Raw genomic sequence first — 55,952 nt, forward strand, 5'->3', positions numbered from 1 at the left:
AGTGGGCGTTGGCGAAGCCGGGGAGCACCACGCCGGGCAGCCGGACGGCCGAGCCGGCGGCCGTGCCGGGCGTGACGGAGGTGAAGAGCCCGTCCGCGACGGTCAGGGTGACGGCGGTGGCGGGTCCGCCGGGGAGCAGGGCGTGCGCGGCCCAGTAGTGCGTGGCCCCATCGCCGTGATCACCGTCCGGGGACGCCGGGCCGGCTGTGGCGCGGTCGGCAGCCCCGACACGGTGATCACGGGCGGAGGGCGGCGTCACCGGGCCAGCTCCTCTGCGACCGTGGCCAGCGCCGCGACGCCCGCGAGGCAGTCGTCGCGCTCGGCGAACTCGGCGGGGGAGTGCGAGACGCCGGTCGGGTTGCGGACGAACAACATCGCCGTGGGGACGCCCGCCGCGCTGAGGATGCCGGCGTCGTGCCCGGCGCCGGTGGCGAGGACGGGGGCGTCGTCCAACAGCGCGGACAGCCGACCGGCGAGGTCCGTGGGGAAGGGGGTGATGCCGGTCCACGACTCCTCCGTGAGGGTGCCCCGGCGGTCCTCCACCAGTGACGTGAGATCGGCGATCACGGCCCGCACCCGCGCCTCGTCGTCGCCCCGGGCGTCGACCCAGCCGGTGACCAGCGACGGGATCGCGTTCACGCCGTTGGGCTCGACCCGCACCTTGCCGCACGTGGCCACCGCGTCGTGCTTCTCGGCGGCCTCCCGGGCGGCGAGGACGAGCGACGCGAACGCGAGCATCGGATCGTCGCGGTCGGCGAGCAGGGTGGTGCCCGCGTGGTTGGCCTCGCCGGGCAGGTCGACGCGCCACCGCCCGTGCGGCCGGATCGCCGACCCCACCGCCACGGCCCGGTCGAGGTCGGCCAGCCCGCGCCCCTGCTCCACGTGCAGCTCGACGAACGTGCCGACGCGGCGCAGCGTCTCGGCGTCGGTTCCGAGGTGGGCGGGGTCGTGGCCGGCGCGGGTCATCGCCTCGGCCATCGTGATCCCGTCGGCGTCGGTCAGGCCGCGGGCGCGGACGGCGTCCAGTGCGCCGGTGAGGATCCGCGATCCGGCGCACGCGATGCCGAACCGGGCGCCCTCCTCGTCGCAGAAGTGGGCGACGGCGATCGGCCGCGACGGCGTGAACCCCCTGTCCCGCACCGCGTCCAACGCCGCGAACGCCGAGACGACGCCGAGCGGCCCGTCGAACGCGCCGCCGTCGGGGACCGAGTCGAGGTGCGAGCCGAGCACGAGGCCGGGCCCGTCGGCGTCGGGATCGCCCCACCAGGCCCACTGGTTGCCGGCCCGGTCGGTGACGAGATCGAGCCCCCGCGCGGCGGCCTCACCGGCGAACCACTCGCGCAGCGTCGCGTCCTCGGAGGTCCACGCCGAGCGCCGGTACCCACCGGAACGCGCGTCCCGGCCGACGGGGGCCAGGTCGCCCCACATCCGGTCCCATGGCAACAGAGCCACGTTCATGCCACCTCGTTGCGGCACCGTGGCTCTGCTGCAGGTCGGGTCACGCGCCCTCCCGCATGGGCAGGCGCAGGCCCTGCTCCACCGCCTTGTCCACCGCCGAGTCGTAGCCGGCGTCGGCGTGGCGCAGGACGCCCATCCCGGGGTCGTTCGTCAGGACCCGTTCGATCTTCTGTGCCGCCAGCGGCGTGCCGTCGGCCACCGTGACCTGGCCGGCGTGCAGGGAGCGGCCGATGCCGACGCCGCCGCCGTGGTGGATCGACACCCACGTCGCACCCGACGACGTGGCGGTCAGCGCATTGAGCAGCGGCCAGTCGGCGATGGCGTCGGAGCCGTCGGCCATGGCCTCGGTCTCGCGGTAGGGGGAGGCGACCGATCCGGTGTCGAGGTGGTCGCGGCCGATCGCGATCGGCGCCGACACCCGGCCGTCGGCCACCATCTCGTTGAACAGCGCTCCCGCCTTGTCGCGCTCGCCCTGCCCGAGCCAGCAGATGCGGGCGGGCAGGCCCTGGAACGCGACCTTGTCCTGGGCGGCGCGGATCCAGCGGTGCAGGTGGTCGTTGTCGGGGAACAGGTCCAGCACGGCCTCGTCGGTGGCGTGGATGTCGGCCGGGTCGCCCGAGAGCGCCACCCAGCGGAACGGACCCTTGCCCTCGCAGAACAGCGGCCGGATGTAGGCGGGCACGAACCCGGGGAAGGCGAACGCCCGGTCGTAGCCGCCCTGGCGGGCCTCGTCGCGGATGGAGTTGCCGTAGTCGAACACCTCGGCGCCCGCGTCCTGGAACCCGACCATCGCCTCGACGTGGCGGGCCATCGACTCCCGCGCGCGGTCGGTGAACTCCTCGGGCTTGGCCGCGGCGTAGTCGGGCCAGTCGTCGACGTCGATGCCGGCGGGGAGGTAGGACAGCGGGTCGTGGGCGGAGGTCTGGTCGGTGACGACGTCGACGTCGACGCCGCGGCGCAGCAGCTCGGGCAGCACCTCGGCGCAGTTGCCGACGACGCCGACCGAGAGGGCCTTGCGCGAAGCTCTGCTCTGCACACAGATGCGCACCGCCTCGTCGAGCGAGCCCGCGAGCACGTCGAGGTAGCGGTGCTCGACCCGCCGCTGGAGCCGCGTGCCGTCGACGTCGATGACGAGGCAGACGCCGCCGTTCAGCGTGACCGCGAGGGGCTGCGCACCGCCCATGCCGCCGCACCCACCGGTGACCGTCAGCGTGCCGGCCAGCGTCCCGCCGAACTTCTTGGCGGCGACGGCGGCGAACGTCTCGTAGGTGCCCTGCAGGATGCCCTGGGTGCCGATGTAGATCCACGATCCGGCCGTCATCTGGCCGTACATGGTCAGCCCGAGCTTCTCCAGACGGCGGAACTCCGGCCAGGTCGACCAGTCGCCGACGAGGTTGGAGTTGGCGATCAGCACCCGCGGCGCCCACTCGTGCGTGCGCAGCACCCCGACCGGCTTGCCGGACTGGACGAGCATCGTCTCGTCGTCGGCCAGCGTGGTGAGCGTGCGGACCATGGCGTCGAAGGAACGCCAGTCGCGCGCGGCCCGGCCGGTGCCGCCGTAGACGACGAGGTCATCGGGCCGCTCGGCCACGTCGGGGTCGAGGTTGTTCTGCAGCATGCGCAGCGGGGCCTCGGTCTGCCACGACCGGGCGGTGAGGGCGGTGCCGCGCGGAGCGCGGACGGGACGGGCGCCTTCCATGGGTCTCTCTCCTCGGGTCAGGGGTCGCACGGGCGCGTCAGCGCACGGTGCTTCAGCGCAGGGGGCCGGTGACGGACTCGGCGGCCGCGACGGCGCCGCCGGACAGGACGTACCGGAACGCCGCCTCGATCTCGGGTGCGAGGTACCGGTCCGGGCCGGGCCCGGCGGCGACCTCGCGCAGCCCCGCGACGACGGCGGCGGTCGCCGGGGCGGGGGTGAACGGGGCACGCAGGTCCAGCCCACGCGCGGCGGTGAGCAGCTCGACCGCCACGACGCGACCCAGGCCGTCGACGGCTCGACGCAGCTTGCGCGCCGCCGACCAGCCCATCGACACGTGGTCCTCCTGCATCGCGCTCGACGGGATCGAGTCCACCGACGCGGGCACGGCGAGGCGCTTGAGCTCCGAGACGATCGCGGCCTGGGTGTACTGGGCGATCATGTGGCCGGAGTCGACGCCGGGGTCGTCGGCGAGGAACGCGGGCAGGCCGTTGCTGCGCGAGACGTCGAGGAAGCGGTCGGTGCGCCGCTCGCTCATCGACGCGATGTCGGCGGCGGCGATCGCCAGGAAGTCGAGTACGTAGCCGACGGGGGCACCGTGGAAGTTGCCGTTGCTCTCGACGCGCCCGTCGGGCGTGACGACGGGGTTGTCGACGGCCGCCGCCAGCTCGCGCTCCGCCACCGCCGACGCGTGCGCGAGGGTGTCGCGGGCCGCACCGTGCACCTGGGGGGCGCAGCGCAGCGAGTACGCGTCCTGGACCCGGGTGCACTCGGGGTTGCGGTGGCTCTCCATGACGGCGGAGCCGGCGAGCAGCGCGCGCAGGTTGGCGGCGCTGTCGGCCTGGCCGGGGTGCGGGCGCAGGGCCTGCAGGTCGGCGGCGAACACCGCGTCGGTGCCCAGCAGCGCCTCCACGCTCATGGCGGCGGTGATGTCGGCGGTGCGCAGCAGCGTCCACAGATCGGCACACGCCATGACCAGCATGCCGAGCATGCCGTCGGTGCCGTTGATGAGCGCGAGGCCCTCCTTCTCCCGCAGGACGACCGGCTCGATCCCTGCGGCGGCCAGCGCCTGTGCGGCGGACATCAGCACCCCGTCGGCGTCGCGGATCTCGCCCTCGCCCATGGCGGCGAGCGCGCAGTGCGACAGCGGGGCCAGGTCACCCGAGCAGCCGAGCGAGCCGTACTCGCGCACCACCGGCGTGATGCCGGCCGTGAGCATGTCGGCGTAGACGCGGGCGGTCTCGGGGCGGATGCCGGTGCGGCCCGTGGCCAGCGTGGACAGGCGCAGCAGCATCAGCGCGCGCACCACCTCGCGCTCGACCTCGTTGCCCGATCCGGCCGCGTGCGACCGCACCAGGCTGCGCTGCAGCTGGGCGCGCAGCTCGGTGGGGATGGAACGGGTGGCGAGCGCGCCGAAGCCGGTGGAGACGCCGTAGTGCGGGACGACGTCGTGGGCGAGCGCCTCCACCACCTTGCGGCTCAGGGCGATCTCGGCGCCGGCCTCGGGGCTCACGTCGACCGGTGCGCCGCCGCGGGCGACGTCGAGGACTTCCTGGAACGTGAGGGGGCCGACACCGACCGTGACTGCGTGCATCACTCCATGGGACACCTGCCGCACACGCCTCCACCATGGCCCGCGGCCCGAAGATGTCCGGGATCCCGGACAGTTGGCTACCCTGCTCCGGATGGCCGAACAGGTGAAGGTCCCCGCAGCTCAGCAGGTTCTGGCGATCCTGGCCCACCTCGGACGCCAGGCCGGTCCGGTGCCCGCCGCGGCGATCGCGCGCGATCTGGAGCTGCCCCGCTCCACCGTCTACCAGCTGCTCGCTGCACTCGCGACCAGCGGTTTCGTCGTCCATCTCGTCGACGAGCGGCGCTTCTGCCTCGGCGTCGCCGCGTACGAGCTGGGCACCGGCTACAGCCGCCAGGAACCCCTCACGCGGCTGGCCCGGGTACCGCTCGCCCGCCTCGCCGACCGCACCGGCCACACGGCCCACCTGGCGGTGATGCACGGCCGGGAGGTCATCTACGTGATCGAGGAGCGCGCGCCGGGCCGCCCGCCGCTGGTGACCGACGTCGGCGTGCGCCTGCCGGCTCCGCTCACCGCCAGTGGCCGCGCGATGCTCGCCGCGCTGCCGGCCGCGCACCTGAAGGCCCTCTTCCCGACCGCGGACGCCTTCGTGACCCGGCACGGCGTCGGCCCCCGCTCGCTCTCGGCGCTGCGCCGGCTGCTGGTGGACACCCGCCGGCTCGGCCACGCCGCCGAGGACGGGGAGGTGACGCCGGGCTTCGCGTCGGTGGCCGTGGCCGTGCGCGACCACGCCCACCATCCCGTGGCCGCCGTGGCCGTCACGTTCCCCCACGGTGCGGGTGACCCGACGCTGGTGGACGAGGTGGCCCGCACGGCCCGGGCGATCACAAACCGGATCGGCGGGGAGATCACGGCCTGACCGGACAGGCCGCCGTCCCGCGCGTTCGCGCTGTGCCCGGCCGCTAACGGTGGTGGCGCCGTGCTCACCGTCGTGTCGGTGCTGTCCTGGTTCCATTCGGCGGTTCCGGCGCCGACAACGCGGCGACGGCGGCCGCGTGGGCCCAGACCGACGCCGCGCGCCAGCAGCTCGCGCCGCCGGGCATCACCACCACGGCCCTGCCCGTCGGCTCCAGGGACACCGACATGATCGCCCACATCGACGCGCCCGAGAACGCCCCGGCCACCCCGGCGCTCGACGGTGTGCAGGCCGGCGTGGGCGAGGTGCTCGCCGACGACCTGAGCCGGCAGGTGCGTGGCGCGCTCGCCGGTGGCGCCGAGGCGCTCTACCCGAGCCGGGCCGCCGTCGCCTGATCCGCGAGCGGCGTGGGTGTGAGCTCGCCGCCCTCGATGCGGTCGCGCAGCACGAACTTCTGGATCTTGCCGGTCGGCGTGGCGGGCAGGGCGTCGACGAGGAACCAGCCCGCCGGGGTCTTGAACGCGGCCATCCGCTCGCGGCAGAAGGCGCGCAGCTCGTCGGGGGTGGGTGGGTCGGCCGGATCCACCGGCCGGATCGCGGCGTTCACCGTCTCGCCCCAGGTCGGGTGCGGAATGCCGAGCACCGCGGTCTCCGCGACCTTCGGGTGGGCGAGCAGCGTGTCCTCGATCTCGCGCGGGTAGATGTTCACGCCGCCCCGGATGATCATGTCCTTGAGGCGACCGGTGATGGTGAGGAAGCCGCGGTCGTCCATCGCCCCGAGGTCGCCGGAATGCAGCCAGCCGTCGGGCGTGATGGCCTCGGCGGTGGCCTCCGGGAGCTCGAAGTAGGAGTGCATCGTCTGGTACCCGCGCACGCAGATCTCGCCGGACTCGCCCAGCGGCATCGTCTCGCCCGTGACCGGGTCGGCGATCCGGACCTCGGCCTGGGGGAGCGGACGTCCGATCGTGGCGGACTGGTCCTCCGGGCTGTCGTCGGTGCCGGTCTGGGCGATGACGCCGTGCATCTCGGTCTGGCCGAACAGGATGCTGAACCGGCAGTCCAGCGTCTCCTGCGTGCGGCGCACCAGCTCGGCGGGCACGAACGAGGCGCCCGACAGCACCGTCTCGATGCTCGACAGGTCGCGTGAGGCCCGCTCGGGGTGGTCGAGCACCGCGATCAGCATCGTCGGCACCAGCAGCATGACCGTGCCGCGGTAGGTCTCGGTCAGCTCGAGCTGCAGGCCGGGCTCGAAGCCCGGCATGAGCACGTAGGTGCCGCGTTGCGACAGCGTGCCGATGCCGGTGACGGCGCCGCCGCCGATGTGGAACATGGGCATGGAGTTGATGCAGACCGCCCCGTCGGAGGCGTCGGCGCGCAGGAACACGAACCGCGACGCGTTGACGATGCCGCGGTGGTGCAGCAGCGCGCCCCTGGGGAAGCCGGTGGTGCCGGAGGTGTACTGGATCTGCAGGTGGTCGTCGGGGGTGATCTCGGGCAGGGCGGCGGCCGGGTCGCCGGAACCGAGGTAGGCGTCCCAGTCCGACAGCGACACCGTCTGCCGCAGCGCCGGTGCTCCTCCGCGGGCCGCCTCGACCGCCGCCGCCATGTCGAAGCCGCGGTAGGCGTCGGCGTGCAGGAGGACCGCCGCGCGCGACTGCGTGAGCACGTACTCCAGCTCGGCCTGCCGGTAGGCGGGGTTGACCGGAACCAGCACCATCCCGGCGAGACTCACGCCGTGCTGCACGACGAGCCACTCCGCGCAGTTGGGCGCCCAGATCGCGACGCGCTCGCCCGGACCGAAGCGGGACAGCAGGGCGCGGGCGATCCGCTCGGCGTCGGCCAGCAGTTCGGCGTAGGTCCAGCTGCGACGCAGCGTGGGATCGGCCACGGCGTCGACGAGCGCGACGCGGTCGGGCACCTCCGACGCGGCCCGGCGCAGCATCCCGGCGACGGTCTCCTCGAGCAGGGGGAGTTCCTCGTCGGCGGGCCGGTAGGACTCGGTGAGGGCCGGCATGCGTCCTCCTGCGTCGGTGGCGGGGTTGGTGGGGTGGTCTGCGTCACGTGCGAAAATAGCCTACACAGCGCGGTCCTGAGGCGCTAGAGGTGTCGAAGGTTGACGATCACGGCTGGTCGGCACCTATGGCGGACACCATGCGCGACGCAGTGGCCTCGACTGTCGACCTGCTCCTCAGTCCCTACGGCGGCCCGGAACACCTCTTCCGGATGGGCGCGATCGCCACGGTCGGCCTGCGTCCGGCCGGGCGTGAGTGATCCCTAGACTGCTCCGATGCCCTCGGTCGGCGGGCTCGTCGTGAGCCCCGGAAGCGCACGGTCACTGCTGCTCACGGTGCTCGGTGAGCTGGTGCTGCCCGCCGGTCGGCCGGTGTGGACGTCGTCGCTGCTGCACGTGCTCACCGGCGTCGGCGTCGAGGAGCAGACGGCGCGCCAGGCCATCGCCCGCGGTGCGGCGGCCGGCTGGATCGTCGGCGAGCGGCACGGCCGCGAGGTGCGCTGGGAGATCACCCCGGCTGGCCGGCAGCTCATCTCCGACGGCGCCCGGCGCGTCTACTCGCTCAGCGCGGCGCCCGAGTGGGACGGCCGCTGGCTCATCCTGCTGATCACCATCCCGCAGAGCCTGCGCACCGTCCGCAAGAAGCTCTACGGCGCGCTGAGCTGGGCGGGCTTCGGCAACCCGACGCCGGGCGTCTGGCTCACCCCGCATCCGGAGCGGGCCGCGGAGGCGCGGCGGGTGGTCGCCGACCTGGGGCTGCGGGAGTCGACGTTGTCGTTCACCGGCTCGTCGACCGACGTGGGCCTGTCCGACGCCGAGATCGTGCAGCGCGCCTGGGACCTCGACGGCCTCGTCGCGATGTACGACGAGCTGCTGCGCACCTACGACGGCGCGCGCCCCGAGCCGGGCGACCCGGTGCTGCTCACCCACGTGGAGCTGGTGAGCCAGTGGCAGCGCTTCCCGTTCGTCGACCCCCAGCTGCCCGAGGCCCTGCTGCCGGACTGGATCGGGCGGCGGGCGGCGGCGATGTTCCAGCAGCTGCGCACCGAGTGGTACGACGACGCCCACGCCCGCTGGAAAGAGGTCGTCGAGGAGACCTCGCCCGGCTGACCGCCCCCGAGCGGTGATCAAGGCGCCAATGTCGCTGATCGATCACCACGGACGACCACCCGCCTTGATCGCCTGCCGCGTGGAGCCGACCTCGTGCTGGTGCACCATCCCGGCGTCCTTGATCAGGCCGACGTAGATGCCGGGGAAGCCCGCCGAGGTCGTCAGGACCGTGAGCTGGCGGCGTGGGCTGCGGTCCGGCGGCGGGCGTCGAGCACCACCTGGATGTAGCGGTTGCTGATCGGTCCCATGCGTGACACTCTACATCACAAGCAATCGGGTATCATTGAGTGTAGGAGATCGCGTGAAGGGTCGGGTGCAGGGGAAGGTCGTGCTGGTCACCGGCGCGGCACGGGGGCAGGGGCGCAGCCACGCACTGACCCTCGCCGAGCACGGCGCCGACATCATCGCGGTGGACGTCTGCGCCGACAACGCCTCCGCCGAGTACCCGATGGCCACCCCCGACGACCTGGCCCGGACGGTCAAGGGCGTGGAGGCGCTGGACCGCCGGATCGTCGCGGTGCGGGCCGACGTCCGCGACAGGGACGCGCTCACTGCCGCGGTCGCCGAGGGGGTGGCGCAGCTCGGGCGCCTCGACGTGGCCGTGGCCAATGCGGGTGTCTGCATCCTCAAGCCGTGGGACGAGGTGACACCGCAGATCTGGGAGGACACGATCTCCGTCGGGCTCACCGGCGTCTGGAACACGATGACGGTGGCCGCCCCCCACCTCGTCGCGGCCGGTGGGGGCTCGATCATCGCCACCGGCTCCACGGCGGCGCTGAAGGGTGTGCCGTTCCTCGCGCCGTACGTCGCGGCCAAGCACGGGGTGGTCGGGCTGGCGCAGGTGATGGCCAACGAGCTGGGGCGCCACCACATCCGCGTCAACACGGTGCACCCCACCGGTGTCCGTACGACGCTGGTGGACGGCCTGGCCGACATGGACCGCCTCATCGCCGACAACCCCGGCGTCGGCGGGATCTTCATGAACTCGCTGCCGGTGAAGTTCATCGAGCCGCGCGACGTCAGCGACGCGGTGCTGTACCTGGCGAGCGACGAGTCGCGCTACGTCACGGGCCTGAGCCTGACGGTGGACGCGGGCAACACGAACCGCTGAGGGTTCGCGGCCCCGACGTCGTGCCCCTCACGGCAGGAGCGCCGCGATCTGCGCCTCGTCGTAACCCAGCGACTCCAGGAGCTCCCTCGTGTGCTGGCCGGCCCGCGGGGGAGGGGCGACCGTGCCGCGGGACGCGCCGTCCCAACGGATGGGGGCGTCCACCGACTCGACGCCCGTGCCCTCCACCTCCAGCCACGCGCCCGTGGCCCGGGCCTGGGGGTCGTCCAGCACCTCGGCGGCGTCCTGGATCGGCGCCCAGAAGACGTCGTACTCGTCGAACACCCCGGACCAGTGCTCGAGGGTGTGGGCGGCGAAGGCCTCGTCCAGGATCGCCACCACCTCGACGCGGTTCCTCGTCAGCGCGCGGGCGCCCGCGAAGCGTTCGTCGTCGCGGAGGTCGGGTCGGTCGATGGCGGCCAGCACCTTCGGCAGCTGCCGGCCCGCCTCCACCCCGACCAGGAAGAACCAGCGGTCGTCGGCGGTGCGGTAGGAGTTGTACATCGGGGTGGGGCACTTCTCCCTGGGGTAGGGGGGCCGCGGCGTCCCTCCCATCGCCTGCGTGCCCAGCTCCCCGGCCAGCGCCCACATGCCGGTGCGCTGCAACGAGGCCTCAACCATGCGGCCGCGGCCGGTCGTCGTGCGTTCGACCAGGGCCGCGCTGATACCGGCCACCGCGGCCATCGCGGTGAACGTGTCGCCGATGCCCGTCCACATCGCCGCCGGGGGGGTGCCCTGGGTGGTGATCGCGTTGGCGACGCCGGCGCGGGCGAAGAAGCCGGCGAGGTCGTAGCCGGCGCGCTCCTGGTCGGGTCCGCCCCAGCCGTAGGCCGACAGCGAGCAGAACACCAGGCGCGGGTACCGGTCCCGCACGAGCGACGGGGCGAGCCCCAGCCGCTCCAGCGCCGACGGCCGCAGGTTCGACAGCAGCACGTCCGCGCCCTCGAGCAACCGCCCGAGCACCTCGCGCCCCGCCTCGCTGCGGACGTCGAGCTCGATGGAGCGCTTGCCCCGGTTCGCCGAGGTGAACGCACCGTTGGGGGCGTCGGGGTTGGCGCCGGCGGAACCCCAGATGGTGCGCATCGGCTCGCCACCGGGCGGTTCGATCTTGACGACGTCGGCGCCCCAGTCGGCGAGCACCCCGCCGGCGGCGGGCGCGGCCATCCAGTGCCCCAGCTCGACCACCCGGATCCCTGCGAGCGGCGCAGGCGCGCTCACGAGAGCGCCCGTGCGCGGACAACAGTGTCCTGGCCCTGTTTCCCGCTCACGACCACGTCCACGCTCTGCGGCCCGCGCGTCTGCCCGCCGCTCCATTCGATGGTCCCGGGATTCGCGAGGCTGAAGTGCGGCATCACCCGCAGCCACTCCTCGATCGCGATGCGCAGCTCCAGTCGGGCGAGGTTGGAGCCCAGGCAGCGGTGCGCCCCGGTGCCGAACGTCAGGTGGCGGTTGCGTCTGCGGTCGATACGCACCTCCTCGGGCGCCTCGAACACCGCGGGATCGCGGTTGGCCGCCCCGAACGGCAGGATCACCCGCTCCCCGGCGTGCACGCACCGCCCGTGCATCTCGACGTCGGACGTGGAGATCCGCCCGACCGTCACCGGCGCGTACGCCCGCAGGAACTCCTCGACCGCCGTGGCCATCAGGGCCGGCTCGGTGAGCAGGCGGTTCCGGTCGTCGTCGTGGGTGGCCAGGTGCCAGATCGACGAGCCGATCGCGCTCCAGGTGGTGTCGGCGCCCGCGATGAGCACGAGGAACGCCGAGCCCAGCTTGTGCTTGCGCGACAACGGTTCGCCGTCCATCTCGGCGTCGACGAGGTAGCTGATGAGGTCGTCGCCGCGCTCTGCGGTGCGCTCGGTGAGCAGCGCGTCGAGGTAGGCGATGATCTCCTTCACCACCTCGGCCCGCACGGCCTGGTCCTGACCGCCGATGCGGATCATCCGCACCATCCACTCGGAGAACCGCCCGCCCGGCGGCACCCCCAGCAGTTCGGTGAGCACGGCGAGCGTGAGGTGCTCGGCGTAGTCGCCCACCGCGTCACCACTGCCGCGGGCGGCGATGCCCTCGGCCAGCGTCCGGGCCTGCGTGCGGATGAAGTTCTCGTACGCGGCGGTGCGCGCGGGCAGGAAGTACGGCATGAGGACGTCGCGCTCGCGCTTGTGCTGCGGCGGGTCGGACGTCAGCGGGGGCAGCAGCAGCCCGCCCGCCGACTCCAGCGGGCCGGCCACCTCGACGGCGCGGGAGGAGAACTGCTCGGGGTTGCGTGCCGCGTCGCGGATGTCGTCGAAGCGCGTGAGCATGTACGACCCGCCCCACGCCTCGGTGTGGGCCACGGGGCAGCCGCTCGCGCGGGCCGCCTCCCACATCGGGGCGGGGTCGTTGCGGTACGCGGCGGAGAAGAGGTCGTACCCGTCGGTCATGGCAATACTCTACGTTCGAGGCGACTGAGTGTCGAGTGATGTACGGTATTGCCCATGACGGTCGAGGAGCTCGGGCGCAACGAGGTGCAGGTGGACGACCCCGACGGCGACTGGACGGCGCCCGGCACGTACGAGGTGGCGGACGGGGTCTACCGGATCCCGCTCCCGCTGCCCCAGGACGGGCTGCGCGCGGTGAACGTCTACGCCGTACGCGACGGTGACGGGCTGGTGCTCGTGGACTCGGGCTGGGCCATCGCCCTGGCCCGGGATCTGCTGGAGCAGTCGCTCAAGGCACTCGACTGCGGGTTCGCCGACGTCCGCCGCTTCCTCGTGACGCACGTGCACCGCGACCACTACACGCTCGCCGTCACGTTGCGCCGGGAGTTCGGGATGCGCGTCAGCATCGGCCGGGACGAGGCCGCCACGCTGCGCACCGGCCGGGATCCCGAGCACGAGCCGTGGGGCGGGCTGCTGCTCCAGCTGCACCGGGGCGGCGGCGACGCGCTGGGCCGTGAGCTGGTGGCCACGATCCCGTCGAACCACGACGTCCGCGACTGGGAGGACCCCGACGACTGGCTCGACGCCCCCGGCGCGGTGTCGCTCGAGTCGGGCACGTGGGAGATGCACCCGACCCCCGGCCACACCCGCGGCCACGTGGTGTTCGTCGACCCGGCCCGCGACGTGATGTTCGCCGGTGACCACGTGCTGCCGCGGATCACGCCGTCCATCGGCTTCGAGCAGGCGCCGTCGGCGCTCCCTCTGGGGGACTACCTGCGATCGTTGCGGCTGGTCCGGGAGCTGCCCGACCGCCGGCTGCTCGCCGCGCACGGTCCGGCCGGGCCGAGCGTGCACGCCCGCGTCGACGAGCTGGTGGAGCACCACGACACCCGGTTGTCACAGGCCCGCGCCGCGGTGGCGGCGGGCGCGGGCACCGCGGCCGAGGCCGCCCGACGGCTGCGCTGGACCCGGCGCGAGCACCCCTACGACGACCTCGACCTCTTCAGCCGCTGCCTCGCGGTCACCGAGACGATGGCGCATCTGGACGTCCTCGCCGCGGGCGGCACGCTGGTGCGCACCGACGAGGACGGGGTGCACCACTACGTGACGGGCTGACCCAGGCGGGCCCAGTGCTCGTCCGAGCCGGGGGCCCACGCCGAGCGGGTGTGGTGCAGGAACCCGGCGGCCTCGACCCCGATCCAGGTGGGCCGGCTGAGCCGGGCGGGCAGCGCGGGATCGAGGTACGGGAACCGTCGCCAGGCCTGCACCAGCTCCACCCGCTGACGGAACGCCGCGCGGGCGTCGTCGGCGCGCAGCCTGCGGAAGCGGTGCAGGAAGTCGGCGTAGTGCCCGGCGAGGTCGTCGAGGTCCCAGGCCTGCTCGACCATCCGCCGCTCGTCGCCGACCGGCCCGAACGCCCCGACGTGGGAGAACGCCAGGTCCGACAGGCCGAGGTCGTCGACGATGTGCGCGACCTCGTCGGCGCGGGCCGTGTGCGGGGTGACCCACAACCCCGCGGTGGGCGACCCCAGACCCGCCCAGGTGAGCCGGGTGCGCAGGTGGTGGCGCAGGTGGCGGTGCGTCTCGGGGACGGTGAGGGTGAGGGCGAGCCACCGGCCGTCCCAGTCGCGGCTCTCGCCCGTGAAGCCGAAGACCCGCTCGCCGCCCGCGTTCAGCAGCCGGCGCCCGGCATCGGTGAGCGTGATGCGGACGCGCCTGCCGTCCTTCTCCGCGGCGACGACGCCGCGCTCGGTGGTGCGCTGGATCGCTTTGCGCGCCGCCGTCGGCTCGACGTCCAGGTCGGCGAGCGCGCGCATCAGCGTCGCCGACCAGACGGGCTCGTCGTGGGGGAGCACGAACTCGCCGAGCACCACCAGCAGCAGGGCGGGCGCGCTGCGCAGCGTGATGTCGCGCAGGTCGGAGACGACCCCCTCGGCCCGTCGTCCGGCCACCGTCGCCAACCTCCCGGGATCAGACGCCCTCGAACACCGTCCGGCCGACCAGCGCCCCGACCTCGTCGCGGAGCTTGAACTTCTGGATCTTCCCAGACGGCGTCCGCGGCATCTCCGGACGGATCTCGAGCCGCTCGGGCCAGTACTGGGTGGCCGTGCCCGCCCCGGCCAGGAACGCCGTCAGCTCGGCCAGCGTCGGGGCCTCGCCGTCGGGGACGACGACGGCGCAGGCACGCTCGCCGAGCCGCTCGTCGGCGTAGGCGACGACCGCCACCTCCTTCACCCGCGGATGCGTGAAGAGCAGGTTCTCGATCTCGACGACGGGGATGTTCTCGCCGCCGCGGATGATGATGTCCTTCGACCGTCCGCTGATCCGCACGCCGCCCTCGGGCGTGCGGTAGCCCAGGTCGCCGGTGTCGAACCAGCCGTTCGGATCGACCACGCTGTCGTAGAGGTCGCGTCGGCCCAGGTAGCCGACGAACATGCTGGGCCCGCGGGTGAGCAGCCGCCCGGGCGTGCCGTCCGGCACGGGTTCGCCGAGCTCGTCGACGAGGCGCACCTGCATGACCGGCGTGGGGCGCCCGTCGCTGCCCGCCACCTCGGCGACCGGCGCGTCCGGGGTGTGGATCGTGCAGATCCCGCATTCCGACGTGCCCCACAACGCCATGAGCTTGGCGCCCAGCACCTCGGTGGCACGGGGTGGCAGCGCCGACGGGATCGGCGCCCCGGCGCAGACGAAGTAGCGGAACGTGGAGAGATCCCGCTGGTCACGCAGCTGCGCCTCTACGCTGTCGACCACGAACGGCGTGGCGGAGAGCGTCCAGGTGATCCGCTCCTCGCCGACGAGCCGGACGAACGCCGCGGGGTCCCACACGTCCTGGAACACCACCGTCATGCCCCGGGCGAGCGGTTGCAGCATCCCCCACAGGAAGCCGGTGAGATGGCCCATCGTGGAGGCCATGAAGCACACGTCGTCGGCGACGAGGCCGAGGCTGTCGAACAGCGGGCAGCCCGCCGACCACAGCGTGTTGGCGGTGTGGAGGGTGCCCTTCGGCTCACCGGTGGTGCCGGAGGTGTACATCAGCGTGGCGATCTCGTCCGGCTGCCGGTGCAGCTCCGTCAGCGGCTGCCGGGGCCGGTCACGCTGCAGGAAGAACTCGTCGAACTCCAGGAGCCCCTCGGGCAGGGCGGCGGGACCGCCGCTGCCGACGACCACGGCGTCGCGCAGCTCGGGCAGGACGTCGCGCAGCTCGGCGGCGAGCTGCGCGTGGGAGAACCCGCGGAACGTCTCGGGCACGATCAGCACCTTCGACCGGGCCCTGGCCAGCATGAACTCCAGCTCCCGGCGGCGGAAGATGGCGACGAGCGGGTTGACGACGGCGCCGATGCGCATCGCGGCCAGCGTGGTGGCGGCGAACTCCCAGCCGTTCGGCATCTGGATCGAGACCACGTCGCCGCGTTCGATCCCGAGCTCCAGAAGGCCGCGGGCGATCCGGTCGACGACCGTGCCGAGCCGGCCGTAGGTGAGTGTCACCGGGGTGGTGCTGCCGCTGCGGTAGGTGACGATCGCGGCCTTCTGCGGCGTGGTCGCGACGTGGTCGAGGATGTCGTCGAGCATGGACCGGTCGCGCCAGAAGCCCGACTCCAGGAACCGTGCCGCGTCCTCCTCGGCGGTCGGGCGCCGGGACTCCGTGAACTCGTCGGTCATGGTGCGCTCCCTGGGATCTGCAGCCACAGGCTCTCCGGCCCGCGGACGTTGCCGCCGGTCCAGGTGACCGGCCGGTCGGGGTCGAGCTCGAACTCCGGGATGCGCCGCAGCCACTCCTCGAGCGCCACCCGGATCTCCATGCGTGCCAGCCCCGAGCCCAGGCACCGGTGGATGCCGAGTCCGAACGCGAGGTGCGGGTTGCGCGCGCGGTCGAGCACCACGAGGTCCGGGTCGGTGAACACCGCGGGGTCGCGGTTCGCTGCGGCCCACGGCAGGAGCACGCGCTCGCCCGCGGCGACCGGACAGCCGCCGACCTCCGCCGGGGCATTCGCGACCCGGGCGATCGTGATGGGCGCGTAGACCCGGATCAGCTCCTCGACCGCGGTCGGGAGCAGTTCCGGTTCGGCCGCGAGCCGTCGCCGGTCGTCGGGATGGGCGGCGAGGTGCCACAGGCTGGAGCCGATCGCGCTCCACGTCGTGTCGATGCCCGCCACCAGGAGCAGGAAGCACATCCCGACGATCTGGTCCTCGGTGAGCGACTCCTCGTCGCGGCGCCGCAGCAGCTCGGCGACGACGCCCCCGCCGCCCACGGGCCGCTGCCCGCGCACCAGCTCGGTGAAGTAGCCGGTGATCGACGCGATGGCGGCCAGCCGGGCGCCCTGGTCGCGCGGGCCCTCCTTGAGGAACTGCACGATCCAGGTGCTGAACTGCGCCACGTCGTCGTCGGCGAGGTCGAGCATCGCGGCGATCGTCGCGATGGGGATGTGCCGGGCGAAGGCGTCGGCCGCGTCGACGGTCGGGCGACCGGCGACCTGGTCGACGAGCGCCGCGGCGGCCTCCCGGGTGCCGGGCTCCAGCGCGGCGACGGCGGCGCGGTTGAACAGCGGGAGGAGCACCTTCCGCTCACCGGCGTGCCGTGGCGGGTCGGACGTGATCGGCGGCATCCGCAGCTCGTTGCCCGGTCGGGGAACGGGCCCGGTGGCCTCCAGCGCACGTGAGCTGAAGGTGGCGGTGTCGCGGGCGACGGCCGCGATGTCGGCGTGGCGCACGGGCAGCACGGCGCCGCCGCGACGACTGCTGCGTGCGACCGGGCAGCCCTCGCGCATCGCCCGCCACACCGACGACGGCTCGTCCAGGTAGGCGGGGTCGTAGAGATCGAAGTCGCCCACCCAGCCGTCCGGCAGCGTCGCCTCGCCCATCGGACCACCCCGTTCCCTAACAGTGGACAGAAGAGTAGCGATCCGCAGGAGTTGCGACAATCAGCCGTTTGCCGGCCACTCCTCCCGGACCTGGCGGCGGACGATCTTGCCGCTGGGATTGGTCGGCAGCGGCCCGGGGTGGAACCACCACCGCGTCGGCACCTCGTGGCGCCCCAACGATCCGGCGGCGTGGGCGCGCAGGGCGTCGGCGTCGGCCGGGCCCCGCAGCACGACGGCCGCAGCCACCTCCTCGCCCAGGTCGGCGTGGGGGAGTGCCACCACCGCCACCTCGACGACGTCCGGGTGCGTGAGCAGTGCCTGCTCGACGTGGGCCGCGGCGATGTTCTCCCCGCCGCGGATGATCACGTCCTTGCTGCGGCCGGTGACGTAGAGCCAGCCGTCCTCGTCGATGCGGCCGAGGTCGCCGGTGAGGACCCAGCCGTCGGCGTCGGCGATCGGGGCGGGGTCGCCGAGATAGCCGCCCGTCATGGTCGGGGTGCGGGCCGCGATCTCCCCGCCGTCGCGGATCGCCAGCTCCACCACGGGCAGCGCCCGCCCGACGGCGCCGGGCCGCGACGTGATGTCGGCGCCCGAGCCGGCGGCCAGCACCCCGCCGGCCTCGGTGAGCCCGTAGAGGCTGCCCACCCGCGCCTTCACACCGGTGAACGACGCGGCGACCCGCGCGCGCAGCTCGGGGGAGATCGCCGAGCCGCCCATCGGCACCGACGAGACGCTGGACGTGTCGAAGGCGGCGAAGTCGGGATGCTCCAGCACGCGGGAGACCATGGTCGGGATCGAGCCCCAGACCCGCACCCGCTCCGCCTCGATCAACCGCAGCACCTCGCCGGGATCGAACTTCCCCTCCAGGAACACCAGCCGCCCGCCCGACAGCAGCGTGGTGATGCTGGTCTGGATGCCGGCCAGGTGGAACAGCGGCACCGACAGCATGCTGACGGTGCCCGGATGCGACTCCGGCAGCTCGTCGGGCAGCCGCCCGGTGAGCACCAGCAGGTTGTGGATGTTGGCCACCACCGAGCGGTGCGACATCAGCACGCCCTTGGCGGCCCCGGTGGTGCCGGAGCTGAACATGATCAGCGCGATGTCGTCCTCGGCGACGGGATGCAGGTCCAGAGGTGCGTCGGGGCCGCCCAGCTCGGCGAACGGCACGGCCCCGTCCACGGGCCGGTCGGTGATCGCCAGCACCGGCTCGACCTGCGCGACCGCGGCGGCCACCTCCGCGTCGCTCCACCAGGCGTTGCCCAGCGCGGCCACGGCGCCGAGGCACTGCAGCGCCCAGAACGCCACGACCCACTCGACGGAGTTGAACCCCAGCAGCAGCACGCGGTCGCCCGGGCCGACACCGCGGCCCTTCAGACCGCTCGCGGTGCGCGCCACCAGGCGTTCCAGCTCCGTCCCGGTCATCCGGCGGCCACCCTGCACCAGCAGCTCGCGGTCGGGCCAGCGGCGGCGTTCCAGCAGGAGTTCGGCGAGGGACCGGGGGCGACGGGTGTAGACGAGGCACGGGTGCCCGCCGACGGTGGAGCGCTCGACCTCGCGACCCCAGTCAGGCATCGCGGTGGAGGGTGATGGCCTGCTCCGGGCAGTTGTCGACGGCGAGCTGGGCGAGCTCCCCGGAACCGGCGGGCACGTCACCGATAGCGGTGGCGTAGCCCTCGTCGTCGATGTCGAAGAGGTCGGGAGCCACGGCGGTGCAGCGGTTGTGGCCCTGGCAGAGACCCGGGTCGACGGTGAGTCTCATCGGACGAACCTCGGCGCGCGCCGCTCCAGGAACGCCGCCACACCCTCGGCGTAGTCGGGTTCCTTCATGAGCTTCCCGATCAGCTCCTTGCTCTCCTCGATCGCGGCGCGCGGGTCGTCGTGCAGGAGATCGCCCCACAGCTGTCGCTTCGCCGTGGCGACGGCGGTGGGGGAGGCCGCGGCCATCGCGCGGGCGTAGTCGTGGACGTGCTCCTCGAAGTCCTCGGCCGGCAGCACCTTGTTGAAGAACCCCATGCGCTCCAGCTCCTCGGCGAGGATCACGCGGCCGGAGAGCACGATGTCGGCGGCGTGGGTCATGCCGACCAGCCGCGGCAGGATCCAGGACAGCCCGTACTCGGCGGGCAGTCCCAGCTTCGGCGCCGCGGTGGTGACCTTCGCACCGGCCACCGCGAAGCGGATGTCGCAGAACGCCGCGAGCGCGACGGCGATGCCGGCGCAGGCCCCGTTGACCGCGGCGATCATGGGGACGCGCATCCCGAGCTGCCAGGTCATGTCGGCGTCGAACTCGGGCCGCACGCCGTAACCGGGGTTCTCGGCCTCGGTCGACAGGGCCGGGTCGTAGTGCTCCGCGGTCACGTAACCCGAGAGGGCCTCGGGGTCGGCGCCGATGCAGAACGTGGTGCCCGAGCCCGTCAGCACGATGACGCGCACGGCCGGGTCGGTGTTGAGCTGCTGGCAGATCCAGCGGTACTCGTCGTGCATCCGCCCGGTCCAGGAGTTGCGACGCCCGGGCCGGTGCAGCCACACGGTGGCGACGCCGTCGTCGTCGACGGAGTAGCGGGTCACCTTGAGGTCCATGAACGAAAGTATGACACGGATGGATACTGAGTGTGAAGCGTTGTAGAGTATTGGCATGGACGACGACGCAGTGCTGCTGGAACGCGACGGCGCCGTCGCGCGCCTCGTGCTCAACCGCCCCGCCAAGCACAACGCGCTGCGCTTCGACGACCTCGACCACCTCGTCGAGCTGCTCCACGAGGCCGAGGACGACGACGACGTCAAGGTCATCGTGCTCAAGGGGCGCGGGAAGTCGTTCTGCGCCGGGCACGACTACGACGACGCCGTGCGCTCCTACGGCCTCGACCCGGGGGCCGGCGGCACGCCGCCGCGCCGCCCCAGCCAGCGCTCCCGGCTGCGCCGTGACCGCCGTCTCGGCGAGGCCTACATGGCGTTCCACTACGCGGCGAAACCTGTGATCGCGCAGGTCCAGGGCGTGTGCACCGGCGCGGGCCTCTACCTCGTGGAGCTGGTGGACCTCGCCGTCGCCGCCGACACGGCCAGGTTCAGCCACGCCGAGCAGCGCTTCGGCCTGGCCGGCAACACCTGGCACCTCAACACCCAGATCCTGCTGTACGGCGCGAAGAAGGCCCGCGAGCTGCTGCTGCTCGGCGAGGAGTTCGACGGGCCCGCGGCCGTCGAATTGGGGCTGGCCAACCGGTCGGTGCCCGAGGAGACGCTGGAGGCGGCGGTGGAGGAGTGGGCGCGGCGCATCGCGCAGCACCCCCGAGATGCGCTGGTCACCGGCCGGGCGCTGCACGCCATGGCGCTCGACAGCCTCGGCGGCACCCAGCAGTTCCTCCGCGGCACCGTCGGTCACACCCTCGGTACCAACCTGCGCTTCGAGGACGACGAGTACAACTTCCTGCGCGAACGCGGCAGGCGCGGCACGCGGGACGCCTTCGCCGACCGCGACCGCCACTACGGCTCGGATCCGGAGAATCCGCTGGCCTGAGCGGGCGCGGCTCGTTGTGCCGCCGCACCGCGTGTCCCACGATGGGGTGGTGGAGGAGCCTGCAGACCCCGACGCCCGCGTCGCCGCGCTCCGGGAGGAGCTCCGCGACCGGCACGCGACGTTGGGTCTGCTCGGCGGCGGTGACGTCGAACGCCCCGAGGTCGACGACCTGCTCGCGCTGACCTCCCGGCTCCTCGACGCGGAGAGCGCGGCCATCGACCACCACATCCGTGTGCGACGGACCACGACCGACCGGATCGTCGGCGGCGCGGTGGCCCTGCTGGTCGTCGGCGCCTCGGTCACGGCGGTGGCGGGCCTCGTCGGTGGCCGGATGAACGGGTGGGGCGTGGCCGGCGTCGCGCTGGCCGTGGTGCTGGCCGGTGTGCTCGGCGTGGCGGATCTCGTCGGGTCGCGGCCCGGCAGCCTCACCCGCCGGATCGACGCCGGGGCGTGCGTCGTCGGTGGCGCGGCGTTGCTCGTCGCCGCCACCGGGGTGCTGCCGTGGTGGGGCGTCGTGATCGCGGTGGTGTCGGCGGCGGGAGCCGCGGCCCACTGCCTCGGTCTGCTCCCGGACCTGACGCACGGCCGCGGGCAGGAGGACTGAATGGCGGACGAGGTGGCCCGGCTGCAGGCCGAGCTGACCGCGGCCCGGGACGCGATCAGGGCGCTCGAGCAGACCGCGCAGCGCCACGAACAGCAGATCTCCGAGCTGCAGCAGCGCTCCGCGGGCGCGGACCGGCCGAGCCCGCGGCCCCGGCGTCCGGAGGAGCTGGACGCCCGGGACGACGACCTGGCCGCGCTCGCCGCCGCCGTCCTGCGGGCGGCCGACCTGCGTTCCCGGCACCTCCCCGACGCCGAACGCGCCCGTCTCGTCGGCGGTGTCGATCCCTGGCCGGAGTGGGAGCGCGCCCGCCACGACAAGCGGATGCGGGCCGTGGCCCTGAGCGCGCGGTTGGCGACCCTCGCCGTCGAGGACCCCGGGCATCGTGACGTCGCCGTCGGTTTCCGCGCCCTGCAGCGGGAGCTGGCGGCGCTGGATGCCTCCCGGGAGGAGACCCGCGCCGCGGCGGAGTACGTGAAGGAGTGCGCCGAGCGCATCGCGGCCGACGACGGGCTGCGCGAGACCGACGCCGCCGAGCTCGCCGCGGGGGCTCAGGCCCAGCGGCAGATCCTGGTGCAGGCACGGGATCGGGTGGTCGGGGCCGTCGAACGGTCGGCGCCCCTGCCCCCGTGGTTCGAGGCCGCCCTGGGACGGGCCCCGCACGGCCACGCCGAGGGCTGGATGACCGCCGCCGCCACACTCGTGGCGTACCGGGTCACCTACGCGGTGCACGACCGGACGAGGGCGCTCGGGCCCGAGCCGACGCAGGAGTGGCCGCCCTCCCGGCGGGCCGAGTTCTTCCGCCTCCAGCGGAGCCTCGTGCTGCACCGTCCACCGTCCTCGGTCTCCGCGCACCGACCGCGGAAGCCGGCCGCGGTCGTGGTGCCGGCCCTGAGGCCTCACCCTGAGGCCTGAGGAGCGCGCTGAGACTCTCGGGCCTACTGCGCGACGCCCAGCCGGCGCACTCGCGGCGTTGGACGATCGGACCGAAACAACAGCGGCATCGGCCCGATCGTCCGCCCTGCGCGGACACCACCTGGCCGCCGCTGGCTACGGCCGGAGAGTTTCAGCACCCTCCTCGGCCCCGAGGAAGGCCCTGACCAGTTCGGTGAACTCCTCCGCCCGCTCGATCTGCGTCCAGTGGCCGCAGCGGGCGAACACGTGCAGGTCGGCGTTCGGGAGCAGTCGGGCCATGGTCCACGCGACCTCGGGCGAGACGACCGAGTCCTCACGGCCGTGCACGAGCAGGCTCGGGGTGGTGATCGAGCGGGCCTGCTGCTCGGTGATGCCGAGCTCGTTGCCGGCGTGGCGGGGGTCGAAGAACATGGCGCGGTAGGCGTCGTAGGTCTCGACGCTCGCCTCGTACCGGATCTTCACCAACTCGTCCGTGATGATCGACTTGTCGATGGCGAAGTGGTCGAGCAGCAGGGTGCGCATGTTCTCGAGCGACGGCTCGTACGCGCGCAGGGCATTGAGCCCCTCGGTGATCACCATGCCGACGCCGGGAGCACCCATGAGCACCATGCGCGAGACGCGGTCCGGGAAGCGCTCGGCCAGGTCGAGGGCGATGCGGCCGCCCAGCGAGTTGCCGACGAACGCCGCCCGCGCGACGCCCAGGGCGTCCATGAACCCGACGACGTGGTCGGTCCAGGTCCGCAGCGAGTAGACGACGTCGTCGGGGCGGGAGGTGGAGCCGTAGCCGACGATGTCCGGGGCGAGCACGCGGAACCCGCCCGACAGCCCCGGGATGGTCTTCTGCCAGTTGGCGTACGCGGAGACGCCCGGCCCGGAACCGTGCAGGAGCAGGACGGGGTCGCCCGAGCCTTCCTCCAGGTAGAACGTGTCGATGTCCCCCACCGCGACCCTCACTTGTACACCGCGAAGCACTTGTTGGAGTTGAAGACGTCGGTGGTGACGAACGTGGACCAGTCCAGCGGCAGGCCCAGCTCCTGCATCGCCCCGACCAGGCAGAACCAGTTCAACATCTCGTGCTGACCGGCGTCGACGATCTCCGCGCCCGTGACGGCCCGCCAGGTGTCGGTGTCGCCGGCGACGAAGGCGTCGTAGAGCCGCTGGTCGGCGGCGGTGTCGGGGCGCAGGTGCCAGTCCTTGTCGACGAGGAACGCGTGCGACCAGCTCGACGACGCCACGAGCGCCACCCGCTTGTCACCCGCGACGAGCGTGCGCGCCACGGCGGCACCGAGGTCCATGCACCGCGCCGGGGTGGGTCCGACGGGGTCGAGCTGCTCGCCGGAGATCTCGGCGAAGCGGGCCAGCCCGCCGCGGCGGGCGATGGCGTGCTGGCCGTAGCAGTTCACGGTGATCGGGATCATCGGGTAGGGGAACTCGGTGCCCGCGTGCTCGTAGTCGAGGAACATCTGCGTGTTGCCGATGGCGTGCGGGAACGGGGCGCCGTCGCGCTTGGCGTAGGAGTACGCGACGTCGAAACCTTCCTTGATCAGACCGTCGGCCAGGGCGAGCGAGGCCGCGCGGTCACCGTGCAGCGTGAACGTGGTGTCGTCGGGCATACCCCAGGCGTTCGGACTGCCGCGCTTGTTCATCAGCTCGAACGGCTGCACCTCCGTCTCGCCGTAGGCCAGCACGCAGAACGGCGGTACGACCTCCTCGCGGAAGTTCTCGTACTGGTCGTCCCCCCACACGACCAGGACGTCGGGCCGGAACTCGTCGAGCTCCTTGCGGCACCGCGCCAACCCCTCGACCAGCGCGGCCCGGTGGTGGGCGGCCGCGGCGCGCCCGCCGTCGTCGCCCCACTCCCGCTGCATCGACGACGACCAGGTGGACGGGTCCTTGGCCGACTCCGGGATGTCCGGGTCGGTCAGCGTCCAGCGCAGCAGGCCGGCCATGTGCTCGTCCGTGCCGGCCAGCAGCGGGTAGTGGGTGATGCCCAACCCCAGGAACTCGGCCATGTTTCCTCCTTGTCGAGGAATCCTGTGTACAGGATTATGCGGTGGCGCGCACCAGGTCCTGCCGGTGCAGATCCATCAGTTTCGTCAGTGCCTCGCGGTCGCGCTCGCGGATGGCGGCCACGATCTCGGCGTGCACCTCGATGTTGCGGTGGTACATCTCCTCGTGGCCGGGCAGTAGCTCCGCCCTGCTCAGCGTGCCCGTGATGATCGCGGCGATCGCCTCGTACATGCCGGCCAGCACGGGGATCCGGGCCGCGCGGGCGATGGCGCCGTGCAGCCGCAGGTTGGACTCCAGGTAGGCCCGAGCGTCGGTGGCGCCCCGCATCTCCTCCAGGGCCCACTCCATGTCGCGCACGTCCGAGGGGCCGGCCCGATCGACCGCGACCGAGGTCAGGACGTCCTCGAGATGCGCCCGGGCCTCGAAGAGATCACGCGGATCGGTGCCCGAACCGGAGAACCACAGGTCGAGCGCACCGAGGCGGACCTGCGGCGGCACGCTCGCCACGAACACCCCGCCGCCGGGGCCGGGCTTCACGACGACGAGCCCGCGGTCGCGCAGGATGCGCAGCGCCTCGTTCATGACCGTGGGGCTGACCTGGTGGTCGTGCATGAGGTCGGTGCGCCGGCCCAGCGACGTGCCGACCGGGTTGCGGGCAGCGAGCAACCGGTCCTCGATGGCGGCCGCCACCTGCTGGGCCCGAGAGGTCATGGCGGCAGCTTAGCGCAATCCCTTGAAATCTTGTATGCAGGATTGCTAGCGTGATGGCCCGCACAGCGACGTCGGAGGATGGGCATGCAGGTACCCGAGGGAGCGATCGACGTGCACACGCACGCCGTCGCCGATCGCCTCCCCGATCTCACGGCCCACCCCGGCCGCTGGCCGTCGGTGGAGCGGTACTCCGACACCGAGGCCCGGATCCTGCTCGACGGCGCCGTCTACCGCGAGATCGACGACCGCTGCTGGTCGGCGGCGCGGCGGCTGCACGACATGGACGCCGAGGGCGTGGCCGCGCAGGTCGTGTCGCCGATCCCCGTCACGCTGTGCCACGACCAGCCCGCCGCCGGCGCGGCCGTGCTGGCGTCCGCGCAGAACGACTTCCTCGCCGAGCTCGTCGCGCAGGCGCCGGGACGGCTGTTCGCCCTCGGCGCCGTGCCGCTGCAGGATCCCGGGGCCGCGGTGAAGGAGCTGCTGAGCTGCCTCGACCGGGGTTTCCTCGGCGTCGAGATCGGCACACGGGTCGGCGACGTCGAGCTCAACGACCCCGCGCTGGACGGCTTCTTCGACGCCGCCGCCGAGCGCGGGGCGTTCGTGCTGGTGCATCCCGTCGATCTCACGCTCGACCCGCGGCTCGCGCGTCTCGGCATCGGGTTCGGCCTCGGCATGCCCGTCGAGACGGCCATCGCGGCCGCCGGGCTGCTCACCGGGCGGCCCCGACGTCCCGGGATGCGGCTGTGCCTGGCCCACGGCGGGGGAGCGCTGCCGCAGATCCTGCCCCGGCTCGACCGCGGGTTGGTGCTGGCCGGCCGGGGCGACGAACCGTCGGCGAGTGCCCGCGCGCGGGAGCTGTGGTGCGACTCGCTCACCTACGAGGCGTCGAGCCTCGCGCTCTCGGTGGAACGGTTCGGAGCCGACCACGTGCTGCTGGGCACCGACTACCCGTTCGCGGCGCGGGAGGCCCCGGCCGGGGCGGTGCTGGCCGGTGTGGATCCGGTGCCGGCCGAGGCGATCCGGCGCGACAACGCGCTGCCCGTCCTGCAGAGAGAGCCATCATGACCGTCACCGACGCCCGCACCGACGCCTACGTGGACGACGACCGCGCGCACCACCGCTTCCGCGTCCACCGCTCCACCATGACCTCGCCGGACGTGTTCGCGCTGGAGATCGAGCGGATCTTCGGTCGCTGCTGGCTCTACGTCGGCCACGAGTCCGAGATCCGCGAACGCGGCGACTACGTGCGCCGCCCGATCGCGAACCGCCAGGTGTTCATGGTGCGCAGCAGGTCCGGGCAGGTGAAGGTCTTCCACAACACCTGCCCGCACCGCGGCGCCACCATCTGCCGCAAGGACGCGGGCAACGCCAAGGTCTTCCAGTGCTTCTACCACGCGTGGTCGTTCGACACGGAGGGCTCGCTCGTGGGCGTGCCCGACCGCGAGGCCTACGGCGACGGCCTCGACTTCTCCGCGCTCGGGCTCCGGTCCGTGGCCCGGGTGGAGAGCTACCGCGGGTTCGTCTTCGCCTGCTTCGACCCGGACGTCGTCGGGCTGGTGGAGTACCTGGCCGGGGCCGCCGAGTACCTCGACCTGATCGTCGACGCCACCGGTGACGCCGAGATCATCAGCGGCACCAACGCCTACGCCATCGACGCCAACTGGAAGCTCCTGGCGGAGAACAGCATCGACGGCTACCACGCCGTGCCCACCCACGACACCTATTTCAAGTACCTCACGGCGCTGGGCACGAGCCTCGCCGGTGGGGTCGCGGGCACGGCCACCGGGCTGGGCAACGGGCACGCGGTGCTGGAGTACCGGGCGCCGTGGGGTCGCCCGGTCGCCAAGTGGGAGCCACTGTTCGGCGAGGATGCGCGCGAGGAGATCGACCGGCTGCGCGCCGATCTCGTCGGGCGGCACGGCGAGGAGCGTGCCGCCCGCATGGCCGACACCAACCGCAACCTGCTGATCTACCCCAACCTCGTGGTCAACGACATCATGGCCATCACCGTGCGCACCTTCATGCCGGTCTCGGCCGAGCGCATGGAGGTTACGGCCTGGGAGCTCGCGCCCCGCGACGAGCTGCCCGAGCTGCGGCAGCGCCGGCTCGACAGCTTCCTGACGTTCCTCGGGCCCGGCGGGTTCGCCACCCCGGACGACATCGAGGCACTGGAGTCGTGCCAGCAGGGGTTCCGCAGCGGGGGAGTGGAGTGGAACGACATCTCCCGCGGCATGGCCCGCGACGTGCCGCAGACCAACGACGAGGAACAGATGCGCGCGTTCTGGCGGCAGTGGGCGTCCCACATGGCGGGTGACCTGTGATCACCCGGGCCGAGGTCGAGGACTTCCTCTACCGCGAGGCCGAGCTGCTCGACGACTGGGACCTCGACGGCTGGCTCGCGCTCTGGACCGACGACGCGCGCTACGTGGTGCCCTGCAACGACGCCCCCGACGGCGACCCGTCGCGCGACCTCGTGCTCATCGACGACAACGCGCTGCGCCTGGCGTCGCGGGTGGAGCGGCTCAACAGCCGCAAGGCCCACCGCGAGTACCCGCACTCCACCACCAGCCACCAGGTCAGCAACGTGCGGCTGCGGGCGATGGAGGGCGACGAGCTGCCCGTGGTCGCCGAGTTCACCGTGTGGCGCTTCCGTGGCGAGCGCTCCACCACCTACGTCGGGCGCTCCACCTACCGGCTGCGGATCGTCGACGGCGAGCTGCGCATCCGCTCCAAACGGGCGGTGCTGGCGATGGGGTCGCTGCGGCAGGTCGCCGACGTGGCCATCATCCTGTGAGCGGATATCAGGGTCCCGGCACCGATATCCGCTCACGAGGGCTCGCCGGGCTCACGGCGGTCGTCACCGGCGGCGCCACGGGCATCGGACTCGCGATCACCGAGCGGCTGCTCGCCGACGGCGCGCAGGTGCTGGTGGCGGCCCGCAGCGAGGAGGAGCTGGGCGGACGGTCGCCGGGCTTCGTCGGGGATCTCGCGGCACCCGGCACCGCCGACGCTCTGCTCGGCGCCGCTCTGGAGGCACTGGGCGGTGTGGACGTGCTGGTCAACAACGCCGGCGGTGGGGTCATCCGGCCCACGCTGGAGCACACCGAGGAGACGCTGCGCTCCACCATCGACAACAACCTCTGGACCACGCTGCGCTGCTGCCTCGCCGTGCTTCCGCACATGGTGGAGCGCGGCGGCGGGCGGATCATCAACATCGGGGCCGAGTCCGTGCGCAACGGCCTCACCGACCACGCCGTCTACAACGCGGCCAAGGGCGGGGTGCACGCGCTGGCCGTCGGCCTGGCCCGGGAGTTCGCGCGCGCGGGCATCACCGTCAACACCGTCGCCCCGTCCTACACGCGCACCCCGGAGCTGGCCGCCGCGATCGACGCGGGCGCGATCCCGCCGCGGCTCGGCGTGGTGCTCGACGACGCCGTGGGGCTGATCCCGATGGGCCGCGGCGCCCAACCCGACGAGGTGGCAGCGGTGGTCGCGTTCCTGGCCCGGCCCGACGCCCGGTTCGTCACCGGCCAGACCATCAGCGTCAACGGCGGGAGCAGCATGGGCTGAACCACATCCGGGCATGCCCGTGGACCCGAGGCGGTTCCGAAGGTCATGACGAGCCTGTTCGATCCGATCACGCTGCGCGGGCTGACGGTCCGCAACCGCATCTGGCTGGCCCCGATGTGCCAGTACGCCGTGGAGGCCGGGGACGGCGTGCCCACCGACTGGCATCTCGTCCACCTCGGCGCCCGCGCCACCGGCGGCTTCGGCCTGGTCGTCAGCGAGGCCAACGCGGTGTCGCCGGAGGGCCGGATCAGCCCCCAGGACGTCGGCATCTGGAACGACGAGCAGCAGGCCGCGTGGGCCCACATCGTCGGGTTCCTGCACGCCCAGGGCGCGGCGGCCGGCACGCAGCTCGCGCACGCGGGCCGCAAGGCCTCCACGTTCTCACCGTGGCGCGGCCAGGGCACCATCCCGGCGGCCGACGGCGGCTGGCCGGCACCCGGCCCCTCGGCCGTCGCGTTCCAGGGCTACGCCGAGCCGCACGCGATGACGACCGACGAGATCGCCGCGGTGGTCGAGGACTTCGCCGCCGCGGCCCGCCGCGCCGACGCCGCCGGCTTCGACGTGGTCGAGCTGCACGGCGCGCACGGCTACCTGCTCCACGAGTTCCTCTCGCCGCTGGCCAACCACCGCACCGACGCCTACGGCGGAACCTTCGAGAACCGGATCCGCCTGCTCGTCGAGGTCGTCGACGCCGTCCGCGCCGCGTGGCCCGCCGAGAAGCCGCTGCTCGTGCGCCTGTCGGCCACCGACTGGGTCGAGGGTGGCTGGAGCGCCGACGAGACCGTCGAGCTCTCGGCCGTCCTGCGCGAGCACGGCGTCGATCTCGTCGACGTGAGCACCGGCGGCCTCGACGCCCGCCAGGAGATCCCGGTCGGCCCCGGCTACCAGGTGCCCTTCGCCCGCGACGTCCGCGCCAAGGCCGGCGTCGCTACCGGCGCCGTCGGCCTCATCACCGAGCCGGCCCAGGCCCAGCAGATCCTCGACGACGGCGACGCCGACGTGGTGCTGCTGGCCCGGGCCGCCCTGCGCGAACCGGCCTGGCCCCTGCGCGCGGCCCACGAGCTGGGCGTCGCGGCGAAGGACGCGCCGTATCCGGTGAACTACACCCGCGGCGCCTGGCGCTGAGTCAGGCCATCGGGGTGAACCGGGCCGGCAGGCGCTTGATGCCGTTGATGAAGTTGCCCGCCAGGTACTCCGGCTCGCCCACCGTCAGGTCCGGCAGGCGTGTCAGCAGCTCGCCGAACAGGGCGCTGAGCTGCATGCGCGCCAGGTGGCTGCCCAGACAGAAGTGCGGGCCGCCGCCGCCGAACCCGACGTGCGGGTTGGGGGAGCGGGTCACGTCGAAGCGCTCCGGGGCCTCGAACGCCGTCTCGTCGAAGTTGCCGGAGCGGTAGAACAACGCCACCTTCTCGCCCGCCCGGATGTGCTGGTCGCCGATCGTGACGTCGACGCGCGCGGTGCGCCGGAACGTCATCACCGGCGACGCCCAGCGCACGAACTCCTCGACGGCCGTGCCGATCCGCCCGTCGAAGTCGGCCAGCAGCGCGGCCTTCTGGTCGGGGAACTCCTGCAGGGCCAGGATCGCGTGCGTCGACGTCTGGCGCGTGGTGTCGTTGCCCGCCACGCACAGCAGCACGAAGAAGGACGCGATCTCCTCCTCGGTGAGCTGTTCGCCGTCGATCTCGGCCTGCACCAGTGCCGTGATCAGGTCGTCGCGGGGCTCCGCGCGCCGGGCCTCCACCAGCCCGAACGCCGTGGTGTGCAACGTCATCAGCGCGTCGAGCAGCACGCCCATGGCGTCGCCGTCCCCGACGAACTCGGCGTCGTTCCAGCTCACCATCGCGTTGGCGGCGGCCGCGACCCGGTCCCGGTCGGCCTCCTCGATACCGATCATCTCCGAGATCGTCCAGACCGGGAGGCGCGCGGAGACCTGCTCCACGAAGTCGATCTCGCCGAGCGGGGCGATCGTGTCGACGATGCCCCTGGCCTGCGCCCGGATCTGCTCCTCGATCTTCGCCACCCGGCGCGGGGTGAACACCGAGCTGATCAGCTTGCGCTGCTTGGCGTGCCGCGGCGCGTCCATCGCGAGGATCGAGTGGGCGGCCTCGAGCACGTCCTCCGGGACGTCCTCCAGCATGACGCCGCCGAACTCCTGCCCGGACGCGAAAACTTCGGCGTTGCGGCTGACCGCGACGATGTCGGCGTTGCGGGTGAGCGCCCAGAAACCGGGGTCCTCGCCGTTGGGGAGCAGCTCGGTCTCGGCGGGCCGGTGCCAGGACACCGGCTGCTGCCGACGCAGCTGCGCGAACACGGCGTCGCGCTCGGCCGGCGGCTGGGCCCAGAACTTCAGGGACGAGATGTCGAGGTCGTGGAATGTCCGAGTCATCAGGTCTCCCGCGTCAGATGTCTGGGGCGGGCACCATGCCCGAGAGGACGGCCCGCGTCGGACGCAGTCTTCAGGTCCAGCGCGGTGACGGTGGCACCCTCGGCGCTGAGCGACCGCGCGACCTCGGCGCCGATGCCCGACGCGGCGCCCGTCACGACCGCGCGGAGCCCGCTGAACCTCATGCCACGACCAGGTCGTCGCGGCCGTCGGCCTTGAGCCGGTCGACGTAGACGGGGAAGAGCTTCTTCGACAGCGGCGCGAGCTGCAGCAGCTTCGTGACGGTGCCGTCCACCTTCACCTTGCCCTTCGCCATCGCGAACGTCAGGTTGACCTTGCCCTGCCAGTAGGCGTTGGCGGTCTCGGTGCTCATGGTCATCGTCGCCTGGGCGTCGGGTCCGGACCCGTCGGCGCCCTTGTGCACCTTGTGGCCCGGCAGGTCGATGATCAACGCGCAGTCCGGGTCGGTGCACTGCATGCGCAGCACGAGCCCGGTCGCCTCCAGCTTCGGGGCCAGCTCGGGATCGGCCAGCGCCGTCTCGAAGATGCCGCCGATGTAGCGGTAGAGCTCGTCCTCTGATCCGAAACCTGGCACGTGATCCTCCCGGCGTTGGGCTTGAACCTGGGCCGTAACGCAACTTATGTTACGGAAAACACAAGCCCCCTCGGAGGAGTCGACGATGACCGCCACCCTTCCCACCTCCACCTCTGCGAGCGAGGTGGCGCGGCTGCGGTCGACGTTCGCCACCGGACGCACCCGCGACGTCGCCTGGCGTCTCGCGCAGCTGGAGGGCGTCGAGCGGATGGTGGCCGAGCGAGAGGACGACTTCGCCATCGCGCTCGCCGCCGACCTCGGCCGACCCCGCGTCGACGCCTGGCTCGCCGACCTCGCTCCGACGACCGCCGAGTCGGCGTTCGCGCGCAAGCACCTGAAGCGCTGGATGAGGTCGAAGCGGGCGGGGCTGCCGCTGTCGGTGCAGCCGGGCTCCGCGCGCTACGTCTACGAGCCGCTGGGCACGGTGCTGATCATCGGGCCCTGGAACTACCCGGTCTACCTGACGCTGACCCCGCTGGTGGCGGCGCTGGCCGCGGGCAACTGCGCGGTCGTCAAGCCGTCGGAGCACGCGCCCGCCGTCGCCGCCCTGCTGGCGGATCTGCTGCCCCGCTACGTCGACCGGGACGCGGTCGCGGTCGTCACCGGCGGGCCCGAGGAGACCCAGGATCTGCTGGCGCAGGGCCTGGACCACGCGTTCTTCACCGGCAGCCCGGAGGTCGGTGCGCTGATCATGGCCGCCGCGGCACCGACGCTCACCCCGGTCACGCTGGAGCTGGGCGGCAAGAGCCCGGTGATCGTCACGGGAGACGCCGACATCGCCGTGGCCGCCAAGCGGATCGCCTGGACCAAGCTGATGAACTCCGGCCAGACCTGCATCGCACCCGACTACGTGCTCGTCGAGGAGTCGGTCCGCGACACCCTCGTCGCCGGGATCGCCGAGGCCACCCGCGAGCTGCGCGGCGGTGCCGAGGACGGGCTGCGCATCGTCAACGCCCGGCAGGCCGCGCGGATCGCCGGACTGCTGGACGACCACGGCGGCCGCATCGCCTACGGCGGCGCGGTGGACGTCGAGGCGCTCACCGGGCAGCCGACCATCGTCGTCGACCCGCGCCCGGACAGCCCGCTGATGACCGAGGAGATCTTCGGACCGATCCTCCCGGTGCTCACCGTCGAGGACCTCGACACCGCGATCCGCTTCGTCAACGACCGGCCCAAGCCACTCGCCGTCTACCTGTTCAGCCGCTCCAAGGGCGTCGCGAAGCGCGTGACGGCGGAGATCAGCAGCGGCGGCACCGTGATCAACCACCTGATGTTCCACGTCCTCGTGCCGCAGTTGCCGTTCGGTGGCGTGGGGCGTAGCGGAATGGGCGCGTACCACGGACGATGGGGCTTCGAGACGTTCAGCCACCGCAAGTCTGTGCTCACCAAGCCGACCCGGCCCGACCTGTCGCTGATCTACCCGCCGTACACGGCGAAGGCGGAGAAGCTGCTGAGGAGATTCTTCTGATCACGCGCGAGCGCTACTTCGAGGCCGCCATGGCGCTCCTCGGCGACGAGGGGCGGTCCGGGCTGAAGCTCGCCCCGCTGTGCCGCGAGGTGGGTGTGACCAGCGGGTCGTTCTACCACCACTTCGGGTCGTGGGCGGGTTTCGTCGAGGCGATGCTGGAGCACTGGGAGGCCGAGCAGACGCAACGCCTGATCGCCCTCTCGTTCGCCCCCGACGACCCGTGGGAGCGGGTGGAGGTGATGAAGACCGTCGCCGTCACGGTGCCGCACGAGGCCGAGGCGGCCATCCGGGCCTGGGGCAAGACCGATCCCGCCGTCGGGCGGGCGCAGCGGCGCGTGGACGAGGCCCGCATCGCGGGGTTGCACGAGGTGATCCTCGGGGTCGGGGGTGACGAGGCGACGGCGCGGCGGCTGTCGCTGATGGGCATCGCGCTGCTGGCGGGGGTGCAGCAGATCCGGTCGCTCGTGGACCGCGGCGAGCTCCTGGCCGTGTTCAACGACTTCGAGCAGGTGATCGCGGACAACGTCCCGGCCCGGGTGGCGCCGTGACGCGGCCACGGCGGGGCGGCGCGCGGGGCTGAGTGCAGCCGGCCGGCCGTGGTGCGGCGATGGCGCAGCTGCTCGCGTGGTGCGACGCGGGCGCCTGCGGGATCGCGCCGGTCACCGGCGACGCCGGGATCGGCAAGACCTGGACCTCCATCGTCGGTAGAGACGGGGACGCGGGGTTCGGTCAGTGGCGGTGGCTCCACGAGATAGCGGTGCCCGGTCGGGGTGATCCACTCGATGGAGCCGTCCTCGTACTGGTGCACGTTCCAGCCCCGCATGCCCTTCAACCGGTGGTGCGGGCGGCACTTCGGGCCGAGGTTGGCGTCGCTGGTGGGCCCGGTGTCGTTCTCGGGGGCGCGTGGTGCCGTAGTCGAGAAATGCCGCCGGAGAGGGGGTCGGTGACCTGCCGCCGCCAGGTACTCGACGGGTCGGCGGCCAGCTCGCGGGCCTGCGACCTCACCGGACCTGTCGGTGAACGAGATCGGCGCCTACCCGGCACCGTCATGTTCCCAGGTGACGGTTCCAGTGCAGGGTTGGTCCAGATCACGGCCGGCGTGCGTCCGGGCCGCACCTGGTCGAGATCGTGCGTCACGAGCGGCTGTCCGTCCACCGGTCACACGCCGGCCTCGACGCTGGTGCACCCCTGGTCGAGCGCGTCGGATGGGGGCCGTTCGTGCTCGTGGTCGTTGTGCGCGTGGGCCCGCGCGACCGGGGTGGACGCGGCGGCCGGTGTGACCGCCAGGGTGGTCAGGAGCAGGACGTACACCGCGAGGAGTCGACGCACGCCCGGCAGGCCAGGAAGTGATCACCAACGGCTCGTGGTCAGGAGTCGGTCGACCGCCCACCGTCGCCTGAACCCGTCGCGTAGGGCTTCAGGGCCGGCTCCGCGGCCACGTGCGGGTAGGTCAGGACCTGGTTGACCGCGCCCGCGGAGTAGGCGAGGAAGTCGGTCGGGCCCGTCACCGGGTCCACGCCCTCGTGGACGAGCTGCGTGCACACCGCGCGGTCGATCCGGGCCGGGTCGGCGGGGCCGTCGTGGTCGAGCGCGTCGGTCACCAGCGCGTAGCCGACGGGGTCGGCCGAGCCCATGCTCAGGTGCTCGGCGACGTGCACGGGGCACACGTCGAGGGTCGAGATGTTGGCGCGCCGTCCCTCGCCGGTGTTCAGTGACGAGCTGGCCGCCGGCGGCAGGTTCGGCACGACGATCTCGTCGGTGGGCGTGGAGATCGACGTGTAGTCGATGCCGGGATAGGTCTCCGGGCCGGAGTTGAGGGCGGCCAGGAACCGCGAGCCCGTCTGCTGCTGCCAGAGCGCGGGCGCGCACCCCGCCGTCAGCGGCGTGCAGGTGGCGTACGCGTCGAGGGTGCCGTGGTTGGACGGGTCCAGGCCGATGACCTCGTCCACGTCCTCGCGGGTGTCGGGCCAGTACTTCAGCGCCCACCGGCCGATCATGCCGCACTGGCTGAACCCGACGATCTTCACGCGCTCGCCGGAGCGGTCCGCCATGGTGCGCAGCGCCCGGACGACGTACTCGGCGGAGACCTGGATGTCGCTCATCGCGTGGTTCGGCAGGGTCAGGGCGCAGTAGGGGCGGTCGCGCAGCCGGAACGCCGGCTCGTAGGTGAAGAAGAAGTTCTCCTGCGCGGTCAGCGTGGTGCCCGGGATCAGCAGGATCGGGGCGGCGTCGGAGGTGAACGCGTCCGGTGGGCAGTCCAGGCTGCGCTCCAGCGCCGCGGCCGGGACGTCGAGCGGCGGTCCCTCGGGCGCGGCCTGCGCCGTGGCCACCGTGGTCAGAGCCGTCCCGATCACGACCGCCGCGGCCACCACCGCCTTCACCGCACGCACGCCCGGTCAACGACGGACGATCATGCCGGGTACGCCGACGGCGAAACCGGTTTGCCTAATGAGTGCGTACTCATCTACGGTTCCGCGGTGGTCGCCAGGGAGAACCGTGCCGTGCGGATGGCGCCCGACGAACGTCGGGCGGCGATCGTCGACGCCACCCTGCCCCTGGTGCTGAAGTACGGCTCCGGGGTCAGCACGCGGCAGATCGCCGAGGCGGCCGACGTCGCCGAGGGCACGATCTACCGGGTCTTCCCCGACAAGGACGCGCTGATGGCGGCCGTCACGGCGAAGGCGTTCGACCCGCAGCCCGCCCTGCGCGAGCTCGCGAAGATCGACCGGACGATGCCGCTGCGGGAGCGGCTCGTCGCTGCGGTGGTGGTCATGCAGCGTCGGCTCAACGGCGTCTTCGGGCTGATAGACGCCCTCGGCTGGACCGGGCCCCCGAAGGACCACGACCACCGCCGGTCCGACGAGGTGAACGAGGCCCACCGCACCGCCATGATCGACCTGATCGGCCCCGACGCCGCCGATCTCCGTGTGGACGCGGGTGAGGCCACCCACATCCTGCGCCTGCTCGTCTTCTCGGGCACCCACCACCGCATCACCCAAGGCCGGCCCCTGACCGCGGAGCAGATCGTCGCGATCCTGCTCGACGGGTTGCTGGCCCGCCCCACCACAGAGGATTCCCGATGCTGATCCGACTCCTGCGCACCCACCTGCGCCGCTACTCCCGGCAGCTGTGGGCCGTCGTCGCCCTCCAGCTGGTGGGCACGATGGCCGCGTTGTACCTGCCGAGCCTCAACGCCGGCATCATCGACGAGGGCATCGCCAAGGGCGACACCCCCTACATCCTCGGGGCCGGCGGCTGGATGCTGGTCGTCACGCTGCTGCAGATCGTCTGCTCCGTCGCCGCGGTCTGGTTCGGCGCGCGCACCGCGATGGGCTTCGGCCGCGACGTGCGGTCGTCGGTGTTCCACCAGGTCGGCCGGTTCTCCGCGCGCGAGGTCAACCGCTTCGGGGCGCCGTCGCTGATCACGCGCAACACGAACGACGTGCAGCAGGTGCAGATGCTCGTGCTGATGTCCTGCACGATGCTGGTCTCGGCGCCGATCATGTGCGTGGGCGGCGTGATCATGGCGTTGCAGGAGGACGTGGGCCTGTCGTGGCTGATGGGCGTGTCCGTGCCGGTGCTGGTCGTCGCGATCGGCCTGGTGATCATCCGGATGGTCCCGAAGTTCCGGCTCATGCAGGTGCGCATCGACGCGGTCAACCGCGTGCTCCGCGAGCAGATCACCGGCATCCGGGTGGTGCGGGCGTTCGTCCGCGAGCCGCAGGAGACGGCGCGGTTCGGCGTGGCCAACACGGAGGTCACCGACGTCGCCACGAGCGCGGGCCGGCTGCAGGCGCTGATCTTCCCGATCGTCACCCTGGTGCTCAACGTCTCCAGCGTCGCCGTGCTGTGGTTCGGTGCCGCGCGCATCGACGCCGGCGAGATGCAGGTCGGCGCGCTCACGGCGTTCCTGGCCTACCTGCTGCAGATCCTCATGGCCGTCATGATGGCCACGTTCATGGCGATCATGATCCCGCGCGCGTCGGTGTGCGCCGAGCGCATCACGGAGGTGCTCGACACCGAGTCGTCGGTCGCGCCTGCGGAGCGCGCGGTCACGCCGGCGGTCCGGACGGGCGAGCTGGTGCTGAACGGGGCCGGGTTCCGGTATCCGGGCGCGTCCGCCCCGGTGCTCTGCGACGTCACGTTCACGGCGTCGCCCGGCCGCACCACGGCGATCATCGGCAGCACCGGCGCCGGGAAGACCACGCTGATCTCGATGGTGCCGCGGCTGTTCGACGCCGCCGCCGGCACGGTCTCGGTCGACGGTGTCGACGTCCGCGAGATCGATCCCGAGGACCTCTGGAGCCGTATCGGGCTGGTGCCGCAGAAGCCGTTCCTGTTCTCCGGCACCGTCGCGAGCAACCTGCGCTACGGCAATCCCGACGCCACCGACGACGAGCTGTGGGAGGCCCTGCGCGTCGCCCAGGGCGAGGACTTCGTGCGCGCCATGGCGGACGGTCTCGACGCGCCGATCTCCCAGGGCGGCACCAACGTCTCCGGCGGTCAGCGCCAGCGCCTCGCCATCGCCCGCGCGCTCGTGCGCAGGCCGGAGATCTACCTGTTCGACGACTCGTTCTCCGCACTCGACCTCACCACCGACGCGAAGCTGCGCGCGGCCCTCAAACCGGTGACGGCCGGGTCGACGGTGGTGATCGTCGCGCAGCGCGTGTCCACCATCCGCGACGCCGACCAGATCGTCGTGCTCGACGGCGGGGTCGTGGTGGGCATCGGCCGCCACGACGAGCTGCTGGAGAGCTGCCCCACCTACGTCGAGATCGTGGAATCCCAGCTGAGCGTGGAGGTGGCGGCGTGATCAGCGCCGACGGCCGCCACGGCTCGCCCAACGGCCCCGTCACCTGCCGAGGAGAGCTCGGCACGAGTCCGCGGACCACCATCACGGCTCGCGTCCCGGTCGCGTCACCGGTCAAGGAGCACTCGGTATGACCACCACGGAGAAGCAGAACAAGCCGAAGCAGGACGACGACACCGTCCAGGCCGCCCGCGGCATGGCGGCCCAGCGCCGCGGCGGCGGTCCGCCGTGGGCCGGCGCCGGGGCGCCCGCGGAGAAGGCGTCGGACTTCGGGCCGTCGGCCAGGCGGCTGGCCGGCCGCCTGACCCCGGAGCGGTTCGGCGTCATCGCCGTGGTCGTGCTCGGCGTGATCAGCGTGGCGCTCAACGTCCTGGGCCCGAAGATCCTCGGCGCCGGCACCGACCTGATCTTCGCCGGCGTCATCGGCAAGCAGCTCCCCGCCGGCGTCAGCGCCCAGCAGGCCGCGGACGCGGCGCGGGCGGCGGGCAACGGGACCATCGCCAACCTGATCACGGCCCAGAACGTGATCCCGGGCGTCGGCATCGACTTCACCGCGCTGGGCCAGGTGCTGCTCGGCGTCATCGCGATCTACCTGGGCTCGGCCGTGTTCGGCTACCTGCAGGGCTACCTGCTCAACGGCATCGTGCAGCGCACCGTGTTCAACCTGCGCCGCGAGGTCGAGGACAAGATGAACCGGCTGCCGCTGCGCTACTTCGACGGCCAGCAGCGCGGCGAGGTGCTCAGCCGCGTCACCAACGACATCGACAACATCTCCACGAGCCTGCAGCAGACCATGAGCCAGCTGCTCACCTCGCTGCTGACCATCGTCGGCGTGCTCGCGATGATGCTGTTCGTCTCCCCGCTGCTGTCGATCATCGCCATCCTGACGATCCCGGCGTCGCTGTGGCTGACCAGGGCCATCGCGAAGCGCTCGCAGAAGCAGTTCGTGGCCCAGTGGCGCCACACCGGTGAGCTCAACGGGCTGATCGAGGAGGCGTTCACCGGCCACGAGCTGGTGCGCGTGTTCGGCCGCACGCAGGAGGTGGAGCTGCAGTTCGCGAAGCGCAACGAGGACCTGTTCGGTGCCAGCTTCGGAGCGCAGTTCATCTCCGGGATCATCATGCCGTCGATGATGTTCATCGGGAACCTCAACTACGTGCTCGTGGCCGTCATCGGCGGCTTCCGGGTCGCCTCCGGGGCGATGAGCCTGGGCGACGTCCAGGCGTTCATCCAGTACTCGCGCCAGTTCACCCAGCCGTTGACCACCGCGGCGTCGATGGCCAACCTGCTGCAGTCCGGGGTGGCGTCGGCGGAGCGGGTGTTCGAGCTGCTCGACGCCACCGAGCAGAGCCCGGACCCCGCGTCGCCGCAGGTCCGCACGGAGCGTAGCGGCCGTGTCGCGTTCGAGAACGTGAGCTTCCGGTACCTGCCCGAGCGGCCGCTCATCGACGACCTGTCGCTGGTCGCGGAGCCCGGCCAGACCGTCGCGATCGTCGGGCCGACGGGCGCCGGCAAGACCACGTTGGTCAACCTGATCCTGCGGTTCTACGAGCTCGACGGCGGCCGCATCACCCTCGACGGCGTCGACACCGCGGCGATGACACGCCGGGACCTGCGTTCGGGGATCGGCATGGTCCTGCAGGACACCTGGCTGTTCGGCGGCACGATCCGCGACAACATCGCCTACGGCAACCCCGACGCCACGCCGGAGCAGCTGATGGCGGCGGCGGAGGCCACCTACGTCGACCGGTTCGTCCGCGCCCTGCCCGACGGCTACGACACCGTGATCGACGAGGAGGGCTCCAACGTCAGCGCGGGGGAGAAGCAGCTGATCACGATCGCGCGCGCGTTCCTCGCCGACCCGTCACTGCTGATCCTCGACGAGGCCACCAGCTCCGTCGACACCCGCACCGAGGTGCTGGTGCAGCGGGCGATGGCGGCGCTGCGCAGCGACCGCACGAGCTTCGTGATCGCCCACCGGCTGTCCACCATCCGCGATGCCGACCTCATCCTGGTGATGGAGGCGGGCAGCATCGTCGAGCAGGGCAACCACGAGCAGCTGCTCGAGGCGCGCGGTGCCTACTACCGCCTGTACAACGCGCAGTTCGCGGGCGCCACGGCCGTGGAGTAGGCCCTCAGGCCGCGCTCGTGGCCGCGGCGATCGCGGCCACGAGCGCGCCCGGGTCCCGTGCGCAGACGGCCACGTCGTCGGCGGGGATGGGCGGCGCCGAGCCGTTCGGGCCGGACTCGTCCTGGCGCACCGGCCCGAACGTGCGGCGGCCCTCCGCGGTGCATCCGCTCGACGCGCAGCGCACGCTGGGGCGCTGCCCGCGGTGCCGGACGGGGCGCTGCGTGACACCGTCCGGCTCCTCGCCGAGGTGGACCCACCGGTGGAGTTCGTCGACGCCGCGACGGGGCGTGCAGAGCGTTCGCCGTTGCCCGTGGGGCGCTGATCCCTCCGGGGATCAGCGCCGGTCGGCGGCGGCGAGCTCGGGCTTGCGGCCGACCAGCCGCTGCCACCAGGTCGGGGTGGCGGCGGGAGCCTCGATGCCGGCCGCGACGCGGTCGGCATCGGAGAAGCCCTCGACCGGCGCCCACGGCTGGGCGTCGCGGGCACGGCCCAGGAACCCGGACGCGGCGGCGAGCCCGGCGCGGACGCCCTCGTCGCACAGCGTGGCCGGCAGGACGCGGTGGATGCCGAGCTCGGCGGCCGCGTCACCGCTCCCGACGAAGGCGAACTCCCAGGCGTAGTCGCGCTGCTGCGCGCCCACCAGGTCGGCGATCGCGTCCTGGCTCCAGCGCGTGCCACCGGTGGCGGTGCCGACGACCAGCACGAGCACGCGGGAGGGGCGGTCCTCCTCGGGCATCGCCGACAGGGCCGTGCCGAGGTCGGTGACCAGCACGCCGAGGTCGTCGCGCAGGGTCGCGGTGCCGCGCGGGCGCAGCGCCGGGACGCTGACGTCCGCGGCGGGGCGCAGCGTCGGCAGCGACGAGCCGCTGGGGACGACGGCGGCGAGCACGTCACCCTGCTGGTCGGCCAGCAGCGAGGTCAGGCCCGCGCGCAGTGCTTCGCGCACCGGGCGGGCGGAACGGGAACGGTCAGCGAGGATGACGACGGCGGAGCGCCCGGGCTTGGTCACCGGCACAGGATTCCGTACGCCTCGTGCCGCCGGACGACCACCCCGGGTAACTGCATCGGTCCAGGCCGCGGCTAGGTGATCAGCGTGGCCGCATGGTCGGGCACCGAGTTCGCGACCTCCCGCGGCGGCCGCTGGTAGCCGCGCCCCTTCGGCCGTTTCGGCAGCTTCAGCTCCCTCGGTGCGGTGGCCTCCCACGGCACGCTCGAGAGCAGGTGGTGGATCATGTTCAGCCGTCCCCGCCGCTTGTCCTCGGCCTCCACCACGAACCAGGGGGAGCGTTCGGTGTCGGTGTGCACCAGCATCGCGTCCTTGGCCTGGGAGTAGTCGTCCCAGCGGGTGATCGACTCGAGGTCCATCGGCGAGAGCTTCCACTGCTTGAGCGGGTTGCCCATCCGTTCACGGAACCGGCGCTCCTGCTCGGTGTCGCTGACGGAGAACCAGTACTTGCGCAGCAGGATGCCGTCCTCCACCAGCAGGTTCTCGAAGATCGGGCACTGGCGCATGAAGCGGCTGTACTCGGTGGGTGTGCAGAACCCCATGACCCGTTCGACGCCGGCGCGGTTGTACCAGCTGCGGTCGAGCAGCGCGATCTCGCCGGCGGCGGGCAGGTGCTCGACGTAGCGCTGGAAGTACCACTGCGTGCGCTCCCGCGCCGACGGGGCGGGCAGCGCCACGATGCGGCAGATCCGCGGGTTGAGGTAGGACGAGACGCGCTGGATCGTGCTGCCCTTGCCCGCCGCGTCGCGCCCTTCGAAGATCACGACGAGCCGGGTGCCGCTGGACTTGATCCACTCCTGCATCTGGACGAGCTCGCCCTGCAGGCGCAGCAGCTCGGCCTCGTAGACGGTCTTGGGGATCCGTCTCGCCATCTACGGCGCCGGGGTGGAGTAGAGGGCGGCGTGCGCCGCGCGCAGCTTGTACTTGAGGATCTTCCCCCCGACGGTCTCGGGCAGGGCGTCGGCCACCACGATCCGCTTGGGCGTCTCGAACCCGGCCAGGCGCTCCTTGCAGAACGCGATCACATCCGCCTCGACGGGCGTCGCGCCGGGTTGCGGCACCACCACGGCGGTGACGGCCTCGCCCCAGCGGTCGTGCGGCAGCCCGATCACGGCGGCGCGCAGCACGTCGGGGTGGCTCATCAGCACCGTCTCGACCCTCATGCTGGAGACGTTCTCGCCGCCCGTCTTCACGATGTCCTTGTAGCGGTCCACCATGATCCGCAGGCCGTCGGCGTCGACGGTGGCGCTGTCGCCCGAGTGGAACCAGCCGCCGCGGAACGCCTCCGCCGTGGCCTCGGGGTTGCGGTAGTAGCCGGCGGTGACGGCGGGGGAGCGGTAGACGGCCTCGCCCGGCTCGCCGCGCACCGGCTCGCCGCTCTCGTCGACGACGTCGGAGGCGAGCAGCGGGCTGGGCACCCCGACGTAGTTGACGGCCGGGGCGGTGGCGCGGTGGACGTCCGGCCACTTGGTGGGCCAGAACCTGTGGCACGCGATGGCCTCGGTCTGGCCGAAGATGCCCAGCGTGACGAGCCCGGGGGCGTGCTTCTCGAGTTGTTCCAGCACCGCCGGGGACAGCGCGCCCCAGCCGTAGACGAGCACCCGCAGGCCGGCGACGTCGAGCTCGGGGTGGGCGTCGAGCTCGGCGGCCAGGCCGCCCACGAACTGCGGGGAGCCGGCCCAGAGCGCGGTGCTCCGCTCCGCCGCCAGCGCGGCGGCGACCGCGTCGGGCACGGGGCGGCGGCCGATGAGCAGCGAGCCGCCGGACAGGAACGTCGCGAACGGGAAGATCTGGTCGCCGATGTGGTAGATCACCGGCAGGAACACGGCCAGGCGCAGGTCGCACTCGTGCTGCAGCCCGCGGGTGAGCGACAGCGCGAAGTTCAGCGCCGCCATGTGCGTGGAGCTGTGGGAGATCATCGCGCCCTTGGGCAGCGACGTGGTGCCCGAGGTGAACAGCAGCTCCCAGATGTCGTCGCCGTGGATCTCGACGTCGGGCTCGGTGGTGAGCTCCTCGGCGATGAGGCCGCCGAACGACGGGCTGCCGGCCACCGGTCCACCGCCGATGGTGATGGTGGCGCCCACCGCCAGCCCGGCGGCGTCGAACGCGTGCTGGGCGCGGGGCCACAGCTCGGCGTCGACGATCGCGAACTTCGGCCCGGTGAGCTCGATCAGGTGCGCGACGACGTCGGAGGCGAGGTTCGGGTTGAGCGGTACCGCCACCATGCCCGCCTTGGCGATGCCGACCTTCGCGAGGAACGCCTCCACCGAGTTCTCGCAGAACATCAGCACGCGGTCACCCGGTTCGAGCCCCGCCGCGGCGAGCGCGTGCGCGAGGCGGTTGGCCGTCTCGTCGGCCTGCCGGTAGGTGACGCGGGCGAAGGCCTCTTCGCCGTAGGCGCCCGCCCAGCCGGCGACGGCGACCTCGTCGGGGTAGCTCCAGGTCAGGCGCTCGAAGACGTCCCCGACCGAGGTGCGCTCGAAGCGCTGCACCGCCCGGCGGCCGCGCAGGGTGGTGACATCGATGTCCATGGGTGCAGCATGACGTGATGGCCGTCACGACTCAAGAGGTAGTCACCAGCGGTTCACTCGTGGCCGTGACGCCGAGGCACGCGTGAGCCATGGCGTCGAGCAGTTCGCCGAGTCGTTCCGGGGCCAGCCCGCTGCGGAAGAACAGCGTGGACTGCACCGCCCCGACGGCCGCGTGCACCGCCAGCCGCAGCTCGCCGTCGGCCAGGTCGCGGCGCAGGGGGGCGAGGACGTGCACCCAGTCCTCCAGGTAGTGCCGCTGGCGCCGCCGCAGCCTGCGACGGTCCTCCTCGGGCAGGTTGTGGATCTCCCGGTGGTAGACCGCCAGCACCGTCCGGTCCTCGATGGCGACGCGGATGTGGTCGCGGACCAGCGCCGACAGCGTGGCGCGCTCGTCGGTGGTGGCTGCCACGATGCGCTCGGCCCCGGTCTGCAGCCGGTCCATCACCTGGTCGAGCAGGGCGACGAGCACCGCGTCCTTGCTGTCGAAGTGCCGGTAGATGCCGGAGCCGACGATGCCCGCCTCGGCGCCGATGTCAGCCATCCCGACGGTGTGGAACCCGCGACGCGCGGCCAGCTCGGCGGCCGCGGACAGGATCCGCTCGCGGCGTTCGGGGTCACGTCTCCGCGGACCTGGGCTGACCATCTGGTCATCATGGCAGCGCGGGGCTAAGGTCGCCACAGTGAACCGCCGATCACAAAGGGGTCATGGTGGACTTCCTCGACAGTGACGAGTACCGCGACCTCCGCTCGGCGGTCGGCGCGATCGCCGCCAGCTTCGGCGGCACTTACTACGCCGAGCACGCCCGGGCGCGCGAGCCGATGCGCGAGCTGTGGTCGGAACTGGGCGACGCCGGGTTCATCGGCGTCAACGTCGGCGAGGAGTACGGCGGGGGCGGTGGCGGGCTCGTCGAGCTGGCGCTGGTGTGCGAGGAGCTGGCCGCGCAGGGCACCCCGATCCTCCTGCTGCTGGTCACGGCGGCCATCTCGGCCGAGGTGATCGAGGAGTTCGGCTCCGAGGAGCTGCGCAAGGAGTGGCTGCCGGCGCTGGCGAGCGGCGAGAAGAAGGTGGTCTTCGCGATCACCGAGCCCGACGCCGGCTCCAACACCCACGAGATCACCACCACGGCCACCCGCGTCGGACAGGAGTGGGTGCTCAACGGCACCAAGTACTACATCTCCGGCGTGGACGAGGCGGAGGCGCTGCTGCTGGTGGCCCGCAGCGGCCGGACCGACGAGGGCAAGCCGCTGATGTCGCTGTTCGTGGTGCCCACCGACACCCCCGGGCTGGTGAAGACCCCGCTCCCGGTGGACGTGATGGTGCCCGAGCGGCAGTTCACGCTCCACTTCGACGACATGCGGCTTCCGGCGTCGGCGCTGGTGGGGGAGGAGGGCGCGGGGTTCCGCCAGGTGTTCCACGGCCTCAACCCGGAGCGGATCACCGGTGCGGCGATGTGCGTCGGCATCGCCCGCTACGCGCTCGACCGCGCCACGGCGTACGCCAAGGACCGGAAGGTCTGGGACACGCCCATCGGGGCCCACCAGGGCGTCTCGCACCCGCTGGCCCGGGCCAAGATCGAGACGGAGCTGGCCGCGCTGATGACGCAGAAGGCGGCCTGGCTGCACGACCAGGGTCTGCCGGCGGGCGAGGCGTCCAACATGGCGAAGTACGCCGCCGCGGAGGCCGCCATCGCCGCCTGCGACGCCGCGATGCAGACCCACGGCGGCAACGGCGTGGCCAGCGAGTACGGCCTGCTGCCCTACTGGGGCCTGGCCAGACTCCTGCGCATCGCTCCGGTGAACCGCGAGATGATCCTGAACTACGTGGCCCAGACCACGCTGGGCCTGCCGAGGTCGTACTGATGCGCAGCCTCATCCAGCGGATCAACGTGGGCGACTCGCTCACCCGCACCGCCGCCCTGCGGCCGTCGTCGCCCGCCGTCGTCGACGGCCCGCGCTCCTGGGACTACGCCGCGCTCAACGCGTGGGTCAACCGGCTCGCGCACGGGCTGACCGCGCGGGGGTATGCGCGCGGCGACGCGCTCGGGCTGGCCTCGGCCAACAGCGCCGAGTTCCTGGCCGTCTACTACGCGTGCGCCAAGCTCGGTGTCGTCTGCGTGCCGATGAACCTGGGCTGGCGGCCCGACGAGGTCACCTACGTGCTCGAGCACTCCCGGGCCCGCGGCATCGTGGTGGAGTCGCAGCTGCTCGACTGGCTCCCGGCCGTCACCGGCGACCTGATCGTCGTGCCCGGCACCGGCACCGTGCCCCACGGGGCGCTGACCCTCGATGCGGTCCTGGCGGACGACACCTCCGAGCCGGAGGTGGAGGTCGCCGACGACGACGCCATCAGCTACCTCTACACCTCCGGCACCACGTCGTTCCCGAAGGGCGTGGTGGGCAGCCACAAGGCGATCTACCTGGGCTCGATGTCCGGAGCGCTGGAGGCCGGCTGGAACGCCGACGACCGGTTCGTGGCGATGATGCCGATGTTCCACACCGCCCAGCTCAACGCGTTCTGCACGCCGGCCGTCCTCGTGGGCGCCACCATCCACGTGCACCGCGGCTTCGACCCCGGTGCCTTCCTCGACACGATCGAGCGCGAGAAGATCACGCAGGTCTTCGGGCTGCCGATGATGTTCCGCGCGGCGCTGGAGCACCCGTCGTTCGCCGCTCGCGACCTGTCGTCGCTCAAGCGGGCCGTCTACGCGATGGCCCCGATGCCCGACGCGCTGATCCGGGCCTGCCTGGAGGGCTTCCGCTGCGACTTCGCGCTGCTGTTCGGGCAGACCGAGATGAGCCCGGTCACCACGCTGTTCCGGCCCGAGCACCAGCTCACCCACATCGGTGCCGTCGGCACACCGATCGTCGGCGTCCAGGTCGGAATCATGGGGCCGACCGGTGAGCTGCTCCCGGCCGGCGAGCAGGGTGAGATCGTCTACCGCGGCCCGTCCACGATGAACGGCTACCTGCGCAACCCCGAGGCCACGGCCGAGGCCTTCACGTACGGCTGGTTCCACTCCGGCGACGTCGGGCGCTTCGACGACGACGGCGTGCTGTGGTTCGCCGACCGCTACAAGGACGTCATCAAGACCGGCGGGGAGAACGTCGCGTCGATCGAGGTGGAGAAGGCGGTGTACGCCGCGGATCCCCGGGTGGCCGAGGTGGTGGTGGTCGGGCTGCCGCACGAGCGCTGGACCGAGGCGGTCACCGCGGTGGTCGTGCCCAAGCCCGGCGAGACGATCGACGAGGGCGAGCTGCTGGTGGCGCTCAAGCAGAACCTCGACGGCTACAAGGTGCCCAAAGCGGTGATCGTCGCGAGCGAGCTGCCGAAGACGTCCACCGGCAAGATCCAGAAGAACGTCGTGCGTGACGCCCACTCGACCCACTACGGGAGTAGCTGAATGCCCGTCCTGAAGTCCCTGCTGGACACCTCCTCGGAGACGTACGCGTCCTACCGGAAGGCCCAGCTCGCGGTGCTCGACCAGCTGAACGAGCAGCTGGAGCTGTTCGTCGCGGGCGGGGGCGAGCGCTACATGCAGCGCCACCGCGACCGCGGCAAGCTGCCCGTCCGCGAGCGCCTGGAGCTGCTGCTCGACCCGGACAGCCCCTTCCTGGAGCTCTCCCCGCTGGCGGCGTGGGGCACCGAGTTCACGGTCGGGGCGACCGTGGTCACCGGGATCGGCGTGGTGTCGGGCGTCGAGTGCATCGTGATCGGCCACGACCCCACCGTCCGCGGCGGGGCCATGAACCCGTACTCGCTGAAGAAGACGCTGCGCGCGCTCGAGATCGCGCGGCTCAACCGGCTGCCCGTGATCAACCTGGTGGAGTCCGGTGGCGCCGACCTGCCCACCCAGGCCGACCTGTTCGTGCCGGCCGGGCGGATCTTCCACGAGCTCACCGAGCTGTCCTCGCTCGCGATCCCCACCGTCGCGCTGGTGTTCGGCAACTCCACCGCAGGCGGCGCGTACGTGCCCGGCATGTGCGACTACGCCGTGCTCGTCGACAAGGGCGCCAAGGTGTTCCTCGGCGGTCCGCCGCTGGTCAAGATGGCCACCGGCGAGGAGGCCGACGACGAGGCGCTCGGCGGCGCGGAGATGCACTCGCGGGTCTCCGGGCTGAGCGACTACTTCGCCGTCGACGAGCGGGACGCCATCCGCATCGGCCGCGACATCCTCTCGCGCATCAACTGGCGCAAGCTGGGGCCGGCGCCGGCCGCGAACCCCCGACCGCCCCGCTACGACCCCGACGAGATCCTCGGCATCGTCCCCACCGACACCAAGGTGCCGTTCGACCCGCGGGAGATCCTCGCCCGCACCGTCGACGACTCGGACTTCGACGAGTACAAGCCGCTCTACGGGTCGTCGCTGGTCACCGGGTGGGCGCAGATCCACGGCTATCCGGTGGGCGTGCTGGCCAACCACCGCGGCGTGCTGTTCTCCGAGGAGGCCAAGAAGGCCACCGAGTTCATCCTGCTGGCCAACCAGACCGACACGCCGTTGATCTTCCTGCAGAACACCACCGGCTACATGGTGGGCACGGAGTACGAGCAGGGCGGGATCATCAAGGACGGCGCCAAGATGATCAACGCGGTGACCAACAGCGCCGTGCCCCACCTGACCGTCAACATGGCGAGCTCGTTCGGCGCCGGCAACTACGGCATGTCCGGGCGCGCCTACGACCCGCGGTTGATGTTCGCGTGGCCGGGGGCCAAGCTCGCCGTCATGGGGGCGGCGCAGCTCGCGGGCGTGATGTCGATCGTGGGGCGGGCCTCGGCGGCGTCGCAGGGCAAGCCGTTCGACGAGGACGCGGACGCGGAACGGACCGCGATGATCGAGGCGCAGATCGAGCGGGAGAGCCACTCGTTCTACGTCACCGCCCGGCTCTACGACGACGGGCTGATCGACCCCCGCGACACCCGCACGGTGCTGGGCATGTCGCTCTCCGCCGTCCACTCCAACACCGTCGCCGGCCGCCGTGGCTTCGGCGTCTTCCGGATGTGATGAGCATGTCGACACCCCCGAACCGAGGGTCAGCAAAGCCACTGTGCGGCCACTAGAGGACAGCAGAGTGGCTTTGCTGTCATGCGGACCGGGCCCAGGAGGAGCGCGCATGATCCAGAAGCTGCTCGTCGCCAACCGCGGGGAGATCGCCGCCCGCGTCATGCGCACCGCCCACGCGCTCGGGATCTCGACGGTGGCCGTGTTCTCCGACCCCGACGCCGACGCGCCGTTCGTCGCGCTCGCCGACGAGGCCGTGCGGCTGCCGGGCTCCGCGCCGGGCGACACCTACCTGCGCGGCGACCTCGTGCTCGCCGCCGCCGCGGCCACCGGGGCCGACGCGATCCACCCCGGGTACGGGTTCCTGTCGGAGAACGCCCAGTTCGCCCGCGACTGCGCGGCGGCCGGCGTCACGTTCGTCGGGCCGTCGCCGGAGGCCATCGTGTCGATGGGCTCCAAGGTGGAGGCCAAGTCACTGATGGAGGCCGCCGGGGTTCCCGTGCTCCCCGGCGCCACGATCACCGACGACACCGACATCGCCGCCGTCGCGGCGAAGATCGGTTTCCCGGTGCTGGTCAAGGCCGCGTTCGGCGGTGGCGGGCGCGGCATGCGCGTCGTCCACACGGCCGGCGAGCTGACCGACGCCGTCGACGGGGCCCGGCGCGAGGCCGCGTCCGCGTTCGGCGACGGCACGGTGTTCCTGGAGCGGTTCGTCGTCGACCCCCGGCACGTCGAGGTGCAGATCGTCGGCGACACCCACGGCAACGTCGTGCACCTCTTCGAGCGCGAGTGCTCCATCCAGCGCCGCTACCAGAAGATCGTGGAGGAGGCGCCGTCCCCGGCCGTCGACGACGCGCTGCGCGCCGAGCTGGGTGCGGCGGCCGTCGCGGCGGGGAAGGCGCTGGGCTACACCGGCGTCGGCACCGTCGAGTTCGTGCTGGACGCGAAAGGGGCCTTCCACTTCCTCGAGGTCAACACGCGGCTGCAGGTGGAGCACCCGGTCACCGAGCTGGTCACCGGGCTGGACCTCGTCGAGGTGCAGCTGCGGGTGGCCGAGGGCGACCCGCTGCCCGAGTCGGTCACCGATGCGCGCATCGAGGGGCACGCGATCGAGGTGCGGCTCTACGCCGAGGACGTTCCCGCCGGGTTCCTCCCGGCCACCGGCACGCTGCACCGCTTCCGGATCGCGCCGTCGCCGGGCATCCGGGTCGACTCCGGCGTCGTCGACGGGTCGGTGGTCGGCACCGCGTACGACCCGATGCTGGCGAAGGTGATCGCGTACGGCTCGTCGCGGGCCGATGCGGCCCGCCGGCTGGCCCGGGCGCTGCAGACCGCGCAGCTGCACGGCGTCACGACCAACCGGGACCTGCTGGTCGGGATCCTCCGCGAGGAGGAGTTCCTGGCCGGTGGGACCGACACCGGCTACCTGGGCCGCCACCCCGAGGTCGTGAGCGGAAATCAGGGCTCTGACACCGATATCCGCGCACGGGCGGCGGCAGCCGCACTCGCGACCCAGGCGGCGAACCGGACCGGTGCGCAGGTGCTCGGCACGATGCCGTCCGGCTGGCGCAACGTCGGCTCCGCCCCGCAGCGCATCGCCTACGACGGGGCCGAGGTCGGCTACCGGCTGACCCGGGACGGTCCCGCCGTCACCGTCGACGGCGAGCCGCTCGACGCCCGGCTGCTCGCCGCCACCCCCGACGCCGTCACGCTGGAGGTCGGGGGCGTGCGGCGCGACTACTCCGTGCACCGCATCGCCGGCGTCGTCCACGTCGACGGGCCTGACGGCTCGTCCGCGCTGGTGGAGGTGCCGCGCTTCGCCGACCCCAACGCCGTCGCGCACGCGGGGTCGCTGCTCGCACCGATGCCGGGAGGGGTGGTGCGGGTGCTCGTCGAGGCCGGGGCCACGGTGACGGCCGGCCAGGCGCTCGTCGTGCTGGAGGCCATGAAGATGGAGCACACCGTGGTGGCGCCGGTCGACGGTGTGGTCAGCGAGATCGACGTCGCCGCCGGCGACCAGGTGGACACCGGTCAGGTCCTGGCCGTCGTCGAGGAGGTCGAGTCGTGAACATCGCCAACCTGCTGCGCCGCGCCGCCGCCGACCACGCCGGGCAGATCGCCCTCCGGATGGAGGACGAGGAGATCGGCTACGGCCATTTCGCCGAGATCGGCGGCCGGTTCGCCGCGTACCTGCACGCGGAGGGGCTCGCGCCCGGCGACCGCGTCGGGTTCTTCCTGCCCAACACCCTCGAGTACCTGACCGGCCTGCTCGGCGTCTGGCAGGCGGGCGGGGTGGGCGTGCCGCTCAACCACATGTTCCCCGAGGCCGCGCTGCGCCACGCGATCACCGACTCCGGCGTCACCCACCTCGTGGTGCAGCCCGGTGACGTCGCCCGGCTGGAGGCGCTCGGTGTCGAGGCGACGCTGCTCACCACCGGCCCGGACGGCGGGTTCGCCGCGGCCGTCGCGGCGCACGAGCCCGTGCACACGGTCGTGCCGCGCCTGGACCGCGACGACGCGCTGATCATGTACACGTCCGGCTCGACGGGCGTCCCCAAGGGCGTGCGGCAGACCCACCGCAACATCACCGCCCAGGTCGAGGGCGTCATCGACCTCTACGAGCTCACCTCCGCCGACCACGTGCTCAACTGCATGCCGCTCTTCCACGTCGGCGGTCTGCAGCTCGCCAGCCTGCCGGTGCTGCTGCGCGGCGGGCAGATCACGTTCATGGCCAAGTGGGACCCGCTGGTGTGGGTCGACCTCGCCCAGCGCCTGCGTCCCACCTACGGCGGGCTGATCGCGACGATGATGATCGACGTCGGCAACCGGACGGTCGGCGCGCCCGTCGTGCTCGACAGCTTCCGGATCTGCATGTTCGGCGGCTCCCGCACCCCCACCGCGTCGATCGACCGGCTGGCCGCGGGCACCGGCATCGAGGGCGTCGAGATCTACGGGCAGACCGAGCAGAGCGGGCTGGTCGTCTCCTACGCCGTCGGGGACACGCGCCGTCCGAACTCGATGGGCAAGCCCCTCGAGCAGGTCGTGCGCACCCGGCTCGTCTCGCCGACCACCGGGGACGACGTCACGGGGCCCGAGGAGGTCGGCGAGCTGTGGGTGCAGGGCGACGCCGTCACCCCGGGCTACTGGAACCTGCCGCTGGACGAGAAGTGGGCGGAGTCGTCGTCCGGGAGCTGGTTCCGCACCGGCGACCTCATGTCCCGCGACGCCGACGGCTACCTCTACTACGTCGACCGCATCGACGACATGATCATCTCCGGTGGGGAGAACATCTTCCCGCAGATGGTGGAGGAGCACCTCGCCGACTGCCCCGACCTCGCCGAGGTCGCCGTCATCGGCACCGCGCACGAGCGGTGGGTGGAGCAGGTCACGGCCGTGGTCGTCCCGAACCGGGAGGGCGTCACCGCCGACGACGTGGCCGCCTGGTGCGCCACCAACCCCAACCTGCGCGGCATGCACCGCCCGCGCCGCATCGAGATCGTCGACGCCCTGCCGCGCACGGGCAGCGGCAAGCTCAACCGCCCCGACCTCAGAAGAAGGTTTCCCTGATGCCCGTCTCGATGGACGCGCTCGCCGACGACCTGGCCGCGGAGACGGCGGTGCTCCGCGAGCTGCTCGCCCCGCTGGACGAGCGCGACTGGCGCCGCGCCACCCCGGCGGCGGGCTGGTCGATCGGCGACCAGGTCGCGCACCTCGCCCACTTCGACGACGTCGCCGTGCAGTCGGCCGTGGAACCCGACGCCTTCCGCGTCGAGCTGGAGCAGATCGTCGCCGCCGGCGGGGTCAGCCCGGACACCATCGCCGAGCTGTACCGCGGGAGGTCCGGCGCGGAGCTGCTCGCCTGGTTCGACGACGCCCGCGGGCGCCTGATCAGCGCGTTCCGGCCGCTGGACCCGTCGCTGCGCGTGCCGTGGTTCGGCCCGTCGATGAGCGCGGCGTCGTCGCTGACCGCGCGGATCATGGAGACCTGGGCGCACGGGCAGGACGTCGCCGACACCGTGGGGACGCAGCGCGAACCCACGGACCGGCTGCGGCACGTCGCCCACATCGGCGTCGGGGCCCGGGGTTACAGCTACGTCGTCAACGGGCGGGAGGTGGACGCCACGCCGGTGCGGGTCGAGCTGGACGCGCCGAGCGGTGCCCGCTGGAGCTGGGGTCCCGAGGACGCGCCGGACCGGATCAGCGGCCCCGCCCTCGACTTCTGCCTCGCCGTCACCCAGCGCCGCCACCGCGACGACACGGCGCTGGTGATCACCGGCCCGGTGGCCACCGACTGGATGTCGATCGCGCAGGCCTTCGCCGGTGACGCGGGGACGGGCCGCAAGGCGGGGGAGTTCGCGTGAGCACGCGACCGGTGGTCATCGGCAACTGCTCCGGCTTCTACGGCGACCGGCTCCAGGCGGCCCGCGAGATGGTCGAGGGCGTCGGGGCGGGTGGGAAGGGTGTCGACGTGCTGTGCGGCGACTACCTCGCCGAGCTCACGATGCTGATCCTGGCGAAAGCGCAGGCCAAGGACCCGGCGCTGGGTTACGCGCGGACGTTCCTCACCCAGCTCGAGGATGTGCTGGGCCTCTGCCTGGAACGCGGCATCAAGATCGTGTCCAACGCGGGCGGGCTGAACGCGGCCGGCCTGGCGGCGGCGATCGAGGCGCTCGGCACCGGTGCGAAGGTGGCCTACGTTGAGGGCGACGACCTGCGCGGATCCCTCGACGCCATCACCCCCGCGGTCGACGGCAAGCCGGTGTCGGCCAACGCCTACCTCGGCGGGTGGGGCATCGCGGAGGCCCTGGCGGCGGGCGCCGACGTCGTGGTCACAGGTCGGGTGACGGACGCGTCGCTGGTCGTCGGTCCGGCGGCGTGGTGGCACGGCTGGGCCCGCGACGACTGGGACGCGCTCGCCGGCGCCGTCGCCGCCGGGCACGTCATCGAGTGCGGCCCGCAGGCCACGGGCGGCAACTACCCGTTCCTCGACGAGATCACCGACCGCCGCTACCCGGGCTTCCCGATCGCCGAGGTGGCCTCCGACGGCTCGTCCGTGATCACCAAGCACCCCGGCACCGGCGGGCTGGTCTCGGTCGGCACGGTCACCGCGCAGCTGCTCTACGAGATCGCCGAGCCCGCCTACCTGGGCCCCGACGTCACCTCGCACTTCGACGCGCTGACGCTGACGCAGGAGGCCGAGCACCGCGTCGCGATCACCGGGACGACGGGCAGCCCGCCGCCGGAGACGTTGAAGGTGGCGCTCAACGACGTCGGCGGGTTCCGCAACACCATGACGCTCGTGCTCACCGGCCTCGACATCGAGGCGAAGGCCGCGCACGCCGAGTCGCTGCTGTTCGAGGTGCTGGGTGGGCGGGAGCGGTTCGCCGAGGTCGACGTGCGCCTGCTGCGCTTCGACCACCCGGACGCCGCGAGCAACGCCGAGGCCACCGCGCACCTGCGCGTCACGGTCAAGGACGCCGACCAGCGCAAGGTCGGCCGTGCCTTCTCCAACGCCACGATGGAACTGGCCCTGGGCGGTTACGCGGGCTTCCACACCCTCACCCCGCCCACCGACGCGTCGGCGTTCGGGATCTACCGGCCCGCCGCGGTGCCGCGCACGGCGGTGACGCAGACGGTGGTGCTGCCCGACGGCGAGCGCCGGGTGATCGCGGACCCGGAGTGCGCGCCTGCGGCGCCCGTGCGCGGATATCAGGGCCAGGGCCCTGATATCCGCGCACGAGCGGCGGAGCCGCAGGTCCGCGTGCCGCTCGGGCTGGTCGCCGGGGCGCGGTCCGGGGACAAGGGCGGCAACGCCAACGTCGGCCTCTGGACCCGCGACGACGACTCCTACGCCTGGCTGCGCGGGTACCTCACCGTCGAGAAGGTGCGCGAGCTGATCGGCGCCGAGGCCGCGGACCTGCAGATCGAACGCTTCGACCTGCCGAACCTGCGCGCCGTCAACGTGGTGGTGCACGGTGTGCTCGGCGCCGGCGTCGCGTCGTCGACGCGGCCCGACCCCCAGGCCAAGGGGTTGGGGGAGTACCTGCGCAGCCGGCTGGTGGACGTGCCGGCCGCGCTGGTACCCGCTACCCGTTGACACAGAGGATGGTGTGCGGCCTCGGGATCTCGTCGATCACCGGTCGCCGAGGGCCACGGCGTCCGCGGCGGTGCAGCGGGGAAGCAGACCCAGAGCGCCGTGGCGCTGCCGCACTGCTCACGCGTCGGACGGCGAGCGCCGGGCCGCGGTGCGCGCGCGAACCCCGCCGCCTCGCCGGTCACGGGCGCATGGCGGCCTGCGGAGCTCCGCCGCCGACCATCCGCCCGTGATCACCTTCGGACGGCGCGCCGCACCACCCCACCTACGGCGTTCGCGCGCCGAACTCGCGTCCGCGCCCTCGGTACGCGCGCGGACGCACGACGCGCGCGGACGCCTGGTCAGGGGTGCCACCTCGCCGCAGCCGGATGTCGGTTCTGTCGGTGCGGCGGTGCAGACTGCACCCGACGAGGTGAGGGAGAGCAGATGGTTGCGGCGCAGGGGCTGTCGGAGCAGGACGTGGAGGCGGCGCGCGCCGGGCTGTCGGACGGGCGGGCGGTCACGGTGTGGTTCACCCCGGCCGCGGTGGGGGTGCCGGCCGGGGGGTCGGCGAAGGTCGTGTCGGTGGGGGAGGTCGCGGAGGGCGACTTCATCCAGGTGCGGCCCACGGGCTCCCGCGACACCATGTTCTGCTCACCCGGGGAGCTCACCCGGACACGGCCGCCGCGCAGATCGGGCGGGTCGGCCGACGGCGGGTCGGCGAAGCGGCCTGCCGGGGCGGCGGTGGCCCAGCCAACCCCCCGCCCGCCGGCTGCCGCGGTCCGGGCCGAGCCGCCGCAGGTCGACTCGCGTGCTGCCACCGGGCTGGCGCGGCCCGGGACGGAGACCTCGTCCGCGCGCCCGAGCCGGCCCCGTACCGCGGCGGCCGAGGGCACGGCCGCCACGGCCCCGGCACCCCAGCCGGCCGCACTCCAGCCCCCTGTGGTCCGGCCTGCGGTCGAGAAGGCGCCGGCGCGGGGTGGCCGGGCCGCCGCCCGGCCACCGGCCGAGGTCAGCATCACCCTCGCCGCCACCGGGGAGGGCGAGTGGACCGTCGAGGTCACGGTCGGCAAGAAGCGCACGGTGCGGCCCACCCCGGTGCAGCCGGGCGACGTCGCCGTCGCGGCCCGCGCACTCCCGCCCGCCGTGGCCGAGGCGATCTCGTCCTCGCTCGACGCGGCCCGGCGACGCCGCGCCGAGCAGGTGGAGCGGCTGCGGGCGGAACTCGAGGCGGCCGAACGGGCCCTCAAGGACCTCAATGGATGAGAAGGTGACATAGCGGGCGACACGACGGAGGCGAGTGATGGTGGCGAGGTGGCCCGGCATCGCACGTGCGCGCCCGGCCACCGACGCCATGGCGGTGCTCGCCCTGGGCCGCGGGGTGGCCGCCGACCTCCGCGGCGGCCTCGACGGGCCGGGGGCCGACGCCGCGGCCCGCGGGCTGCGACGGCTGCTGGACGCCGATGCGGTGGGGCTGTTCGGGCTCGACGGCGAACCGGCGTGGTCCGGCGATGCCGTTGACGGCGTCGGCCCG

53 protein-coding genes (2 of these 53 cut by a window edge) are annotated in these 55,952 nt (G+C 72.6%); 27 read left to right on the forward strand and 26 right to left on the reverse strand.

Annotated features, from left to right (window positions below):
- The 4 genes in view from BGP03_RS28120 to hutH are tightly spaced (at most 52 nt apart) and all read right to left on the reverse strand, a layout consistent with a single transcriptional unit that may run on beyond the window.
- Positions 1-259: the 5' portion of a formimidoylglutamate deiminase gene (locus BGP03_RS28120; RefSeq protein WP_296368097.1), read on the reverse strand. Its footprint begins 1,118 nt before the window's first position; 259 of the gene's 1,377 nt are visible here — the first part of the coding sequence; the start codon lies at positions 257-259; its stop codon lies beyond the left edge, outside the window.
- Positions 256-1,458: an allantoate amidohydrolase gene (locus tag BGP03_RS28125; RefSeq protein WP_298799024.1), complete on the reverse strand. Its 1,203-nt coding sequence runs from the start codon at positions 1,456-1,458 to the stop codon at positions 256-258. Before BGP03_RS28125 ends, BGP03_RS28120 begins: the two co-directional genes overlap by 4 nt.
- Before the next feature lie 40 nt (positions 1,459-1,498).
- Complete coding sequence (gene hutU, locus BGP03_RS28130) at positions 1,499-3,157, reverse strand: urocanate hydratase (protein ID WP_298799025.1); 1,659 nt, start codon at positions 3,155-3,157, stop codon at positions 1,499-1,501.
- A gap of 52 nt (positions 3,158-3,209) precedes the next feature.
- On the reverse strand, positions 3,210-4,748 hold the full coding sequence (hutH, locus tag BGP03_RS28135) for a histidine ammonia-lyase (protein WP_298799026.1): 1,539 nt from the start codon (positions 4,746-4,748) through the stop codon (positions 3,210-3,212).
- Between the two features lie 91 nt (positions 4,749-4,839).
- Between hutH and BGP03_RS28140 the strand changes: the two genes are divergently transcribed.
- Both BGP03_RS28140 and BGP03_RS28145 read left to right on the forward strand, forming a co-directional pair.
- Positions 4,840-5,604: an IclR family transcriptional regulator gene (locus BGP03_RS28140; RefSeq protein WP_296368105.1), complete on the forward strand. Its 765-nt coding sequence runs from the start codon at positions 4,840-4,842 to the stop codon at positions 5,602-5,604.
- Between the two features lie 224 nt (positions 5,605-5,828).
- Positions 5,829-5,996, forward strand: a complete 168-nt coding sequence (locus BGP03_RS28145; protein WP_298799027.1) for a hypothetical protein — start codon at positions 5,829-5,831, stop codon at positions 5,994-5,996.
- On the opposite strand, the gene BGP03_RS28150 is transcribed toward BGP03_RS28145, so the two are convergent.
- A complete protein-coding gene (locus BGP03_RS28150; RefSeq protein ID WP_298799028.1) occupies positions 5,969-7,615 on the reverse strand; it encodes an AMP-binding protein in 1,647 nt (548 codons plus the stop codon). The genes BGP03_RS28145 and BGP03_RS28150 overlap by 28 nt on opposite strands.
- A 273-nt stretch (positions 7,616-7,888) precedes the next feature.
- Here BGP03_RS28150 and BGP03_RS28155 point away from each other — a divergent pair, with 273 nt between their 5' ends.
- Both BGP03_RS28155 and BGP03_RS28160 read left to right on the forward strand, forming a co-directional pair.
- Positions 7,889-8,722: a PaaX family transcriptional regulator C-terminal domain-containing protein gene (locus BGP03_RS28155; RefSeq protein WP_296368111.1), complete on the forward strand. Its 834-nt coding sequence runs from the start codon at positions 7,889-7,891 to the stop codon at positions 8,720-8,722.
- Between the two features lie 301 nt (positions 8,723-9,023).
- Positions 9,024-9,833: a mycofactocin-coupled SDR family oxidoreductase gene (locus BGP03_RS28160; RefSeq protein ID WP_296368113.1), complete on the forward strand. Its 810-nt coding sequence runs from the start codon at positions 9,024-9,026 to the stop codon at positions 9,831-9,833.
- A gap of 27 nt (positions 9,834-9,860) precedes the next feature.
- On the opposite strand, the gene BGP03_RS28165 is transcribed toward BGP03_RS28160, so the two are convergent.
- Together BGP03_RS28165 and BGP03_RS28170 are read right to left on the reverse strand one after the other, a co-directional pair.
- Positions 9,861-11,048, reverse strand: coding sequence for a CaiB/BaiF CoA-transferase family protein (locus BGP03_RS28165; RefSeq protein ID WP_298799029.1), 1,188 nt, complete (start codon positions 11,046-11,048; stop codon positions 9,861-9,863).
- Positions 11,045-12,250, reverse strand: a complete 1,206-nt coding sequence (locus BGP03_RS28170; RefSeq protein WP_298799030.1) for a cytochrome P450 — start codon at positions 12,248-12,250, stop codon at positions 11,045-11,047. Before BGP03_RS28170 ends, BGP03_RS28165 begins: the two co-directional genes overlap by 4 nt.
- Before the next feature lie 54 nt (positions 12,251-12,304).
- Here BGP03_RS28170 and BGP03_RS28175 point away from each other — a divergent pair, with 54 nt between their 5' ends.
- Positions 12,305-13,363: an MBL fold metallo-hydrolase gene (locus BGP03_RS28175; protein WP_298799031.1), complete on the forward strand. Its 1,059-nt coding sequence runs from the start codon at positions 12,305-12,307 to the stop codon at positions 13,361-13,363.
- Here the strand turns inward: BGP03_RS28175 and BGP03_RS28180 are convergent.
- Genes BGP03_RS28180 through BGP03_RS28205 form a run of 6 tightly spaced genes read right to left on the reverse strand, consistent with a single transcriptional unit; the run spans position 13,348 to position 19,683 of the window.
- Positions 13,348-14,199, reverse strand: coding sequence for a PaaX family transcriptional regulator C-terminal domain-containing protein (locus BGP03_RS28180; RefSeq protein WP_296368122.1), 852 nt, complete (start codon positions 14,197-14,199; stop codon positions 13,348-13,350). The genes BGP03_RS28175 and BGP03_RS28180 overlap by 16 nt on opposite strands.
- A gap of 19 nt (positions 14,200-14,218) precedes the next feature.
- Complete coding sequence (locus BGP03_RS28185) at positions 14,219-15,907, reverse strand: AMP-binding protein (protein ID WP_298799032.1); 1,689 nt, start codon at positions 15,905-15,907, stop codon at positions 14,219-14,221.
- A complete protein-coding gene (locus BGP03_RS28190; RefSeq protein ID WP_296368125.1) occupies positions 15,904-17,106 on the reverse strand; it encodes a cytochrome P450 in 1,203 nt (400 codons plus the stop codon). The genes BGP03_RS28185 and BGP03_RS28190 overlap by 4 nt, the downstream gene beginning before the upstream one ends.
- Positions 17,107-17,166: 60 nt before the next feature.
- Positions 17,167-18,678 carry a class I adenylate-forming enzyme family protein gene (locus BGP03_RS28195; RefSeq protein WP_298799033.1) on the reverse strand — a complete coding sequence of 504 codons (1,512 nt, stop codon included), beginning with the start codon at positions 18,676-18,678 and terminating at the stop codon, positions 17,167-17,169.
- Positions 18,671-18,865: a ferredoxin gene (locus BGP03_RS28200; RefSeq protein ID WP_296368128.1), complete on the reverse strand. Its 195-nt coding sequence runs from the start codon at positions 18,863-18,865 to the stop codon at positions 18,671-18,673. Before BGP03_RS28200 ends, BGP03_RS28195 begins: the two co-directional genes overlap by 8 nt.
- Positions 18,862-19,683 (reverse strand): enoyl-CoA hydratase-related protein, encoded by an 822-nt coding sequence (locus BGP03_RS28205; RefSeq protein WP_296368130.1) that lies wholly within the window; start codon positions 19,681-19,683, stop codon positions 18,862-18,864. Before BGP03_RS28205 ends, BGP03_RS28200 begins: the two co-directional genes overlap by 4 nt.
- 55 nt (positions 19,684-19,738) lie before the next feature.
- Here BGP03_RS28205 and BGP03_RS28210 point away from each other — a divergent pair, with 55 nt between their 5' ends.
- The 3 genes from BGP03_RS28210 to BGP03_RS28220 are packed head-to-tail and all read left to right on the forward strand — an operon-like array spanning position 19,739 to position 22,133.
- Positions 19,739-20,617: an enoyl-CoA hydratase/isomerase family protein gene (locus tag BGP03_RS28210; RefSeq protein ID WP_298799034.1), complete on the forward strand. Its 879-nt coding sequence runs from the start codon at positions 19,739-19,741 to the stop codon at positions 20,615-20,617.
- A 49-nt stretch (positions 20,618-20,666) separates the two neighbouring features.
- A complete protein-coding gene (locus BGP03_RS28215; RefSeq protein WP_296368134.1) occupies positions 20,667-21,221 on the forward strand; it encodes a hypothetical protein in 555 nt (184 codons plus the stop codon).
- Entirely contained in the window at positions 21,222-22,133 is a 912-nt protein-coding gene (locus BGP03_RS28220) for a hypothetical protein (RefSeq protein WP_296368136.1), read from the forward strand.
- Positions 22,134-22,268: 135 nt separating this feature from the next.
- On the opposite strand, the gene BGP03_RS28225 is transcribed toward BGP03_RS28220, so the two are convergent.
- Genes BGP03_RS28225 through BGP03_RS28235 form a run of 3 tightly spaced genes read right to left on the reverse strand, consistent with a single transcriptional unit; the run spans position 22,269 to position 24,854 of the window.
- Complete coding sequence (locus BGP03_RS28225; protein ID WP_296368138.1) at positions 22,269-23,087, reverse strand: alpha/beta hydrolase; 819 nt, start codon at positions 23,085-23,087, stop codon at positions 22,269-22,271.
- Entirely contained in the window at positions 23,084-24,145 is a 1,062-nt protein-coding gene (locus BGP03_RS28230) for an extradiol ring-cleavage dioxygenase (protein WP_298799035.1), read from the reverse strand. Before BGP03_RS28230 ends, BGP03_RS28225 begins: the two co-directional genes overlap by 4 nt.
- Positions 24,146-24,179: 34 nt before the next feature.
- Positions 24,180-24,854: an FCD domain-containing protein gene (locus tag BGP03_RS28235; protein WP_296368142.1), complete on the reverse strand. Its 675-nt coding sequence runs from the start codon at positions 24,852-24,854 to the stop codon at positions 24,180-24,182.
- An 84-nt stretch (positions 24,855-24,938) separates the two neighbouring features.
- Between BGP03_RS28235 and BGP03_RS28240 the strand changes: the two genes are divergently transcribed.
- From BGP03_RS28240 to BGP03_RS28260, 5 genes are read left to right on the forward strand one after another with little or no spacing between them, the layout of a single operon-like run.
- Complete coding sequence (locus BGP03_RS28240; RefSeq protein WP_296368144.1) at positions 24,939-25,919, forward strand: amidohydrolase family protein; 981 nt, start codon at positions 24,939-24,941, stop codon at positions 25,917-25,919.
- Positions 25,916-27,175, forward strand: coding sequence for an aromatic ring-hydroxylating dioxygenase subunit alpha (locus BGP03_RS28245; protein ID WP_298799036.1), 1,260 nt, complete (start codon positions 25,916-25,918; stop codon positions 27,173-27,175). Before BGP03_RS28240 ends, BGP03_RS28245 begins: the two co-directional genes overlap by 4 nt.
- On the forward strand, positions 27,172-27,648 hold the full coding sequence (locus tag BGP03_RS28250; RefSeq protein ID WP_296368147.1) for an aromatic-ring-hydroxylating dioxygenase subunit beta: 477 nt from the start codon (positions 27,172-27,174) through the stop codon (positions 27,646-27,648). The genes BGP03_RS28245 and BGP03_RS28250 overlap by 4 nt, the downstream gene beginning before the upstream one ends.
- Positions 27,645-28,424 (forward strand): SDR family oxidoreductase, encoded by a 780-nt coding sequence (locus BGP03_RS28255; protein WP_298799037.1) that lies wholly within the window; start codon positions 27,645-27,647, stop codon positions 28,422-28,424. The genes BGP03_RS28250 and BGP03_RS28255 overlap by 4 nt, the downstream gene beginning before the upstream one ends.
- Before the next feature lie 45 nt (positions 28,425-28,469).
- A complete protein-coding gene (locus BGP03_RS28260; RefSeq protein ID WP_296368152.1) occupies positions 28,470-29,549 on the forward strand; it encodes an NADH:flavin oxidoreductase/NADH oxidase in 1,080 nt (359 codons plus the stop codon).
- A 1-nt stretch (position 29,550) separates the two neighbouring features.
- Here BGP03_RS28260 and BGP03_RS28265 read toward each other — a convergent pair whose 3' ends face one another.
- Genes BGP03_RS28265 through BGP03_RS28275 form a run of 3 tightly spaced genes read right to left on the reverse strand, consistent with a single transcriptional unit; the run spans position 29,551 to position 31,402 of the window.
- Positions 29,551-30,810, reverse strand: a complete 1,260-nt coding sequence (locus BGP03_RS28265) for a cytochrome P450 (RefSeq protein ID WP_296368154.1) — start codon at positions 30,808-30,810, stop codon at positions 29,551-29,553.
- Positions 30,810-30,992 carry an SDR family NAD(P)-dependent oxidoreductase gene (locus BGP03_RS28270; RefSeq protein WP_298799038.1) on the reverse strand — a complete coding sequence of 61 codons (183 nt, stop codon included), beginning with the start codon at positions 30,990-30,992 and terminating at the stop codon, positions 30,810-30,812. The genes BGP03_RS28265 and BGP03_RS28270 overlap by 1 nt, the downstream gene beginning before the upstream one ends.
- Complete coding sequence (locus BGP03_RS28275) at positions 30,989-31,402, reverse strand: SCP2 sterol-binding domain-containing protein (RefSeq protein WP_296368155.1); 414 nt, start codon at positions 31,400-31,402, stop codon at positions 30,989-30,991. Before BGP03_RS28275 ends, BGP03_RS28270 begins: the two co-directional genes overlap by 4 nt.
- Before the next feature lie 85 nt (positions 31,403-31,487).
- Between BGP03_RS28275 and BGP03_RS28280 the strand changes: the two genes are divergently transcribed.
- Positions 31,488-32,870, forward strand: a complete 1,383-nt coding sequence (locus BGP03_RS28280; protein WP_298799039.1) for an aldehyde dehydrogenase family protein — start codon at positions 31,488-31,490, stop codon at positions 32,868-32,870.
- Positions 32,871-32,899: 29 nt separating this feature from the next.
- Positions 32,900-33,418, forward strand: a complete 519-nt coding sequence (locus BGP03_RS28285) for a TetR/AcrR family transcriptional regulator (protein WP_296368159.1) — start codon at positions 32,900-32,902, stop codon at positions 33,416-33,418.
- Between the two features lie 610 nt (positions 33,419-34,028).
- Here the strand turns inward: BGP03_RS28285 and BGP03_RS28290 are convergent.
- Both BGP03_RS28290 and BGP03_RS28295 read right to left on the reverse strand, forming a co-directional pair.
- Positions 34,029-34,199, reverse strand: a complete 171-nt coding sequence (locus BGP03_RS28290; protein ID WP_298799040.1) for a hypothetical protein — start codon at positions 34,197-34,199, stop codon at positions 34,029-34,031.
- Positions 34,200-34,237: 38 nt separating this feature from the next.
- On the reverse strand, positions 34,238-35,260 hold the full coding sequence (locus BGP03_RS28295) for a lipase (protein WP_298799041.1): 1,023 nt from the start codon (positions 35,258-35,260) through the stop codon (positions 34,238-34,240).
- A gap of 87 nt (positions 35,261-35,347) precedes the next feature.
- Here BGP03_RS28295 and BGP03_RS28300 point away from each other — a divergent pair, with 87 nt between their 5' ends.
- The 3 genes from BGP03_RS28300 to BGP03_RS28310 all read left to right on the forward strand — a co-directional run bounded on the left by BGP03_RS28300 (position 35,348) and on the right by BGP03_RS28310 (position 39,811).
- Positions 35,348-35,956 carry a TetR/AcrR family transcriptional regulator gene (locus BGP03_RS28300; protein WP_296368163.1) on the forward strand — a complete coding sequence of 203 codons (609 nt, stop codon included), beginning with the start codon at positions 35,348-35,350 and terminating at the stop codon, positions 35,954-35,956.
- Positions 35,950-37,683: an ABC transporter ATP-binding protein gene (locus BGP03_RS28305; RefSeq protein WP_298799042.1), complete on the forward strand. Its 1,734-nt coding sequence runs from the start codon at positions 35,950-35,952 to the stop codon at positions 37,681-37,683. Before BGP03_RS28300 ends, BGP03_RS28305 begins: the two co-directional genes overlap by 7 nt.
- A 193-nt stretch (positions 37,684-37,876) precedes the next feature.
- Positions 37,877-39,811, forward strand: coding sequence for an ABC transporter ATP-binding protein (locus BGP03_RS28310; protein WP_296368542.1), 1,935 nt, complete (start codon positions 37,877-37,879; stop codon positions 39,809-39,811).
- A gap of 4 nt (positions 39,812-39,815) precedes the next feature.
- On the opposite strand, the gene BGP03_RS28315 is transcribed toward BGP03_RS28310, so the two are convergent.
- The 5 genes from BGP03_RS28315 to BGP03_RS28335 all read right to left on the reverse strand — a co-directional run bounded on the left by BGP03_RS28315 (position 39,816) and on the right by BGP03_RS28335 (position 43,991).
- Positions 39,816-39,941, reverse strand: coding sequence for a hypothetical protein (locus tag BGP03_RS28315; RefSeq protein WP_296368166.1), 126 nt, complete (start codon positions 39,939-39,941; stop codon positions 39,816-39,818).
- A 204-nt stretch (positions 39,942-40,145) separates the two neighbouring features.
- Positions 40,146-40,820 carry a hypothetical protein gene (locus BGP03_RS28320; RefSeq protein ID WP_298799043.1) on the reverse strand — a complete coding sequence of 225 codons (675 nt, stop codon included), beginning with the start codon at positions 40,818-40,820 and terminating at the stop codon, positions 40,146-40,148.
- 71 nt (positions 40,821-40,891) lie between these two features.
- Positions 40,892-41,689, reverse strand: coding sequence for a polyphosphate kinase 2 (gene ppk2, locus BGP03_RS28325; RefSeq protein ID WP_298799044.1), 798 nt, complete (start codon positions 41,687-41,689; stop codon positions 40,892-40,894).
- Positions 41,690-43,348 (reverse strand): AMP-binding protein, encoded by a 1,659-nt coding sequence (locus BGP03_RS28330; RefSeq protein ID WP_298799045.1) that lies wholly within the window; start codon positions 43,346-43,348, stop codon positions 41,690-41,692.
- A gap of 31 nt (positions 43,349-43,379) precedes the next feature.
- Complete coding sequence (locus tag BGP03_RS28335; RefSeq protein ID WP_296368174.1) at positions 43,380-43,991, reverse strand: TetR/AcrR family transcriptional regulator; 612 nt, start codon at positions 43,989-43,991, stop codon at positions 43,380-43,382.
- Positions 43,992-44,056: 65 nt separating this feature from the next.
- Between BGP03_RS28335 and BGP03_RS28340 the strand changes: the two genes are divergently transcribed.
- From BGP03_RS28340 to BGP03_RS28380, 9 genes are all read left to right on the forward strand, one after another.
- A complete protein-coding gene (locus tag BGP03_RS28340; protein ID WP_296368544.1) occupies positions 44,057-45,208 on the forward strand; it encodes an acyl-CoA dehydrogenase family protein in 1,152 nt (383 codons plus the stop codon).
- Positions 45,208-46,749: an AMP-binding protein gene (locus tag BGP03_RS28345; RefSeq protein ID WP_298799046.1), complete on the forward strand. Its 1,542-nt coding sequence runs from the start codon at positions 45,208-45,210 to the stop codon at positions 46,747-46,749. The genes BGP03_RS28340 and BGP03_RS28345 overlap by 1 nt, the downstream gene beginning before the upstream one ends.
- Positions 46,750-48,348 (forward strand): carboxyl transferase domain-containing protein, encoded by a 1,599-nt coding sequence (locus BGP03_RS28350; protein WP_296368177.1) that lies wholly within the window; start codon positions 46,750-46,752, stop codon positions 48,346-48,348. It begins immediately after the preceding gene.
- Positions 48,349-48,457: 109 nt separating this feature from the next.
- The gene (locus tag BGP03_RS28355; protein ID WP_298799047.1) at positions 48,458-50,413 is read left to right on the forward strand and encodes a biotin carboxylase N-terminal domain-containing protein; all 1,956 of its coding nucleotides are present in this window, start codon (positions 48,458-48,460) and stop codon (positions 50,411-50,413) included.
- Positions 50,410-51,912, forward strand: coding sequence for a class I adenylate-forming enzyme family protein (locus BGP03_RS28360; protein ID WP_296368181.1), 1,503 nt, complete (start codon positions 50,410-50,412; stop codon positions 51,910-51,912). The genes BGP03_RS28355 and BGP03_RS28360 overlap by 4 nt, the downstream gene beginning before the upstream one ends.
- Positions 51,912-52,706: a TIGR03084 family metal-binding protein gene (locus tag BGP03_RS28365; protein WP_298799048.1), complete on the forward strand. Its 795-nt coding sequence runs from the start codon at positions 51,912-51,914 to the stop codon at positions 52,704-52,706. The genes BGP03_RS28360 and BGP03_RS28365 overlap by 1 nt, the downstream gene beginning before the upstream one ends.
- A complete protein-coding gene (locus BGP03_RS28370) occupies positions 52,703-54,442 on the forward strand; it encodes an acyclic terpene utilization AtuA family protein (protein ID WP_296368185.1) in 1,740 nt (579 codons plus the stop codon). Before BGP03_RS28365 ends, BGP03_RS28370 begins: the two co-directional genes overlap by 4 nt.
- Before the next feature lie 423 nt (positions 54,443-54,865).
- Positions 54,866-55,684, forward strand: coding sequence for a DUF6319 family protein (locus tag BGP03_RS28375; protein WP_296368189.1), 819 nt, complete (start codon positions 54,866-54,868; stop codon positions 55,682-55,684).
- 37 nt (positions 55,685-55,721) lie between these two features.
- A protein-coding gene (locus BGP03_RS28380) for a histidine kinase (RefSeq protein WP_296368191.1) crosses the window boundary here: on the forward strand, positions 55,722-55,952 show its 5' portion. It continues 822 nt past the right edge of the window; the window shows 231 of its 1,053 coding nt (coding positions 1-231); it begins with the start codon at positions 55,722-55,724; the stop codon falls past the right edge of the window.

The sequence above is a fragment of the Pseudonocardia sp. 73-21 genome, from assembly GCF_001899645.1.
Classification (GTDB): Bacteria; Actinomycetota; Actinomycetes; order Mycobacteriales; family Pseudonocardiaceae; genus Pseudonocardia.

Coding starts and splice junctions, on each gene's coding strand:
- BGP03_RS28125 (WP_298799024.1), bottom strand. CDS start 1,458: ATGAACGTGGCTCTGTTGCCATGGGACCGGATGTGGGGCGACCTGGCC.
- hutU (WP_298799025.1), bottom strand. CDS start 3,157: ATGGAAGGCGCCCGTCCCGTCCGCGCTCCGCGCGGCACCGCCCTCACC.
- hutH (WP_298799026.1), bottom strand. CDS start 4,748: ATGCACGCAGTCACGGTCGGTGTCGGCCCCCTCACGTTCCAGGAAGTC.
- BGP03_RS28140 (WP_296368105.1), top strand. CDS start 4,840: ATGGCCGAACAGGTGAAGGTCCCCGCAGCTCAGCAGGTTCTGGCGATC.
- BGP03_RS28145 (WP_298799027.1), top strand. CDS start 5,829: ATGATCGCCCACATCGACGCGCCCGAGAACGCCCCGGCCACCCCGGCG.
- BGP03_RS28150 (WP_298799028.1), bottom strand. CDS start 7,615: ATGCCGGCCCTCACCGAGTCCTACCGGCCCGCCGACGAGGAACTCCCC.
- BGP03_RS28155 (WP_296368111.1), top strand. CDS start 7,889: ATGCCCTCGGTCGGCGGGCTCGTCGTGAGCCCCGGAAGCGCACGGTCA.
- BGP03_RS28170 (WP_298799030.1), bottom strand. CDS start 12,250: ATGACCGACGGGTACGACCTCTTCTCCGCCGCGTACCGCAACGACCCC.
- BGP03_RS28175 (WP_298799031.1), top strand. CDS start 12,305: ATGACGGTCGAGGAGCTCGGGCGCAACGAGGTGCAGGTGGACGACCCC.
- BGP03_RS28185 (WP_298799032.1), bottom strand. CDS start 15,907: ATGACCGACGAGTTCACGGAGTCCCGGCGCCCGACCGCCGAGGAGGAC.
- BGP03_RS28190 (WP_296368125.1), bottom strand. CDS start 17,106: ATGGGCGAGGCGACGCTGCCGGACGGCTGGGTGGGCGACTTCGATCTC.
- BGP03_RS28195 (WP_298799033.1), bottom strand. CDS start 18,678: ATGCCTGACTGGGGTCGCGAGGTCGAGCGCTCCACCGTCGGCGGGCAC.
- BGP03_RS28200 (WP_296368128.1), bottom strand. CDS start 18,865: ATGAGACTCACCGTCGACCCGGGTCTCTGCCAGGGCCACAACCGCTGC.
- BGP03_RS28205 (WP_296368130.1), bottom strand. CDS start 19,683: ATGGACCTCAAGGTGACCCGCTACTCCGTCGACGACGACGGCGTCGCC.
- BGP03_RS28210 (WP_298799034.1), top strand. CDS start 19,739: ATGGACGACGACGCAGTGCTGCTGGAACGCGACGGCGCCGTCGCGCGC.
- BGP03_RS28220 (WP_296368136.1), top strand. CDS start 21,222: ATGGCGGACGAGGTGGCCCGGCTGCAGGCCGAGCTGACCGCGGCCCGG.
- BGP03_RS28230 (WP_298799035.1), bottom strand. CDS start 24,145: ATGGCCGAGTTCCTGGGGTTGGGCATCACCCACTACCCGCTGCTGGCC.
- BGP03_RS28235 (WP_296368142.1), bottom strand. CDS start 24,854: ATGACCTCTCGGGCCCAGCAGGTGGCGGCCGCCATCGAGGACCGGTTG.
- BGP03_RS28240 (WP_296368144.1), top strand. CDS start 24,939: ATGCAGGTACCCGAGGGAGCGATCGACGTGCACACGCACGCCGTCGCC.
- BGP03_RS28245 (WP_298799036.1), top strand. CDS start 25,916: ATGACCGTCACCGACGCCCGCACCGACGCCTACGTGGACGACGACCGC.
- BGP03_RS28260 (WP_296368152.1), top strand. CDS start 28,470: ATGACGAGCCTGTTCGATCCGATCACGCTGCGCGGGCTGACGGTCCGC.
- BGP03_RS28265 (WP_296368154.1), bottom strand. CDS start 30,810: ATGACTCGGACATTCCACGACCTCGACATCTCGTCCCTGAAGTTCTGG.
- BGP03_RS28270 (WP_298799038.1), bottom strand. CDS start 30,992: ATGAGGTTCAGCGGGCTCCGCGCGGTCGTGACGGGCGCCGCGTCGGGC.
- BGP03_RS28280 (WP_298799039.1), top strand. CDS start 31,488: ATGACCGCCACCCTTCCCACCTCCACCTCTGCGAGCGAGGTGGCGCGG.
- BGP03_RS28285 (WP_296368159.1), top strand. CDS start 32,900: ATGGCGCTCCTCGGCGACGAGGGGCGGTCCGGGCTGAAGCTCGCCCCG.
- BGP03_RS28305 (WP_298799042.1), top strand. CDS start 35,950: ATGCTGATCCGACTCCTGCGCACCCACCTGCGCCGCTACTCCCGGCAG.
- BGP03_RS28310 (WP_296368542.1), top strand. CDS start 37,877: ATGGCGGCCCAGCGCCGCGGCGGCGGTCCGCCGTGGGCCGGCGCCGGG.
- ppk2 (WP_298799044.1), bottom strand. CDS start 41,689: ATGGCGAGACGGATCCCCAAGACCGTCTACGAGGCCGAGCTGCTGCGC.
- BGP03_RS28330 (WP_298799045.1), bottom strand. CDS start 43,348: ATGGACATCGATGTCACCACCCTGCGCGGCCGCCGGGCGGTGCAGCGC.
- BGP03_RS28335 (WP_296368174.1), bottom strand. CDS start 43,991: ATGGTCAGCCCAGGTCCGCGGAGACGTGACCCCGAACGCCGCGAGCGG.
- BGP03_RS28345 (WP_298799046.1), top strand. CDS start 45,208: ATGCGCAGCCTCATCCAGCGGATCAACGTGGGCGACTCGCTCACCCGC.
- BGP03_RS28350 (WP_296368177.1), top strand. CDS start 46,750: ATGCCCGTCCTGAAGTCCCTGCTGGACACCTCCTCGGAGACGTACGCG.
- BGP03_RS28355 (WP_298799047.1), top strand. CDS start 48,458: ATGATCCAGAAGCTGCTCGTCGCCAACCGCGGGGAGATCGCCGCCCGC.
- BGP03_RS28365 (WP_298799048.1), top strand. CDS start 51,912: ATGCCCGTCTCGATGGACGCGCTCGCCGACGACCTGGCCGCGGAGACG.
- BGP03_RS28375 (WP_296368189.1), top strand. CDS start 54,866: ATGGTTGCGGCGCAGGGGCTGTCGGAGCAGGACGTGGAGGCGGCGCGC.